Origin of the sequence: Candidatus Thiodubiliella endoseptemdiera (genome assembly GCF_964212635.1) — a bacterium.
GTDB classification, from domain to species: domain Bacteria; phylum Pseudomonadota; class Gammaproteobacteria; order PS1; family Pseudothioglobaceae; genus Thiodubiliella; species Thiodubiliella endoseptemdiera.
This window is the reverse complement of record NZ_OZ156463.1, coordinates 1,878,391-1,936,061: the sequence shown is the minus strand read 5'-3', so window position 1 is coordinate 1,936,061 and position 57,671 is coordinate 1,878,391. Positions and strand designations below refer to the sequence as shown.

General features: G+C 38.6%; 22 protein-coding genes and 1 pseudogene (2 of these 23 only partly in view). 10 read left to right on the top strand and 13 right to left on the bottom strand.

All coding sequences use genetic code 11. The annotated features are described in order from the left end of the window. Positions 1–20,316 carry the 5' portion of a C80 family cysteine peptidase gene (locus tag AB8525_RS10115; protein WP_369177754.1) on the bottom strand. It extends 3,138 nt beyond the left edge of the window, so only the first 20,316 of its 23,454 coding nucleotides appear in the window; the start codon lies at positions 20,314–20,316; the stop codon falls past the left edge of the window. 405 nt (positions 20,317–20,721) lie between these two features. Between AB8525_RS10115 and AB8525_RS10110 the strand changes: the two genes are divergently transcribed. Further along, a complete protein-coding gene (locus AB8525_RS10110; RefSeq protein ID WP_369151642.1) occupies positions 20,722–20,928 on the top strand; it encodes a hypothetical protein in 207 nt (68 codons plus the stop codon). 40 nt (positions 20,929–20,968) lie between these two features. Here AB8525_RS10110 and AB8525_RS10105 read toward each other — a convergent pair whose 3' ends face one another. The 3 genes from AB8525_RS10105 to AB8525_RS10095 are packed head-to-tail and all read right to left on the bottom strand — an operon-like array spanning position 20,969 to position 21,787. Beyond that, positions 20,969–21,436, bottom strand: coding sequence for a toxin-activating lysine-acyltransferase (locus tag AB8525_RS10105; protein ID WP_369151640.1), 468 nt, complete (start codon positions 21,434–21,436; stop codon positions 20,969–20,971). A gap of 4 nt (positions 21,437–21,440) precedes the next feature. Next, complete coding sequence (locus AB8525_RS10100) at positions 21,441–21,605, bottom strand: hypothetical protein (RefSeq protein WP_369151638.1); 165 nt, start codon at positions 21,603–21,605, stop codon at positions 21,441–21,443. 26 nt (positions 21,606–21,631) lie between these two features. Continuing rightward, positions 21,632–21,787, bottom strand: a complete 156-nt coding sequence (locus tag AB8525_RS10095) for a hypothetical protein (protein WP_369177752.1) — start codon at positions 21,785–21,787, stop codon at positions 21,632–21,634. A gap of 194 nt (positions 21,788–21,981) precedes the next feature. Between AB8525_RS10095 and AB8525_RS10090 the strand changes: the two genes are divergently transcribed. From AB8525_RS10090 to AB8525_RS10080, 3 genes are read left to right on the top strand one after another with little or no spacing between them, the layout of a single operon-like run. Further along, on the top strand, positions 21,982–22,347 hold the full coding sequence (locus tag AB8525_RS10090) for a transposase (protein ID WP_369177750.1): 366 nt from the start codon (positions 21,982–21,984) through the stop codon (positions 22,345–22,347). A 2-nt stretch (positions 22,348–22,349) separates the two neighbouring features. Then, positions 22,350–22,499: a hypothetical protein gene (locus tag AB8525_RS10085; protein WP_369150050.1), complete on the top strand. Its 150-nt coding sequence runs from the start codon at positions 22,350–22,352 to the stop codon at positions 22,497–22,499. Further along, entirely contained in the window at positions 22,481–23,155 is a 675-nt protein-coding gene (locus tag AB8525_RS10080; RefSeq protein ID WP_369177748.1) for a transposase, read from the top strand. The genes AB8525_RS10085 and AB8525_RS10080 overlap by 19 nt, the downstream gene beginning before the upstream one ends. A 132-nt stretch (positions 23,156–23,287) precedes the next feature. Here AB8525_RS10080 and AB8525_RS10075 read toward each other — a convergent pair whose 3' ends face one another. Next, positions 23,288–24,472 (bottom strand): IS3 family transposase, encoded by a 1,185-nt coding sequence (locus AB8525_RS10075; RefSeq protein ID WP_369150786.1) that lies wholly within the window; start codon positions 24,470–24,472, stop codon positions 23,288–23,290. A gap of 155 nt (positions 24,473–24,627) precedes the next feature. On the opposite strand from AB8525_RS10075, the pseudogene AB8525_RS10070 reads away from it, so the two are divergent. From AB8525_RS10070 to AB8525_RS10055, 4 genes and pseudogenes are all read left to right on the top strand, one after another. Further along, positions 24,628–24,858 (top strand): annotated as a pseudogene (locus AB8525_RS10070) (integrase core domain-containing protein); the annotation flags it as partial. A gap of 364 nt (positions 24,859–25,222) precedes the next feature. Further along, positions 25,223–25,468 (top strand): helix-turn-helix domain-containing protein, encoded by a 246-nt coding sequence (locus AB8525_RS10065; RefSeq protein ID WP_369177747.1) that lies wholly within the window; start codon positions 25,223–25,225, stop codon positions 25,466–25,468. A 51-nt stretch (positions 25,469–25,519) separates the two neighbouring features. Then, positions 25,520–25,903 (top strand): hypothetical protein, encoded by a 384-nt coding sequence (locus AB8525_RS10060; protein WP_369177745.1) that lies wholly within the window; start codon positions 25,520–25,522, stop codon positions 25,901–25,903. A gap of 2 nt (positions 25,904–25,905) precedes the next feature. Further along, positions 25,906–26,385 carry a tyrosine-type recombinase/integrase gene (locus AB8525_RS10055; protein ID WP_369177743.1) on the top strand — a complete coding sequence of 160 codons (480 nt, stop codon included), beginning with the start codon at positions 25,906–25,908 and terminating at the stop codon, positions 26,383–26,385. Positions 26,386–26,870: 485 nt separating this feature from the next. Here AB8525_RS10055 and AB8525_RS10050 read toward each other — a convergent pair whose 3' ends face one another. The 4 genes from AB8525_RS10050 to AB8525_RS10035 all read right to left on the bottom strand — a co-directional run bounded on the left by AB8525_RS10050 (position 26,871) and on the right by AB8525_RS10035 (position 29,130). After that, positions 26,871–27,008: a hypothetical protein gene (locus tag AB8525_RS10050; protein WP_369177741.1), complete on the bottom strand. Its 138-nt coding sequence runs from the start codon at positions 27,006–27,008 to the stop codon at positions 26,871–26,873. 90 nt (positions 27,009–27,098) lie between these two features. Beyond that, on the bottom strand, positions 27,099–27,350 hold the full coding sequence (locus AB8525_RS10045; protein WP_369177739.1) for a hypothetical protein: 252 nt from the start codon (positions 27,348–27,350) through the stop codon (positions 27,099–27,101). A 15-nt stretch (positions 27,351–27,365) separates the two neighbouring features. Then, positions 27,366–27,602 (bottom strand): hypothetical protein, encoded by a 237-nt coding sequence (locus AB8525_RS10040; RefSeq protein WP_369177737.1) that lies wholly within the window; start codon positions 27,600–27,602, stop codon positions 27,366–27,368. 343 nt (positions 27,603–27,945) lie between these two features. After that, entirely contained in the window at positions 27,946–29,130 is a 1,185-nt protein-coding gene (locus AB8525_RS10035) for an IS3 family transposase (protein WP_369150786.1), read from the bottom strand. 135 nt (positions 29,131–29,265) lie between these two features. On the opposite strand from AB8525_RS10035, the gene AB8525_RS10030 reads away from it, so the two are divergent. Further along, positions 29,266–29,577, top strand: coding sequence for a hypothetical protein (locus AB8525_RS10030; RefSeq protein WP_369177736.1), 312 nt, complete (start codon positions 29,266–29,268; stop codon positions 29,575–29,577). Between the two features lie 170 nt (positions 29,578–29,747). Here the strand turns inward: AB8525_RS10030 and AB8525_RS10025 are convergent, their stop codons facing one another. After that, positions 29,748–30,023 carry a hypothetical protein gene (locus tag AB8525_RS10025; protein ID WP_369177734.1) on the bottom strand — a complete coding sequence of 92 codons (276 nt, stop codon included), beginning with the start codon at positions 30,021–30,023 and terminating at the stop codon, positions 29,748–29,750. A 10-nt stretch (positions 30,024–30,033) separates the two neighbouring features. Here AB8525_RS10025 and AB8525_RS10020 point away from each other — a divergent pair, with 10 nt between their 5' ends. After that, complete coding sequence (locus AB8525_RS10020; RefSeq protein WP_369177732.1) at positions 30,034–30,429, top strand: HIT family protein; 396 nt, start codon at positions 30,034–30,036, stop codon at positions 30,427–30,429. 13 nt (positions 30,430–30,442) lie between these two features. Here the strand turns inward: AB8525_RS10020 and AB8525_RS10015 are convergent, their stop codons facing one another. From AB8525_RS10015 to AB8525_RS10005, 3 genes are all read right to left on the bottom strand, one after another. After that, positions 30,443–30,703 (bottom strand): hypothetical protein, encoded by a 261-nt coding sequence (locus AB8525_RS10015; RefSeq protein ID WP_369177730.1) that lies wholly within the window; start codon positions 30,701–30,703, stop codon positions 30,443–30,445. Between the two features lie 118 nt (positions 30,704–30,821). Next, the gene (locus AB8525_RS10010; protein ID WP_369177728.1) at positions 30,822–45,755 is read right to left on the bottom strand and encodes an FG-GAP-like repeat-containing protein; all 14,934 of its coding nucleotides are present in this window, start codon (positions 45,753–45,755) and stop codon (positions 30,822–30,824) included. 86 nt (positions 45,756–45,841) lie between these two features. Further along, positions 45,842–57,671: the 3' portion of an FG-GAP-like repeat-containing protein gene (locus tag AB8525_RS10005; RefSeq protein WP_369177726.1), read on the bottom strand. It continues 527 nt past the right edge of the window; 11,830 of the gene's 12,357 nt are visible here — the last part of the coding sequence; the start codon falls outside the window, past its right edge; its stop codon occupies positions 45,842–45,844.

Genomic DNA, 57,671 nt, shown 5'->3' with positions numbered 1-57,671 from the left:
ACAGCCCAACATACTGACAACGCCTATAGTTACTTTACTTTGGTCTAAATCTTGGTTGAGTTTGACGATGTTATCACTTAACTCATCAGGACTTCTGCCACCCAGTGTATGCACGCCATTGTCTTCTCTGCCATAACCAACGGCTACTATTTTGACTTTGCCTGCAATGTCTTTGAGTTTAGGGCCGTAAACTACTCGACGAGAGCCGTCTTTGCTTATTTGCACGATGGTAGTTTGACCGGGGTGTTTTGAGGCTAGGTCTAGTGTGCTTTGCTTGACATTTGCATCGTCTTCGCCCTGAATGAGGACTTGGTGGTCGTGGTTGGCTAGGGTGGGTTTGGTTTTTTCAGATTCGGTTTTTAGTTTTTGGCGTTGGTCGTCGCTTAGGTCGCTCCAGTCTTGGAGGGGTTTGTCTTGGTGAGGGGCGGGGTCGGCTAGGTGTTTAAAGGCGTGGTGCTCTATCACTTTGGGATCTAAAGGAGATTTTGAGAGCCAATGCTTATAATCTACACGACCAGTAGGTAAATGATATGCAACCACCCTCATCTTAAGTTGATCAGAAAGATACGCAACTAGTTCTTTATGTTTATCCAAAGAAGGCTGAATTATATCTCCATCTGTAAAGATTACTACTCTATAAGATCGCCCTGGATTAAGGTCTCGTGCATTTTTTAAGCCTGTCAAAAGGTCATCTTTTGAATAATCATTTGTGCCAAGAGTAAGCTTCAATGTAGTAGCGACATCAGGTCTTACTATTGATGAATTCAGTAACATTACACTTTCTCTATCTAAATATTTAAAACCAACGACATTTTTTGTGTAACTGTCTTTAAATAAAAAAATAGCAGCTGGATTTGTCCTAAATATCTTCACCCTTTGATTAAGTGTATTGTTATCGGCAAAAGCCATCGATCCTTTATTAGGTCCAGAATCATTGTGTACCAAAATATTAGCATCAAGCTCTGCTCTATATTTTAGTAAATTTTCTGTAAAAGCATACATATCAGGTTCATTGCTCCAATCTGCTGAACCCTTACCCATTCTTATATCTATTTGTGCCATTGGCACAATGCCGTCATTGTGTAATTGTTGTTTAAGCTTTTTTAGCGTTTCTAAAGTTTCTTCAGGCGTGCTGGCAATAACACGAACTCTTAAATTATTTTTAAATTTCAATAAATCGTTTTTGTTGTAATTGAGTGCACCTTCCTTGCCAACAGTAACAACGAGATGATACTTAGTATCTGGATAAAGCTCTGTTTTTTGGGTTATTTCGCCTTGTTCATTATATTCCCAAATGATTTTTTTATCATCAAGGTGGTAAGCGCCATCTACTGTTTTCCTTCCATTATTTTCCGTTATGACATCACCTAATCTCGTACTAACTGTAACATCAATATTTTTAGCCTTAGCCCCTGTTAAAATATGTTTTCCCATATAAAATCCTGAATTACACCCTTTTATGTCAATTTGCTTGACTTTTGTATCGCTAGGTAAGTCTTGTTTTAAACGCACAATGTGGTCAACAATATCAGTAGCACTTCTGCCTCCTGTTGTTTCTGCTACTTTATTACCATGCCCATCAAACAAAATTTTAACCTCACCTGTGATATCCTTTAATCTGGGACCGTGCAAAACCTTGTAATTGCCTTGTTCGTCCATTTGAATCAGGGTGGAGTTATTGTAATACTTGCCTGCTACAGCCACTGAAGAATCAATTATAGTGCGATCATCTTCTAGAATAACAACAACACGATGAATCTCGTCCTTAGGCGTAATGCTATATTTGTTGCTCACACTCACAGGCTGCCATTTAAGTAAACTATCGGGGGATGGTAGTGCCTTCCATTGATCTTGTGTTGCCTTTCTATCTTCAAAAGAGGTTAAATGCTTTTGTAAATAATCAACATGCTTCTTAACTTGCACTAATTCATCAACATCAAGCCCATGTTGTTCAGCAATCATGGTAGTCATTGCATTCTCTACACTGGTTTTTATTTTTTCTAAAGACGATTCTCTTAATGCAACTATTTTTGGGTGGTCGGCGTAACGAGAACTGAGTAACAGTTTGTGGAAATCAACAAGTTTCGAAACTTCAGATCCATCATTTTCTATGAGTCTTGACAATTCTCTTTCCACATAGGCACCTTCCAGCATCTGAATTTTTTGATATACTTCCAAATCTTCAGCATTCATTATCCTATCATAAATTTCACCAAACTTATCCAATAAATCGTTTGTTCGCTCCATCTTAACGCGCAAATCATCTGCTTGAGTATGTGAAAAATCACGCCACTCGCCTAACTCATTTTTAATTCTTGAATCTGGGTGATGATCTAAATACGCTTGCAACTCTAACGCATGCTTTTCCAAAGTAAGGTGAGCAAATTCGCGTGGATCTTCTTGAGCATTTAAAAAAGCATTAACGGTGTCTTGTAAGATTTTTTTACCATCCTCATCTATTGATTCATCATCAAGTAGTCTTGTTAATTTCTCAATTTCATTATCTATTTTTCTGTCAAATTCATCCAGCGGATTGGTCAAAACATCCTTATGGTTCTTAACCGTTTCCGTTCTTTGACTGACTCCCTGTGTATCTTTATCCCAACTATAAACCGTCTTGGTGCCACCTGTTTGCATAGTTTTCCTACCATCGGGGTTGACTTCTATCTGTGTTGTTCTGCCGGTTACTTCTACCTTGGTTGTGCCTTTGCCATTGTCATATAGTCTTTCTGCAACTGATTTTGTTAAGGAATTAACATCGCCATTTGATGCTATGTCTGTTTCACAGCCTACCAAATTAATGCGACCCTCGTCTTTTATATCGATTTTAAGTTGTGTTTGCAGGTTTTGAATGTGTTGGGTTAAAGTTTGTGCACCTAATGTCTTCATTTCAGAGCCGTGTCCTACGACATTGATACGGTATTTATCACCTACATCGAGATTGACTTCGTTGCCTTTTAGGTTGTAAACTTTGATGTTGCCATCAGCGTCCATCTTGGCGATGTAGCTGTTTTCTGGGTGTTTATTGGCGAGGGCTTGTGCGGCGTTTTTGACTGTGTCATCACCTGGTAATTCTAGTATTATGTTGGTTTTGTATTTAGATGGGTTTCTATTGTCATCAGACCCTTCTTTACCTAAATGCTGACCGTTATATCTAACCAAAATACCGTCATTATCATATGACCTACTAGTTACAACACCATTTTTACCCATTTCATAGGTTGTTTTTGCCTCGCCATCTTTATGTTTCCAGTTACTTGTTCCTGTGTCTGAGGTAACTTTTGCACCATCTGGGTTGATACCAACATATTTACTTCTGACGCTAACACTTACATCGTCTCCAATGTCTGATTGTTTAAGATGCTTAAGAAGTTCTTCACCGTAACCACTACCTTGGTCGTCTGTTGGATTGTTTGTTTTTAAGTTACAACCTACTGCACTAATGCGCCCTATCGTTGTTTTGTTTAAATCTAGACCTTGTGTAAGTTTAATAATGTTTTTGCTGAGTTCATTGGCGTTTCTGCCACCGAGTGTGTGAACACCGCCCTCTTCTCTGCCATAGCCAATAGCAGAGACTTTGACGGTGCCTTTAATGTCTTGGAGTTTTGTTCCGTAAACCACTCGAAGATTACCCTCTTTATCTATTTGCACAATGGTAGTTTGACCGGGGTGTTTTGAGGCTAGGTCTAGCGCACTTTGTCCGACATTTTTATGGTCTTCGGTTTGGAGGATGATTTGGTGGTCGTGGTTGGCTAGAACGGGTTTGGTTTTTTCGGATTCGGTTGTTAACTTTTGGCGTTGGTCGTCGCTTAAGGAGTACCAGTCTTGGAGGTTTTTATCTTGGTAAGGGGTGGTTTCGGCTAGATGATGATAACCAAATTTTTCACCATTGGATAATAAAAGTTCTTCATTGTAGAAATCCTTGATAGTTAAAATACGGCCATCTGATAGTGTTATAGAGGTATCTTTAAAGATATCAACATTAAATTCTTGAGCCACTAGGGAACTTCCTGATACCCATGCACCATATTCTTTACCATTGAAATGATGTTTAATAGCCTTGTACATACTATGTGCGTTTGAAAATTCCACCATTCCAGCATTGGGATCAAAAAATACATATTTTCCATCTTGTTTAAGCATTGCCGTTGAATGGGTTTTTGTATTAAGCAGTAAAACTTTATTACCCTCATAATTTTCCAATGCTTTAACACCTTCTTTTAGAGAAATTGAAGAGCTTTCTGAGTTAAATCCTTTGGAATAGGTGGAATAGGTAATGTCCAATATTCCTTTTTTGATTATATCAGTCTCCTCAGAATTATATCTACCTATCTCATCTCTAAACCTTTGAAAGAAAATATCTTTTTTGCCATCCATATAAGAAGCAACGAATAACTGAGTAAGAGAGCAACAAACTCCTGACGATTTTTGAATAGAGTTCAATACATTAATGTGTGAAAAGTTTTCTGAACCAATTACATTTTCAGTTTTTTGCAGTTTGTTATATAGTATAGCCCCTCGATTATTAGTATATTCCGTCTTTCTGTTTCTTATTAATTTTTTGAAAACACCTAAATCTCTCATAGTGAATTCGCTTCCCTCGAATCTTTTTTGAAAAATCTTGAGTAAGTCAGCCAAATTATCATGCTTTGGATTAATTCCTACATCTTCTAATTTAGCATTAGAATACCCTTCTAAAAATTTATTCTGTTTATCGGGAAAGCCCTTTAATGTACTCTCAAGCATCTCAAGTCTTGTTGTATATCTTGTCAAATCTTGAGATAAGGTTAATGGGTTTGTCAATGTGTCCTCATAACTTTTAACCGTCTCAGTTCTTTGTTTAATACTTCCTGTATCCGCATCCCAGCTATAAACCGTTTTTGTGCCACCCGTTTGCATAGTTTTCCTACCATCGGGGTTGACTTCTATCTGTGTTGTTCTGCCGGTTACTTCTACCTTGGTTGTGCCTTTGCCATTGTCATATAGTCTTTCTGCAACTGATTTTGTTAAGGAATTAACATCGCCATTTGATGCTATGTCTGTTTCACAGCCTACCAAATTAATGCGACCCTCGTCTTTTATATCGATTTTAAGTTGTGTTTGCAGGTTTTGAATGTGTTGGGTTAAAGTTTGTGCACCTAATGTCTTCATTTCAGAGCCGTGTCCTACGACATTGATACGGTATTTATCACCTACATCGAGATTGACTTCGTTGCCTTTTAGGTTGTAAACTTTGATGTTGCCATCAGCGTCCATCTTGGCGATGTAGCTGTTTTCTGGGTGTTTATTGGCGAGGGCTTGTGCGGCGTTTTTGACTGTGTCATCACCTGGTAATTCTAGTATTATGTTGGTTTTGTATTTAGATGGGTTTCTATTGTCATCAGACCCTTCTTTACCTAAATGCTGACCGTTATATCTAACCAAAATACCGTCATTATCATATGACCTACTAGTTACAACACCATTTTTACCCATTTCATAGGTTGTTTTTGCCTCGCCATCTTTATGTTTCCAGTTACTTGTTCCTGTGTCTGAGGTAACTTTTGTGCCATCTGGGTTGATACCAACATATTTACTTCTGACGCTAACACTTACATCGTCTCCAATGTCTGATTGTTTAAGATGCTTAAGAAGTTCTTCACCGTAACCACTACTTTGGTCGTCTGTTGGATTGTTTGTTTTTAAGTTACAACCTACTGCACTAATGCGCCCTATCGTTGTTTTGCTTGAATCTAAACCTTGTTTAAGTTTAATAATGTTTTTACTGAGTTCGTTAGGGTTTCTGCCACCGAGTGTGTGAACACCGCCCTCTTCTCTGCCATAGCCAATAGCAGAGACTTTGACGGTGCCTTTGATGTCTTGGAGTTTTGTTCCGTAAACCACTCGAAGATTACCCTCTTTATCTATTTGCACAATGGTAGTTTGACCGGGGTGTTTTGAGGCTAGGTCTAGCGCACTTTGTCCGACATTTTTATGGTCTTCGGTTTGGAGGATGATTTGGTGGTCGTGGTTGGCTAGAACGGGTTTGGTTTTTTCGGATTCGGTTTTTAGTTTTTGGCGTTGGTCGTCGCTTAGGTCGCTCCAGTCGCTAATTTTTTTGTCTTGGTGAGGGGCGGGGTCGGCGAAGTGCTGTATTTTTGAAACAACCTTATTTACCATAAAGTCTAATGTCGCTAAATTGGTTTCTCTATTTATATCAAATAAAATATCTGTTTCTTTTACCAACATACAGTCAGCTAGTACAATGCTTCCATCTTTTCTTACTAAAAAATCAGGGTCTCTAATTGATAATTTTGGATTATCTATAAGTATTTGCTTTATTTTTAGAAGGTCGGTTTTTGTTTTATCACTAAAACGAGATGTGATTCCAGGTGAAGGGATTTCTCCAGGTTTTATTACCATACTATCTTTGATATTATCCATAATATAAAAATGATTGGTATAACCATCTTTTTGTATGCTGCCTTGTCCATAAATCTCTGGAACAGTAAAACCATATTCTGAAAGTTTTCTTATATTATATACTTCATTTTTAACCATTTTTTGGCTATCGCCAACCACACTTTTTTCTCTTATTATAGCAACAACATAGTCATCATTACCACCTAGGCTATAAACATCTTTATTATCCCCACTACCAATTTTCTTCCCTAAATCGTCTATACTTAATTCCATTAAATTTCCTAAAGCTGCCATATTCTCTTTCAAAAATAAAAGGTCATCATAGACTTCACTCTTGGGGTTTTTGGCCATATGTTTTTCTAATTTAAAAACTAACTGTTGGGTCTTTTTACCTATTAAAGCAATATCATTTGAATGTTTTAAACTGCCTAATTCTTGGTTAAGCTCTTCCAGCAAAGGCACGTGTTTGCTTTTTTTACGCTTTTTATCCAAAATAAGTTGGATTTGTGTTGATAATTTACTTATATCTGAATTTAGACCCAATGGGTTTTCTAATTTAGCACTAGTATGTCTAGCGGCTACATCTCTTGACGCAATATTACCTGTGCCAGGATCCCAATAATAAATTGTCTTAATGCCCCCTATTTCCATGGTTTTAGTGCCATCAGTATTGACTTCTATTTTATTGTTTCTACCGGTAACCTCTGCATGCCATTTGCCATCATTATATAAACGATCTGCAACTGACTTAGTGAGTGAGTCTATATCACGACTTGCCCCAGAGACTTTATTAGTGTCACAACCAACCAGCGCCACCCTAACAGGAACACTATCATTAACCTTAAGTTGCGTTTGTAAATCTTTAATGCGTTGTGTAATCGTATCAGCACCCATTTCTTCCATCTTAGCGCCATAACCTACCACATTAATACGATATTTACCCTCTATTTCAACATTGGCCTCCTTGCCGTCTAAACCATAAACCATGATGTTGCCGTCTGCATCTAATTTAGCAACATAACTATTAATACCTGCATCATCTTTATGTTTTTCAGATAAATATTTAACTGCATCATTAACAGTTTTATCATCACCTAATTGAAGAGTAATGCTGTTCTTGTATTGAGATTCTATAGGTTTTCTAGTAGGGGCTTGTGTATCAAAAGTTCCAAAAGTACTACTAGCTGCATTTCTACGCCGATCAACATAAACACCATTGCTGCGTAATGTTTTATTTCTTGAATGTACTGATATAGGAACATCGCTATCCAACCCAATGTCTTGTTTTTTAATTAAGTACGCTATACTATAAAAATTGTTATTTCTTCCAGTCATTCCTCCCAATACAAAAACTCTAGCAAATTTAATATCAGCACCACTTATAACCTTTGTAAGCGCATTATTTTTTTCTTTAATATTATTAGCATTGAAACTGTCCGCATCACCGGCAAAGTTTACCCTTAAGTTGTTTATATCTAAATCATCCAAATTTCCAGACAGTAAAAAATAACTTTTATTAGACTCATCATATTTAAGAACAATGCTGCCATCACTATACTGTCTTATTTTTTCCAGTTCACTGCTAACTAAATGAGAATCAACAATAAAGACATCAGAATATCTTTGCGATGCAATTTCCTCAGTATCTTCGCTAAAGGATGATGGGTCAGAAATTGTAACTTTAGAACTATGGGGTACTAATAATGCCTTAAATTCACCACTTTGTTCGCCGTAAACAGTAATATCCCTACTATTTTCCAATATTTCAACAACATCTATTGGGCGTACGGATTCAGAGTTTAGACTACGGCGACTTGCCTCGCCTACTCTAGGTAAAACTAATGCGGAAAAAAACGGCTTGCCATGTTTAAAAACTTGTCTACCTTTAGGGTTGATAATCATCTTGGAATCCAAGACAACTATCTTATGAGCGTCGCTATTTCCACCATTTAAATTAGCTTTCATACTGTCAACAAACGCATTAATTTGCTCTGCTGTTAGTTTGTCGGTATCTATAATATAAGTAATAAATTCATTACCTTGTAGATCCTCAAAGTCTTCCCCTGAATTCCATGAACCTTTAGGATTTAGGCTATAACCTTTCATGAGATTGGTCTTTGCCCCATGCTCTACTATAAAATCATTTACTCCCTTTACGCACAAAGAAAACTGATCTAGATTAATGCTAGTTTTAGTGCTAACTCTAAGCCTTTCAACTGGATTGCTTTCTAACTCTTTATATTTAAGACTTAGGTTTTGTACTAAATATCCAGTAAAAGGAGAATAAGGCCTAGTAGTCAAAAAATTATTATTAATTGGGAACGGATATATAGGCATAAGAACTGCGACACCTTTACTTGCAGACATTTGATCTTTACGAAAATCCCTAATATATTTAGTTAAAATATTTTTCTCACTTGGATTATCTGCGACTAACCCAGTATCAGAATACACGCCACCTTGAGTATGTAATATTGAAATTCTAGCGATATCAGAAGCGCCTGCAAAATTACCACTTTTTTGTCTCAACTCATACTCATAAGCCTTTTTCATTCCTCCTAGTTCTGGCGTTGAATCAAAAGTATCTCGTATAGAAGACAGTTTAATTTCTGGATTATTTTTTGAAAAATCTCCCCAAAATCCTTTAATAGCTGCATACCTAGTATCTATCTTACCAGGATCTAAACCCAACTCTGAAACCATGAATTTTTTACAGGTCTCATCACTAAAACCATATTTGTCGTAAAAATCAGATAATTTTCGCTCTAATTTACTAACTTTAAGTGAATAAATATCGCTTAACAACAAGTTATCTTTTACATGTTGTTTAATTGCTTTCTTGGATTCACCTCCCAAAAGAAAGTCTGGGTCATAATGAAGTGTAACTTCAAGATCTGGATTCTGTTTTTTGGCATTCTTGATATTATCTAAATCCTTTGGTGGCAACTCATTGCCAAGCCAAACAAAATGAAGTTTATCGGGCACATGATCGATATCTCGAACAGTAACAGGAAACTCTTTGCTTGCTTTAACCATATATTGGCTTAACTCAACCCCTTCAGATGTAAAATACTTTAATTCATCAATGGTATTTTGCTCTAAATACTTGCCAATGCTTTCAGGTTTTAATTTTTTATCAAGTCTTTTTCTCAAAGCAACCCATTTTTTATGCCTCTCCTTTGGATTCTTTTCTGCCTTTATAGAGTTAATAGCACCTAAAGTTTCCCCTAAGAATGAAATAAGTATTGAATGAGTACCAGCACTACTGCTTATTGTTTTGTGCATCTCTTCAAGGTAATAACTCATTGAATCTTTGAGCAAAGGGTTTTTAAGCTTTACTGCTGTTCTTTTAGCATCTTCAACTCTTAATTTAATACCTTCTACGCCTGTATTTTCATCTACACCCCAACTATAAACCGTCTTGGTGCCGCCTGTTTGCATAGTCTTGGTGCCATCAGGGTTGACTTCTATCTGCGTTGTTCTGCCTGTTATTTCAGTTTTTCTCAGTATATCGTTTTCATAAACAGCTTTAGCAAAATCTTTGGTAAGTGTTCGGCGAACGCCATCGGTATCACAACCCACTAAAGCAATACGATTGATGTCGGTTTTGTCATTGCCATAAGCTTGCTGGATTTTGTTCGCTTTATTGGCTAGGGCTTGGGCACCTTCTTGGCTTAAGTTACCACCATGATCAACAAAATTAACACGAGTGTCGCCTGTGGGGGTGTAGGTATCACCTTTTAGGGTAACCAGTTTGCCGTCTTTATCAAATTGGACAATAATGCTGTTGTTGGGGTGTTTGTTGAATAAGGCATTGGCGGCTTCAACTACGGTTTTGTCATTGCTATTTTGAACAATGATATTACTGTGATATCTGGATTTTTTAGGGGTGGAAGTATCAGAATTTGGGTTTGGGTTTGAATTGAGAGTGGAATCGGGGGTTTGTGCTTGCATTTCTCTTTGCCAAAATATATTTTCAAAATCCAAATTATATTTTTCAAAGCTTCTTCTGGTTAGCCAATTCTTATGCAGTCCAGCATTTGCTCTCATTGTCGCGATGGTTTGTTTTAATTGTGCGACGATACTTGCGGTATCAATCTCATCTTCTACACCACCTTCATCTACTTCATCTTTTTTACCTATTTTTACCTTCTTATCTATTGCAACATAAATGTCATTGATGGTATCCTCAACCAGGGTATCAACAGTCTTGCCGTTAGCAATGATTTTATACTCTACATAGGTTGTTTCAATATCATTGTCTTCGCCGTATAAGTATTCAATTTTATTATTTTTTGTATTGTAATAAATGACAATGTCGTTCTCTTTTTTAAGCCACAGTCCTAAGTTTAAACTTTCATATGAATCATCTGTCAGAATAAAAACTTGCGGTGTTTGAGAAAATGATAAGCCTTTGGAAAAATTTTGATTCAGTTTTTTATCTGTAAACCATCTTGATGGGTCTTTTCCTTGCTCTTTTCTGGCTTTGGTTGAAGCACCATTGGCACCATCTTGAGTTTCTTTGTCATGTGTTTTTGAGTCTGGCGTGCTGGTTTCAGTAGAATCATGATTAGAATTAGAGTCAACACTAGAGTTTCTTCCATACCCAGAAGTTGTCTGATTTAATATGTCCTTGCTCTGACCTGAGGCGTCATCAGTTGACAGTGTCGATGTTTTTGCATTCATTGAGAATGTTGGATTGTTGCCACTAAATATTTGCACATTTGATAACTTAGTGCCTACATCATGGAGTGAACTGTCTAAAAATAATTCAGTATTTGCATTTAAGACTTTTTTATCTGAGGTGTAAATCAAAGTACCTGTAGCAAGCACGCCATCGGATGCCTTGATGTGGTAATACTTTATTGTAGCGCCCTCTTTGACAATCTTCATATAATCACCAAGTGCATAAGCAACATTGCTCTCATACTTTTTCCTACCACTTTCATAAATAGCAAATCTATTGCCAATACCGCCATTTGCATATAAAGCATAATCAATACTGTTATAAGAGTTATTGGTGTTGTTGTCTGAGAGTCCAAACATCATTCTTTTTCTCTTGCCAATAGCACCAATTTTAGCAATAACATAACCATCGCCAACAAAACCTTTAGAAGAAGAAACATCCGCATTCCATCCATTGCTGGAAGTCTTTTCATAGGTGTTGCCAACTTGGGTTATTTTATTGCCACCCCCAATATTAAAATCGGTGTTAATTAATGTACTAGAAAGTTTAACAGGGTTGGTAATATGACTAAGGTCAATCACATTACCGTCTGTGTCTTTAACACCGTCTAAAATAATGTCATTTCTGTTGTTAATGTCAAAGTTTTTAGCACCAATCCTGCCATCACCCACTTTGACAGTATGACTAAACTCCAATGTTTTAGTAATATCACCATTTGCACCTATTAACAGAAAATCTTTACCTGCAACAATAATTTTATTGCTGCCAATGTTTGCCAAGGTAACTGCTTCATCCAAGGTAAGTGTTATCTTAATTTCATCATCAATTGTGAACACACCATTCATTGCATCATTCACATTAACACGCCATGCGTTGGACTTTAGTGGAGTTGGGGCGTTGCAATCTATTAATAAATGCTGATTTTTAGCCACATGAAAACTTTGGCTAGCGATATGACCAAGATTGACACTACTGGTAATACTACTCATATCAATAATATTGCCGTCTATATCTTTAATATTGGTCAAAATAATATCATTCTTGTTATGAATATTGAAATCTGCGATACTGGTTGACCCATCACCTCTTTTAATAGTATGAGTAAACTCCAATGTGCTAGTAGAGCTACCATTTGCACCTGTTAAGAGGAAATCTTTACCCGCAATAATGATTTTATTGCTGCCAATATTTGCCAAAGTAACTGCTTCATCCAAAGCGAGTGTTACTTTAATTTCATCGCCAACAGTAAACACACCATTTTTTGCATTATTGGCATCAACCTTCCAAGGGTTAGTTAACAATAGTTTTGGTGCACCTACATCTACTGAAAGTGCCAAAGGCGCACCACTAAAGATTTGCATATCTGACAATTGGGCACCTTTTTCGTAGAATGAACTGTCTAAGAACAGTTTGGTATTGATGCTTGAGGCTTGAGTTGAAGTGTAGAGTAAATTCCCTGCGGCAAGTGGACCATCAACTGCCTTGATGTGGTAATATTTTACTGTGGTGCCTTCTCTAACAACCTTCATATAGTCGCCAACTGCATAAGCAGTCCCTGTCCCTTTCTGACGAACGCCATCTTCATAAATTACAAATTTATTACCAATACCGCCGTCTGCATACAAAGCATAATCAATACTATTATAAGAACTGTTGGTATTGTCGCTTGAGAGTCCAAGCATTATTCTTTTATTAAGAGTGCCAATTTTAGCAATAACATAACCATCACCCATAAACCCTTCGGAGGAGAAAACATCAGTATCCCAAGCGGCGTTAGCGGTTTTTTCATAGGTGTCGTTAGTTTTGGACATTTTATTATCACTACTAACGCTCAAGTCGGTATTAAGTTTTGTGGCATTCAATCTAGTAGGACCAGTAATGCTACTTAAGTCAATACTATTGCCTTCTTTATCTTTAATATCAGTTAGAACAATATCGCCCTTGTTATCAATATCAAAACTTGTGGCGTCAATCTTATCATTGGCTTGAACAGTATAAGTAAAGTTCAATCTGTCAGTAACAACGCCATTTGCACCTGTTAACAAGAAATCTGTGCCTGCAATAACAATTTTATTACTGCCAACACCCGCCAAAGTAACCGCCTCATCCAAGGTAAGTGTTACTTTAATTTTATCACCAATGGCAAACACACCATTAGTAGCAGTACTGGCGTCAACATGCCAAGCGTTATATGCTAGTGGTTCTGGTGCACCAGAGTCTATTGATAAATTTGAATTTTTACCAAAAATCTTAATTTCACGGAAGTTTTGTGCACTACCACTAAAGGTCAGTTTAACCTGATCAAAAGCTGTGCCAGCTGCTGGGATAATTTCAACAACATTACCAGCAGAGCTAATAGTGCGCCTTGAAACTACCTTGCCCTCTTTGAGAAATTCAACAGTTGAGCCGTTAATTCTGTGCGCAACAGCTTTTCGATTGTAAAGTTTAAAACTGCCATTGGTGTAATTAATACCACCAAAATCAAATAACATATATTTACCATCAGCATTCTTTGGATGTGTGGCATAATCTAGCGCACCCTGTGAACTGGTATTGCCATCAGTCATTCGTTTAATATTAGCGGCAGCATCTCCTTGATGCCAAGCGTCAATATTGGTGGTGATGGTCGCTAGTCCTTTGCTATTTAAGGCAATATTTTGAATCTCAGGGCTTAAATCTACACCCTCAACGATATCATCAAAATTGATGTTATTGCCGCTTGAGTCTTTGATGTCGGTTAAGATAATATCGCGCTTATCGTTAATATAAAAAGCTGTGTTGGTTTTCTCATTAGCCTGAACGATATGAGAAAATTCTAGTGTCTTGGTAAGAGCGCCATTTGCACCTTTTAATAAAAAATCTTTACCGGCGATAACGATTTTATTGCTACCGACATTCGCCAAAGTTACTGCTTCATCCAAGGTCAGTGTTACTTTAATTTCATTGCCAATGGTAAATACACCCTGAGTGGCATCAGCAGTGTTGACATGCCAAGCATTGGCAACTGGTTTTGGTGCACCTACATCTACTGAAAGTGCCAAAGGCACACCACTAAAGATTTGCATATCTGACAATTGGGCACCTTTTTCGTAGAATGAACTGTCTAAGAACAGTTTGGTATTGATGCTTGAGGCTTGAGTTGAAGTGTAGAGTAAATTCCCTGCGGCAAGTGGACCATCAACTGCCTTGATGTGGTAATATTTTACTGTGGTGCCTTCTCTAACAACCTTCATATAGTCGCCAACTGCATAAGCAGTCCCTGTCCCTTTCTGACGAACGCCATCTTCATAAATTACAAATTTATTACCAATACCGCCGTCTGCATACAAAGCATAATCAATACTATTATAAGAACTGTTGGTATTGTCGCTTGAGAGTCCAAGCATTATTCTTTTATTAAGAGTGCCAATTTTAGCAATAACATAACCATCACCCATAAACCCTTCGGAGGAGAAAACATCAGTATCCCAAGCGGCGTTAGCGGTTTTTTCATAGGTGTCGTTAGTTTTGGACATTTTATTATCACTACTAACGCTCAAGTCGGTATTAAGTTTTGTGGCATTCAATTTAGTAGAACCAGTAATGCTACTCAAATCAACATAATTACCGTCTGTATCTTTAATATTAGCCAGAATAATATCATGTTTATTATCAATATCAAAATCTACAGCGTTAATTCTATCATTAACTTTGACGGTGTAAGTAAAGTCCAATGTCTTGGTAGTAGTGCCATTGTTGCCTGTTAACAAGAAATCTTTACCTGCAATAACCACTTTATTTCTTCCGACACCTGCTAGCGTAACCGCCTCATCCAGAGTGAGTGTTACTTTGATTTTATTGCCAATGGTAAATACGCCATTAGTTGCATCACTCGCATCAACACGCCAAGCGTTAACAACTGGTTTTGGCGCATGCACATCTATTGATAACGGGGAATTCTTACCATTAAAAATTTGCATATCTGATAATTTGGCACCTACACTTAGAAATGAACTGTCTAAGAATAATTTAGTATCTGCATTTAAAGTTTTAGCCGAAGTATGTATCAAAGTGCCTGTGGCAAGCGGCCCATCAGCTGCTTTAATATGGTAATACTGTATTTCGGCTCCTTCCCTGACAACCTTCATATAATCGCCATTTGCATAAGTAACGCCTGTGTCGTAACTGTGCTTGCCATGCTCATAAATTACAAACTTATTGCCAGTACTGCCATTTGCATACAAAGCATAATCAATACTAGAACTGTTGGTATTGTCACTTGAGAGTCCAAGCATCATATTTTTATTAAGAGCACCAATCTTAGCAATAACATAACCATCGCCAACAAAGCCCTTGGAGGAAAAAACATCCGCATCCCAGTCAGCACCAGAAGTTTTTTGATAAGTGCCGTTAGTTTGGGTTATTTTATTACCACCACCAACAATAAAATCAGTGCTAAGTGCTTCCCTAGAAAGTTTAACAATATCAGTAACGCTATCAAGGTCAACAGCATTGCCATCTGCATCTTTAATATTGCTTAGAACAATATCTTTATTATAAATATTAAAATTAGCAGCACTGATTCTGTCGTTGGCCTTTACAGTGTAAACAAACGCCAGTGTTTTAGTAAAACTATCATTCACACCTGTCAAAAGAAAATCCCTGCCAGAAATAACGATTTTATTGCTACCAACATTTGCCAAAGTTACTGCTTCATCCAAAGTAAGTGTTACTTTAATTTCATCGCCAATAGTAAATACACCATTAGTTGCATCGCTGGCATCAATATGCCAGGCGTTGGTTGCTAATGGTTTGGGTGCACCAGAATCTATTAATAAGTTTTGATTTTTACCGAAAATTTCAATTTCGCGGAAGTTTTGCAGGTTGCCACTAAAGGTAAGTTTAACTTGGTCAAAGAAGGTGTCAACTGGCGGAGAAATCTCAACAATATTGCCCGCATTTTTGATGGTATGCGTTGAAACCATTTCTCCGTTTTTAAAGAATTCAACGATTGAGCCATTAACTCTACCTGGAGCAGCACCCGTTCGATTATAAAGTTTAAAAGTGCCGTCAGTATATTCTATATTTTTAAAATCAAACAAGATATGCTTCCCATTAGCATCCATTGGGTGTGTGGCATAATCTAATGCGCCGCTTGTACTGGTATTGCCATCAGTCATTTTTCGAATATTAGCGGCAGTATTGCCGTTATGCCAACGACTAACATTAGTGCTGACGGTTGCTAAATTTTTATTATTTAAAGTAAGATTTTTACTAACAGTGTCGCCAAGCACTATACTACCTGTAATGCCACTAAGGTCAATACTGTTACCATCTGTATCTTTAATACCAGTTAAAACAATATCTTCTTTACTGTCAATATCAAAAGTGGTGTTAAGTTTATCATTGGCTTTGACGATATAAGTAAAATTCAATACATTCGTAGTGGCACCATTTACACCTGTTAATAAGAAATCTTTACCCGCAATAACGACTTTATTGCTACCAACATTTGCCAAAGTAACTGTTTTATTTAAAGTTACCCTTACTTTAATTTCATCACCAATGGTAAACACGCCATTGTCTGAATCGGTGGCATCAACTTGCCAAGCATTGGTTTTTATCGGGACTGGTCCACCTGTATGATTTTGCTTGGCATTTAAAGTGTTGGAATTTTGATTACTCCCTTCTAAATCTTGTTTTACTTTTTGATGATATTCTTGTTGATGCAATTGATTGTCTTTTAATTTTTCATTGGACTTGTCTAAGTTTTCTTGTGAGGTGGATTTACTTTTTTCAATGCCTGATTGACTGTCTTTAATGTCTTTATTGGCTTTTTCCTTTACTTTATCAACATTACCAAATTGAGTATAACTATTATGATTCTTACTTTGTCCTATTTTATTTAATTCGTCCAGTGCCTGGGAATCTCCCTGTCCTGTGTTTTGCATTAAATTAGACTGGTTATTATCACCCAAAACCCGAGTAACTTCCTGTGCATCTTTATTGGCATCTTCTTCGTTGACTTGTGTATCCGATTTTAAAGAGTTAACGGTTTGCTTGTCTTTTTGTGATTGTGTGTCTATATCTGAATCTTGATTCGCATCTGTTGGCTGATATTGTGTTTGGTCAACATTTTTATTAACAGATTGCATATTTGAAGTGTCGCCATAGTCTTGGTCCTGGTCTTTCTTAGGAGTAGAATGGCTACTGCCGCGTGTTTTAGTTGTATCTGCATCTTCGCCATTAACCATAGTTGCTATAGTTTGGCTAACTAAAAGACTTTTAGCTGTTTCTTTTAAATTTGAAAGCATACCTTGCATTAAAGATTTCATCTTCTCAACAGGGCTTTCTTTGGTACCCATTTCAATCATAGCACCATAATAATCGCCATCGCCAATTTTGACGCTAATATTGCCTTTACCTGCTGCCACAAGAACATCCATTCCGTCACCATAACGCACATTGGCATTGTAATCACCTTTCATTGCAGCGACATTAACACCATGCCCTACACGGGTATTAAGATTGTATTTGCCGACCATAACATTAATTGCAACGCCATCGCCAACATTGGTATTAACATTGAATTTACCAATAGATGCACCTAAATGAAAGCCATCCCCTACTTTAGTAGTAATATTAACCTTGCCAATAGCAATCATTGAACTATAACCAGAACCCACCTTAGTAACAATATTAGCCTTACCAATGGCAATTTGCAAACTGTCATTATCGCCAACTGAAGTGAGTATATTGGCTTTACCAATACCTGCCTGTATAGTTTGCCCCAACCCAACTTTACTAATAATATTGGCTTGACCAATGCCCACAGCTAACATTGCACCATTACCAATATGGGTGATAATGTTGGCTTGACCCACTGCAAAGGTAACCATACTGCCTTCATTATTTTTACCCAATAGTGCAACACCCGTTGTTTTAAGTGCATCAATGCCTGAAGTTAGGAATTTTTGCGGCGCTGAAAATACATCGCCCCTTGGAAATAAACGGTGTCTATCTAAAACAGGGTCTGAAACTACAGAATCTAACGGCGATACAGTAACTGAAAAATCAGCCAATGAAGATACTCTGGTTACAATATTTGCCCTACCAACAACCAAGCTCATGGTATTGCCATTACCCTCTAAATTTATATGTGTAACAATGTTTGCTTGCCCGATAGCAGCTGTTATTAAATCACCTGACCCAACTTTAGTAACAATATTGGCTTGCCCAATCGCAAATGCAGCTGAAAAACCATTGCCAATATGGGTGAAAACATTGAAGCCACCAACCATAACAGCAAGCGTTGTGCCGTCACCAATTTTAGTAAAGATATTGGCTTGTCCACCTAGCATTAAGGCGGCACTAAAGCCATCACCAACATGAGTAAAGACATTGGCTTGACCTGCGACCATTACGGCTACTGTTATACCATCACCAACTTTGGTAAAGATATTGGCTTGCCCACCTAACATTAAAGCAGCACTAGGTCCATCTCCAATATGGGTAAAAATATTACCCGTTAATGAGAGCATTAGTGCGAATGTTGGACCATCTCCAACCTTGGTGAAAATATTACCGCCTACAGAGACCATTAGTGCCGCCGTCATGCCGTTACCAACATGTGTCAATACATTGCCAACACCAAACATACCAACAATAACATCGCCATCGCCTGTTTTAGTGGCAACATTACCCACACCTAGCATTAACAGATAATTATTACCCTTACCAACATGGGTAAAAACATTTAACCCGCCAAACATTAATGCCCAAACATCGCCATTACCTACTTTAGTAATGATATTGCCACCGCCCAGCATATTTACTTTAATATTTCCACGACCTATATGCGTTAAAACATTACCGCCACCCCACATCACTATATCAATATTACCCCTGCCTTTTTTGGTAACAACATTCAGCCCTCCAAATAAAGTGCCACTAACATCGCCTACAGAGAAATCAGTGAAAATATTAGCACCTGCTAAAAGATATAGACTTGAATGCCCAGAACCAAGCCGAGTAATAACATTTGCACCACCGATTAAATAAGCATTTAAATTACCTCGCCCTTCGTAAGTTACAACATTTGCTACACCAGCACCTATTAAGTTCAAATCACCTTTAGAGACCTTAACATTGACAATGTTACCTAACGACACTAATATTAAATTTGTATTACCACGCCCAGTCCTACTTAATGTATTAATACGCACACCACCAAGCCTTGCATTAAGCCGACCATGCGTTGACCAAACAACAACATTACCACCACCCAATAAAGTTAAATCACCATCGCCCTCTTGTCCAGAACGCTCAATGTAATTGCCAATGCCAGCAGCGACAACATTAATATTGCCAATCCGAGCCGTATTCCTAATAATATTAGCAGCACCGCCACCAATAAACCTAAGGTCACCTCGGTCACCTGTTTGAGTAATAACATTTGCTATTCCAATGCCTGTAAAGAAAACATAGCCACTGCTAGCATGATCGATGATATTAGCACCGCCACCGCCAACAAAATCAATATTACCGTATTGAGCAGTATTAACAATATGATTACCTACACCAATACCCACAAAAGAAATATTACCGCGGTATCCACCTAAACGACTTACTTGATTACTAATCCCCGTACCAACAAAATTAATATTGCCATCATTCGCACTATTGATAACTTTATTTGATCCACCGCCACCCTTGAAATTAATATTACCAAAACTCCCGCCTATACGCTTTACAATATTAGATGCACCAATACCCTCAAAAGAAATATTGCCGCGATTTGCACTATTGATAACCTGATTTTTTATACCTGCACCTACGAAAGTAATATTGCCTGAATTACCACTAAGATATAGATAATTAGATGCAGCTACACCGCCATAAGTAATATTACCCGAACGCCCAGTATGTTGTATATTTGTTGCACCAGCAGCCCCATAGACAGAAATATTACCCCAGTCAGTTTTGCTAATATTCATAAAACCAGCGGCCCCATGAACACTTAAATTCCCCCAAGTGTCATAAACATCAAGTTTTAAACTAGCAGCATGAACTGTATCGTTCCCCCCGTAAGTCTTGATGCCACTACCCCAAACGGCAACACCTACAGCAGTAATGGTGTTATCGCCATTATCTCCCTCGTAATTCCCTGTAATAAAGTAGCCGGCACTATCAGCAACCTCTTCTACAAAATCAACAGCATCATTAACTATATTTGCTACAAAACCCATAAAAAAAACTTAATTTATAATTATAAAATTCGGACTATAAGAGACCGCTACATTAATTGGTTACAACTTATAGAACACATAAAATATGCACTTTTTTTCATTAAAAAACTCGTTAAATAATTGACCACTCTCATTTTTGATTAAAACACACTATTCTCTGCATTCTCTAAGGTGTACTGAGTGAACAATAAACTCTATTGGCTTAAATCTAAACCCCCGCTTTAACTCTGACAGAACTGAGTTTAAAGAAATATTATCTCTATTATATACTAGGGTATTGGAACATTAAGTTCGTTTAATCGTCAATACTGCCTTTAAGCCTAGTTCTTAACGGTAACATACAACAGTGTTTAAATTCTGTGGCGTATTAATACTCATTTTTTAGTTTGAGACCTTTGCATAAATATGAATAATCATCAAAACGCCATCTTTCATCAAATTACAAACTTTTTAAAAACACCCTTAGCCCTGCTAGGAGTGGATTTAAAAAATTTCCAATTTAATAAAATCTGTCATTTTGCTAATCATCCCTATTTATGCAAAGGTCTCAGTTTATTTGAAATAAAGGAGTTTAGATTGTTGTTTGAATTTATTGGGGCAATATACGCCTAACTGATGCAAATAATGCAAAAACTTCGGTTTGTTTAAAAAATTATGACTTATAAAGATTATTAACAAGTGCCATTGTTCGTCTATGTGCTATATACATATTATTTTCATCCTTAACAACCTTAACCCTTAAAGCGTACATTTTAGCTTTATTTGGCACTACCTCCCTAACCTCTCTATTAAATTGAAAAATATGCTTGAACGGACAAATAAACTCCAGAAAAAATATATTATCCCCATTGTTCCATTCGTTAGCAGTTATTTTATGATCGCTGTGTAATAATTTATCCAAAGTTTCGTTATTAACTTTTGCCCATACGGCAAATGCCAAAGGCATATCATTACTATTACGAATTAACTTATATTGACCCAGTAAAACACCCTCTGAAACACGACTAAAAAAACCACAGATGCTATAATGCTCACAATGTAACTTTGATTGCCTCGCTAACCAAAAAGCATTACCAAGGGTTTCCATATAGGTTTTTTCATTTATTTTTTCAAACGCCATCAATTTATAATTTTTTGTAGGTATTGAGACCTTTGCATAAATAGGGATGATTAGCAAAATGACAGATTTTATTAAATTGGAAATTTTTTAAATCCACTCCTAGCAGGGCTAAGGGTGTTTTTAAAAAGTTTGTAATTTGATGAAAGATGGCGTTTTGATGATTATTCATATTTATGCAAAGGTCTCGTATTATAATTAATATTTTAAGAGACCTTTGCATAAATAGGGATAATTAGCAAAATGACAGATTTTATTAAATTGGAAATTTTTTAAATCCACTCCTAGCAGGGCTAAGGGTGTTTTTAAAAAGTTTGTAATTTGATGAAAGATGGCGTTTTGATGATTATTCATATTTATGCAAAGGTCTCTTTAAGCGACTCTATTCTAAATTTATCAAAAAAATTGCTTTGTGTTAATTTCAGCAGATAAAAAAGATCTACAATGTAATTACAGGTCTTTTTTAGAGAGACCTTTGCATAAATCAACTAAAAACACATCAAACTGGTAAAATAAACACCCTCTAAATCAACCATAAAAATACTAAAATGTCCTGGAAAAACACTCAACAAAACTCATTCGCAGATTCTCTTGTCGTTGAGCATAAATCCCTATCAGAACTTGATGATGTTCACAACATCATTAACTGGAATGAGATAGAGCAAACACTTTCAAATTTGTATTCATCCAAGCGAGGTGCGCCCAGTTACCCGCCATTGATGATGTTCAAGATTCTCACTCTTCAAGCTTGGTATGACCTCAGCGATGAAGCCCTAGAGAAACAAATTGCCAGAGACTTAATGTTCAGACGCTTTATTGATTTATCCCTATCTGAGAATGTAGCAGACCATTCAAGCATATGGCGTTTTAGACAACTGCTTAATACGGAGCAACTATTAGAGACCTTTGCATAAATATGAATAATCATCAAAACGCCATCTTTCATCAAATTACAAACTTTTTAAAAACACCCTTAGCCCTGCTAGGAGTGGATTTAAAAAATTTCCAATTTAATAAAATCTGTCATTTTGCTAATCATCCCTATTTATGCAAAGGTCTCTATTAGAGCCATTACTAGAACAAATCAACAATCACTTAGAGCAAAACTCAATTATTGTAACGCTAGGTTCAATTAACATCATTGATGCCACCGTCATAGAAGCCAAACAATCGCGTAAGCGCAAGGGCAAAGATAGCAACAATACCCAAGACTCAGAAGCTGGCTATAATGTGAAGACCGCAGCCGATGGCAAACGCAAAACCACCTATGGCTTTAAAATGCACGCCAATACTGATGAAGATGGCTTTGTTAAAAGAATGACCTACACCCCTGGCAATGTCCATGACAGTCAAGAAATGGATAAGTTACTCAACAAGGCTCATGGTCAAGTTTTTGCTGATAGTGCTTATGCCAATAAAAAGAACGATGAAAGACTCGGTAAACACAATAACAAAATACTGCACAGAGCCTACAGAAACAAGCCTTTAACCAAACAACAAAAACAAGACAACAAACAACGCTCATCCATTCGCTATATTGTTGAACGAACCTTTGGACTGTTAAAACTTCACCACGGATTAGGCAAGGCAAGATACCTTGGGTTAGAACGCAATAAAGCCAAAGCACAGCTTATTGCCATGAGCCATAATCTTAAAACTGGGATGAATATTTTTAAAGAAATGCAACGGTTAAAAACGCTTAGGGATTATTGTGTCCAATGAGTGGCAAAAAGTTAAAATAGAAGAAAAAGCCAAGAAAACAGGGTGTTTTTAGATTTTTATTGGAAAATTATAAGAAATTTACATTACCCCAAAACCTCAAACAACTTTCTAAATTTTCTTATATAGCAAACCCTAAGAAGCCCTCTTCTTTTTCTGATTCAATTTTATACTTTCTTGATACACATCCATTGGTTTTTTATATTTCAATGTTTCATGGAATCTTTGGTGATTATAAAACTCAATATAATCATCTACATCCGTGGTTAACTCACTGATAGTTTGGTATTCGTTTAAATAAATCCTTTCACATTTAGCACTTCTCCAGAAGCGTTCAATGCAGATATTATCTGTGGCTCTGCCTTTGCCGTCCATTGAGATAGTAATACCCAGTTTTTTGAGTCGCTTGGTGTGCACCTCACTGGTGTATTGACTGCCTTGATCGGTATTAAATATCTCTGGGTGCGGGTATTTTTCTAAAGCATCGTTGAGTACGCTCATCACTAACTGTGAATCCATTGTGTTGGATATTCTGTGTGATAAAACAGCCTTGGAATGCCAATCAATAATAGCAGCCATATACACCATACCTCCCGCAATCTTAATGTAGGTGATGTCTGTACTCCAAACTTGATTAGCGTGGTTAATACCAAGACCTCGAAGCTTATAACTGTATTTTTTATGTGCTTTGATTGGTATGGCTGTATTAACCTGTTTAACCGCTAACACCGCTTTTAACCCCAACGCTTGGCGATAACGAGCCACTGTGTTTAAACTTACCTTGTAACCGTCTTCAAGTAGTTGTTGATGCACTTTTTTCTCACCGTAAATAGGTATTTGTTCAAACACCTTGGTGATATGAGATTTAATTTTATCTTTACGCACATTGGTACGCGGTGTGTAATATAAGCCACTCCTGTTAATGCTCAACAGTTGGCATTGTTGATTAATTGATAAAGGTTGTGTTGCAGATGTTGAAGACGGCTTGAAGTCAACTAATTGTTTAAGATTAGATAAGCCCAAGCTTTTTAGCTTTTTTGCTAACCATTCCTTCTCTACGGTTACCTTGCCTACCAGAGCTGTTAAGCGCTCATTTTGTTTTTGTGATTTAACAAGCTCTTCTTTGTATTCTTTAACCGCCTTGGATGGCTCCATGGCAATTTCAGCATTAGCAAGGAAGGTTTTCTTCCAGTTTTGTAGGTTTTGTGGAAGGATGTTATGCTTGCTAGCAATCTGCACCAAGGTGCTTTCATTTTGTAATAACTCAAGCACTAATTTTGTTTTAAATGCTGAGGTGTATTTGGTTCGTTTTTTACTCATTTTTTTACTCCGATTTTTTTTGTTTAGTTTAACGGGTTTGAAATAAGAAAGTTTAGATTGTTGTCTGAAATTGTTGGGGTTTTATAATTTTAGACAATATTTTTGAAAAATGATAAAAATGAAAATCAAGATAATAAATTATGAATTACGCAAAGGTCTCTCAAAGTATGAGCCGTAGAGCTAACTGTTGGGACAATGCAGTCATGGAGCGCTTTTTTAGAAGCCTCAAGACTGAACGATTAAACTATCAAAGTTTTGCAAATCATTATGAAGTCGTGCAAAATGTAGAAAGTTATATCTACTTTTACAATTGCAAAAGGATTCATTCAGCGATTGGGTATTTAACACCCGCTCAGAAGGTGGCTGAATTGGAAAAAGTGGCTTAAAATTAAAATGTGTCCAAGTTTGTTGAGCCATTACAGGTCTTATTGTGGTCGGAATCGATGCTCTTTTTGTCATAGCACCACCTTAAAGCGTAACTTTCCTTTTTTTAGCAGACAAAAAAAGACCTGCAACAGAATTACAAGTCTTTTTTAGTATTGATTTTTTGCTTATTTTCATCATAAAATTCTTAAATTAATTAAAAATTTGTATGAAAAAAGCAAAGATATAAACTAAAATTAAAAACATTTTTTAATAATAGTTTATGAATTTGGCTCCTCGAGCTGGGCTCGAACCAGCGACAAATGGATTAACAGTCCATTGCTCTTTAGCTTTATTTATGTAACCTATGGGAGATTATACGAACAAATGGATATTTTTGCAAGCAATTTTAAAAAAAAATTTAACAATATTCTATTGAACGAAGATTTGAAGCCTTCTGAAATGAATAAAGAAACAGGAGTTTCAATTGATGCGGTTTACGATTACAGGGGCGGTCGCTCTGGTCCATCCGCACAAAATCTTGCTAAAATATTAAAAAAATTTCCTCAATACACTTGCTATATTTTTGATTTAGACTCTAAAACACTACCGAAACAGGTTTTTTTTAAATAGCCAGTTCTTTTGTTTATGCTATTCCTTTTACCAATAAAAAGGAATTCAAAAATGAAATTAACGAAATTATTTGATTTATATCAAGAAGAAAAACCAACATTATCGCCAAGAACAGTTGCCAAATATCATTCAATTGTCAAAATGTTTATTGTTGACGCTGGAGTGGACAATATATTTATTACTCGCAATGAGTGCATCCAATGGCGTAATAAAATTTTAGAACGATCAAGTGCTGGCAATTGCAATAATTACCATAGACATTTAAAATCTTTATTTAATGTTGCAGTCAGTCTTGGACATCTTGAGAGTAATGTGTTTAAGTCTTTTCCAATGCTAAAAAACACAGTATCAAAAAATAAAATTATTAGTAATATCACTATTGAAAAGTTGGTTTTAATGATAAATACTATTCTCAGCACGCTTGGTTTTATTTAGCAATGATTGATGTTTTTAAATTTACTGGCATTAGACGCAGGCAACTGATTGGCATTAAGTGGTGCGATATTGATATTGACGATAAAAAATTATATTTGAACGCCAAGTTTTCAAAAAATGGTAGTGCCAACATAATACCAATCAACCAAAATCTAGTTGATCACTTTATTATTTTAAAGAAGCACTCAAGAGCAAGTATTCAGGGTCAAGTGTTTAATATTACAGAATTTATAAAAAAATATAAAGGCGACCAGATGACTGAAGAACATGTGTCAAGATTGTTTGTTAAGTGGTCTAACAAGATTGGTGTGTTGGTATCATCTCACAGATTTAGGCACACCATGACCACTCAAATAGCAAATAGTGGTTGCAATCTAAAATCTTTGCAGCGGTTATTGGGTCATTCTGATATTAAAACTACATTAGAATATGTTGAGATAAATATTGACGATTTAAGAAAAATACAATCAATCTTACGGTGATTTGAATTTTTAAGTCGTCTAGGCAAGTCACATAAAAGTTCATTCGATGAGACGCATTTTAAAAAATTTAGTGGTAGCAACTCATGGGTAATAGATTTAATGAATAATAGATCTAGAAGGTACTTGGGCTGGAATACCCCATTTAAGGTCTTTGCCGAGTTAACTGGCAAAGACTATTTTTTAGGGAATTATATACCTAAATACCCTCTAAAGTCATCAGTAATAACTGTGCTTTTTGCTTGAATATTGTTGTGTATTTTACCCTGTAAAGTCTCTTTATTTGTTCTATCTATAACCATCGCCTTAACTTTGCGGATTTAGGTATATAATTCCCATTTTTTAAATAGAAATGTTGCACTTATGGGTTGAATGCACCTTTTAGAATTAATTCGTCAAAATCCATTTTATATTATTACACTGTTAGCATTTTTGCTAATATGATACCAGTAACAAGTAATCCATAAGTGGCTCTACCCACACATTTATTACAATGATAAGAGTAGCAAAGTGCCGCCCAATGCGATTGTTTCTTTAAGTTGTTTGCCAGCCTTAAATGCAGCCACTTTAGAGGCAGCAACTTCATGGTGAATCCTGTTTGTTGTTTGTCGAATAAAGCAGAACATTTGCCAAGTATTTCTCAGCAAAACTTAATTGGCTTTTTGGCTTATGAATATTCATCTTATCTCGCACAGTAGGCGGTAATCGCCTATTTGTCAAGCATTATTTTCATTATTTGCAAAATAATAATCAACTAAAATTCTCAACCTTTCTTTGTTTGAAGATGCATCAATAGATTCAAAGCGAGCATACAAATCCATATCTTTAGGGTTGTTTTTGTTAATTTTTATTGCTTTACTTATTATATTTTGCTTTGTCCATTCCTTCGATGTTCGGCGTCTCAATTCTTTTGAATGTTGACTCATTGAATTGGTTGATTTTGGTTTGTCTCCTGTTTCTTTACCCATTCTCTCTCTCCATTATTATTTTTCCAAGTTTAAAATATTATTAAAATTAAATAACATGTTGTCTTTATAGGAGTTGTAAACCTCTCCATTTTTAACATCAACATAGTAAACTCTTATCATTTCATTTGACTTAGTCACATGAATAGAAACAGATTTATTATCGTAGTCTGCTTTTAATGTCTCTTGTAAAGATTTAATTGAATCGCAAACCCTGCTATCCCCAAAATCCTTTATTTTAAATTTATTATTCATACACTTTTCTTTGTTGATTAAGTTAATAAATATTATACGCTACTATATAATAATAAGCAAACTTTTTATTAAAATAATGCTTGATTTTATTATATAGTAGCGTATAATAGTTTTTATAGGTTGAAAGCCTTGGTTAGTTTATAAACTTTACGGAGAAATTAAAAAATGGAAGACAAAACTCAAAAAATATATAAAAAAAATGATTGATATGAAAAAACATTAATACTGGCAAAGAAATGATTTCTTTGATTAGAATTTTTATTGATTTAGATTATGATATTTACGACATATACATTACCCCAAAACCTCAAACAACTTTCTAAATTTTCTTATATAGCAAACCCTAAGAAGCCCTCTTCTTTTTCTGATTCAATTTTATACTTTCTTGATACACATCCATTGGTTTTTTATATTTCAATGTTTCATGGAATCTTTGGTGATTATAAAACTCAATATAATCATCTACATCCGTGGTTAACTCACTGATAGTTTGGTATTCGTTTAAATAAATCCTTTCACATTTAGCACTTCTCCAGAAGCGTTCAATGCAGATATTATCTGTGGCTCTGCCTTTGCCGTCCATTGAGATAGTAATACCCAGTTTTTTGAGTCGCTTGGTGTGCACCTCACTGGTGTATTGACTGCCTTGATCGGTATTAAATATCTCTGGGTGCGGGTATTTTTCTAAAGCATCGTTGAGTACACTCATCACTAACTGTGAATCCATTGTGTTGGATATTCTGTGTGATAAAACAGCCTTGGAATGCCAATCAATAATAGCAGCCATATACACCATACCTCCCGCAATCTTAATGTAGGTGATGTCTGTACTCCAAACTTGATTAGCGTGGTTAATACCAAGACCTCGAAGCTTATAACTGTATTTTTTATGTGCTTTGATTGGTATGGCTGTATTAACCTGTTTAACCGCTAACACCGCTTTTAACCCCAACGCTTGGCGATAACGAGCCACTGTGTTTAAACTTACCTTGTAACCGTCTTCAAGTAGTTGTTGATGCACTTTTTTCTCACCGTAAATAGGTATTTGTTCAAACACCTTGGTGATATGAGATTTAATTTTATCTTTACGCACATTGGTACGCGGTGTGTAATATAAGCCACTCCTGTTAATGCTCAACAGTTGGCATTGTTGATTAATTGATAAAGGTTGTGTTGCAGATGTTGAAGACGGCTTGAAGTCAACTAATTGTTTAAGATTAGATAAGCCCAAGCTTTTTAGCTTTTTTGCTAACCATTCCTTCTCTACGGTTACCTTGCCTACCAGAGCTGTTAAGCGCTCATTTTGTTTTTGTGATTTAACAAGCTCTTCTTTGTATTCTTTAACCGCCTTGGATGGCTCCATGGCAATTTCAGCATTAGCAAGGAAGGTTTTCTTCCAGTTTTGTAGGTTTTGTGGAAGGATGTTATGCTTGCTAGCAATCTGCACCAAGGTGCTTTCATTTTGTAATAACTCAAGCACTAATTTTGTTTTAAATGCTGAGGTGTATTTGGTTCGTTTTTTACTCATTTTTTTACTCCGATTTTTTTTGTTTAGTTTAACGGGTTTGAAATAAGAAAGTTTAGATTGTTGTCTGAAATTGTTGGGGTTTTATAATATTAGCCGCAATTGATTTGCTAAATAATCAGAAAGGAGTGTAAGAAAATGGAAATTAAATTTTTAAAACATTCAATCAAAGTAGATGGCAAAAATTATAAATGTAATTACAGCCCAAGCTTACATGGCACATGTAGGCATGATAGTAAAATAGGCGTTATAATTACTGGTAAAGATTATGGGCACTTACCTGAAGTTCTAAATTCAAAAAATGAAAGTGACATAATGACAGATTATTTTGAAAATGATAGGGTTTTTATTGAGAAAGGCACGCAATACTTCAAGGAAGTATTGAAGCAAGCGTTACGCATTAAACACAATCAGAGTGCTTTTAATTTAGAATTTTTGAATAACCAATAGCACGATAAGCCAACACACATAATGAGCCCTTAAATCGAAAATATAGGCTTTGTTTTAAGTTGTCTATGAGTCACTGAAAATATTTTTAAAAAAAATGTACCCCATCGAATGAATTTTTATGTGACTCTATAAAAAGTATGCTACCCGCAAGGTAAAGACGATGCTTTGCATCAACTTTGATATTTTAAAGCCAAAGCCGTTGGCACGACATCCAACAGATTATCACTAGTTGCAAAGAACGCAACTAATAATAAACTGTTTACTGTCTTTTGGCTCGGAGAAGATGTTTGTATATTCGCTTTTTTTATTTGTTCGCAAAAATACTTCAATGCTCGTTGTGAATTTTCAGCCTTTCTTGTTTTTCTAGTTGCAAGAGTTTCTTGCAATAATTCAGTGAGACCTTTGTATAAATATGAATAATCATCAAAAATCCACTTTTCACCCATTGAACAAAAATTGGATTTTGCTAATCACCCCTATTTATACAAAGGTCTCATGATTTATGAAAATAATTTAATTACCGTAGAAATTGAACCCAGTGAAATCCCGTGGGTAAAAGTTTTTGCTAAGCACAAGGTGAAAGAATTTAGTGAATGCACGCTTGAGGAAAAAACGGAATTTTTTCGGGTGATTGATATTGCTGAAAAATTAATGCTGAATTATTTTAATGCAGACAAAATCAATATTGCATCTTTTGGCAATATGTTGCCACAGGTGCATTGGCATGTGATGGCACGATTTGAGTTGGACAGTTATTTCCCTGAGCCAATGTGGGGTGAGAAGCAAAGAGACGCAAAATTAGAGTTACTCGATTTTGAAACTTTCTTCAATCAACTTAAAGAACAGTTATGATTCAGATTGAAAATCAAGCACAATTAGACAGACTCAAGCAAGAACAAAATGCGTTATTGGTATTATTTGGCGGTGAAAATTGTGGTGTGTGCCAAACCATTAAACCGCAGATTGTTGCAAAATACTCAGAGAGACCTTTGCATAAATAGGGATGATTAGCAAAATGACAGATTTTATTAAATTGGAAATTTTTTAAATCCACTCCTAGCAGGGCTAAGGGTGTTTTTAAAAAGTTTGTAATTTGATGAAAGATGGCGTTTTGATGATTATTCATATTTATGCAAAGGTCTCTCTAAGTTCAAGTTTTTAAATTTTTAAATTTTTGGTTGATATTTTTCCATAAAAAAACCCGCTTTAATAAGGCGGGTTTTTGTTTTTATAGGTGTCTTACTTTATACAAGAATAAGATTATCAGTTATAAAGTGCCCTAATGCAACTGTGTCGGGAGTAGAGGAGCCACCAATACCAGAAACCCCTTGTAGATTGATAACCAAATCAGCAACATCATCTGTAACCGTGCCATCAGCATCAATCGTTAGTTTGGCACTACCTGCAGTGCCAGTATCTGACACTGTAATATATTTATTAATATTAGCAAAAAGTGTCGCTTGGTTACCACTAGCGGTAATAAAATCTTTTAAATCTAATTTATCACCACCAGCACCAAATATGAAGCCAGTTATGGTGTCTTCGCCATTATCTGTATTTGCATAAACAAAAATATCACTGCCTGCACCGCCATTTATAGTGTCGTTGCCTGCACCGCCATTTATAGTGTCGTTGCCTGCACCACCATTTATAGTATCGTCACCTGCACTACCCGTTATAGTATCGGCGTTATCGGTGCCGATATAAAAATTATATGCAAATGCCCAAGTTTTACCTGAGGTATTATCAATACCTGCAAAGTCATTACCCGAGGTGTCAGTTATAACGCCTGATGCCATTTTGATGTAATAAACGCCCGAAGTTAAACTACTTGGGTTAAGAGTGAGTGTTGTGTCGCTAATATTAGCATTAGTAATGCTAATAGTTGCAACTTTTTCTGCACTATTCCAGATTTCAACAATGCCGCCATTTGTTTTGATGTTTTCAGAAAACTCAATTACTAGATTTGAAGGCTCGCCTAAGACATTGGTATCGCTGGTTTTTTCTGTAAAGGTTGGAACTTGTTCATCTACAGACAGAGGTTGTTGAGCTTGTCCATCTACAGAAGAAGGTTGTTGATTGTAGTAGTATTTAAGGGTGCCATCATTCTTACCCGCCACCAAATCTAGGTCGCCATCGCCATCAATATCGGCTAGGGTTGGTCTGGAAGAATATCCCACATCAATGCCATTAAAAGGATTGCTGTCTCCAGTTTTTGCTTCATAAGCAGGGTTAGAAGTAGTGCCTGTATTTTGATAGTATTTAAGGGTGCCATAAACCTCACTCACTACCAAATCTAGATCACCATCGCCATCAATATCAGCCAAGGTTGGTGTGGAATAATACCCCACATCAATGCCATTAAAAGGATTGTCATCTCCAGTTTTTGCTTCATAAGCAGGGTTAGAAGTAGTGCCTGTATTTTGATAGTATTTAAGGGTGCGATTCCCCTCACCCACCACTAAATCTAGGTCACCATCGCCGTCAATATCAGCCAAGGGTGTGGAAAAATACCCCACATCAATGCCATTAAAAGGATTGCTACCTCCAGTTTTTGCTTCATAAGCAGGGTTAGAAGTAGTGCCTGTATTTTGATAGTATTTAAGGGTGCCATAAAACTCACCTACCACCAAATCCAGGTCGCCATCGCCGTCAATATCGGCTAGGGTTGGTTTGGAAGAATATCCCACATCAATGCCATTAAAAGGATTGCTATCTCCAGTTTTTACTTCATAAGCAGGGTTAGAAGTAGTGCCTGTATTTTGATAGTATTTAAGGGTGCCATCATTCTCACCCACCACCAAATCCAGGTCGCCATCGCCGTCAATATCAGCCAAGTTTGGCGTGGAATAACTTCCCACATCAATGCCATTAAAAGGATTATTGCCCGAACCTGTTTTTTCAATATACTCAAGCTTAGTCAACACTACTCTATCAGCGGTAAATACTGGTGCATTACCTGCGACATCTGTTATATTATTTAGCGTAATATCGCTTGTTGGATTGTCAATATCAAAGTCTGTAGCGGCAATGCTATCTCCGGCTTGAACGCTATATTTAAACACCAATTTCTTATCACCTGCAGTTGTAGAGGCAGTTTTATCCAAAACAAAGTCTTTGCCTGCAATGACCACTTTAGAGTCTGTGGTGTTATTAAGTTTCAAGGTCTCACTCATTGTCAAAGTTAGGCTGATAACATCCCCTGCCTTAAAAGCAGATTGTCCTGCTGGAATATCGCTTAGAGTCCATGGATTGGTCGTGATTGGGGTTGGGGCTTGAGTATCTACAGAAGAAGGTTGTTGATTGTAGTAATATTTAAGGGTGCCATAAACCTCACCCACTACCAAATCTAGATCACCATCGCCATCAATATCGGCTAGGGTTGGTTTGGAAGAATCCCCCACATCAATGCCATTAAAAGGATTGTCATCTCCAGTTTTTGCTTCATAAGCAGGGTTAGAAGTAGTGCCTGTATTTTGATAGTATTTAAGGGTGCCATAAAACTCACCCGCCACCAAATCCAGGTCGCCATCACCGTCAATATCGACTAGGATTGGTGAGGAAGAATATCCCGCATCAATGCCATTAAAAGGATTGTCATCTCCAGTTTTTGCTTCATAAGCAGGGTTAGAAGTAGTGCCTGTATTTTGATAGTATTTAAGGGTGCCATCATTCCCACCCACTACCAAATCTAGGTCACCATCGCCGTCAATATCGACTAGGATTGGTGAGGAAGAATATCCCGCATCAATGCCATTAAAAGGATTGTCATCTCCAGTTTTTGCTTCATAAGCAGGGTTAGAAGTAGTGCCTGTATTTTGATAGTATTTAAGGGTGCCATTATTCTCACCCACCACCAAATCTAGGTCGCCATCGCCGTCAATATCGGCTAGGGTTGGTGAGGCAGAATTTCCCACATCAATGCCATTAAAAGGATTGCTATCTCCAGTTTTTACTTCATAAGCAGGGTTAGAAGTAGTGCCTGTATTTTGATAGTATTTAAGGGTGCCATAAAACTCACCCACCACCAAATCCAGGTCGCCATCGCCGTCAATATCAGCCAGGGTTGGCGCAGAAACAATCCCCACATCAATACCCTCAAAAGGATTATTGCCCGAACCTGTTTTTTCAATATACTCAAGCTTAGTCTTAGCCAACACTACTCTATCAGCGGTAAATACTAGTGCATTACCTGCGACATCTGTTATATTATTTAGCGTAATATCGCTTGTTGGATTGTCAATATCAAAGTCTGTAGCGGCAATGCTATCTCCAGCTTGAACACTATATTTAAACACCAGTTTCTTATCACCTGCAGTTGTAGAGGCAGTTTTATCCAAAACAAAGTCTTTGCCTGCAATGACCACTTTAGAGCCTGTGGTGTTATTAAGTTTCAAGGTCTCACTCATTGTCAGTGTTAGGCTGATAACATCGCCTGTCTTAAAAGCAGATTGCCCTGCTGGAATATTGCTTAGAGTCCATGGATTGGTCGTGATTGGGGTTGGGTTAATGGTGTCATAAGTTACTGCTGTGCTAGTGCTAATTGTTGAATTGGTGCCATCACTAAGCGTTACTACAGCCGTGTAGGTTTTTCCATCGGCTAATTCAGATGGCATATTGGCATGTGCCAGTGTCCAAGTTTTATCATCCGCAATGGTTGGCAAACTTGAAACTGTGGCTACTGAATTACTGCCTTCAAAAAATTCAATCTTAGTAATAGATAAGGTACCTGCTCCCGCTACTGTGCCTGAGAGTGTGGTTGCATCTTTCTCGTTATTATTAATGTAATTATCATCGGCACCTGCCCAAACAATGTCGGTAGTAAGGACGATGGTTTTAAATGCCCATTGGTTGCTGTTTTTAGCAATACCCAGTGCATCGTTGCCTACCATATCCGTTATAGCACCAGAGTTCATTTCTAAATAGTAACTGCCTACGGTAAGTTTATTATTGGTTAAACCTAATGCTGATACATCAATAGTAAGTTTATCATTGGTAATGCTAAATTTATTTGTATCACTAGCGATATTAATAGTTGCTACTGTTACATCGCTACTATTCTTGATGAGAATACTGCCCGTACCTGCTTTAATATTTTCACTAAAGTCAAGCACTAAATCTGAGGTTTCCTCTAAGATAACGCTGGCTTGTGTTGTTAGAGTTGGCGCTTGTCCATCTACAAAAAAAGATTGTTGATTGTAATAATATTTAAGGGTGCCATCCTGCTCACCTGTCACCAAATCTAGGTCGCCATCGCCGTCAATATCGGCTAGGGTTGGTACGGAATAAAACTCCACATCAATGCCATTAAAAGGATTACTATCTCCAGTTTTTACTTCATAAGCAGGGTTAGAAGTAGTGCCTGTATTTTGATAGTATTTAAGGGTGCCATAATACTCACCCACCACCAAATCTAGGTCGCCATCGCCGTCAATATCGGCTAGGATTGGTGAGGAAGAATATCCCGCATCAATGCCATTAAAAGGATTGTCATCTCCAGTTTTTGCTTCATAAGCAGGGTTAGAAGTAGTGCCTGTATTTTGATAGTATTTAAGGGTACCATCACTCTCACCCACCACCAAATCTAGGTCGTCATCGCCGTCAATATCGGCTAGGGTTGGTGCGGAAAGATTCCCCACATCAATGCCATTAAAAGGATTACTATCTCCAGTTTTTACTTCATAAGCAGGATTAGAAGTAGTACCTGTATTTTGATAGTATTTAAGGGTGCCATAAGACTCACCCATCACCAAATCTAGGTCGCCATCGCCGTCAATATCGACTAGGATTGGTGAGGAAGAATATCCCGCATCAATGCCATTAAAAGGATTGTCATCTCCAGTTTTTGCTTCATAAGCAGGGTTAGAAGTAGTGCCTGTGTTTTGATAGTATTTAAGGGTGCCATCATTCTCACCCACTACCAAATCCAGGTCGCCATCGCCGTCAATATCAGCCAAGTTTGGCGTGGAATAACTTCCCACATCAATGCCATTAAAAGGATTATTGCCCGAACCTGTTTTTTCAATATACTCAAGCTTAGTCAACACTACTCTATCAGCGGTAAATACTGGTGCATTACCTGCGACATCTGTTATATTATTTAGCGTAATATCGCTTGTTGGATTGTCAATATCAAAGTCTGTAGCGGCAATGCTATCTCCAGCTTGAACACTATATTTAAACACCAGTTTCTTATCACCTACAGTTGTAGAGGCAGTTTTATCCAAAACAAAGTCTTTGCCTGCAATGACCACTTTAGAGCCTGTGGTGTTATTAAGTTTCAAGGTCTCGCTCATTGTCAGTGTTAGGCTGATAACATCGCCTGTCTTAAAAGCAGATTGTCCTGCTGGAATATTGCTTAGAGTCCATGAGTTAGTAGCCGTTGGAGTTGGGTTAATGGTGTCATAAGTTACTGCTGTGCTAGTGCTAATTGCTGAATTGGTGCCATCACTAAGCGTTACTACAGCCGTGTAGGTTTTTCCATCAACTAGTGCAGTTGGCATATTGGCATGTGCCAGTGTCCAAGTTTTATCATCCGCAATGGTTGGCAAACTTGAAACTGTAGCCACTGAATTACTGCCTTCAAAAAATTCAATCTTAGTAATAGATAAGGTACCTGCTCCCACTACTGTGCCTGAGAGTGTGGTTGCATCTTTCTCGTTATTATTAATGTAATTATCATCGGCACCTGCCCAAACAATGTCGGTAGTAAGGACGATGATTTCAAATGCCCATTGGTTGCTGTTTTTAGCAATACCCAGTGCATCGTTGCCTACCATATCCGTTATAGCACCAGGGTTCATTTCTAAATAGTAACTGCCTACGGTAAGTTTATTATTGGTTAAACCTAATGCTGATACATCAATAGTAAGTTTATCATTGGTAATGCTAAATTTATTTGTATCACTAGCGATATTAATCGTTGCTACTGTTACATCGCTACTATTCTTGATGAGAATACTGCCCGTGCCTGCTTTAATATTTTCACTAAAGTCAAGCACTAGATCTGAGGTTTCACCTAAGGTAACACTGGCTTGTGTTGTTAGAGTTGGAACTTGTCCATCTACAGAAAAAGGTTGTTGATTGTAGTAATATTTAAGGGTGCCATCAACCTCACCCACTACCAAATCTAAATCACCATCGCCGTCAATATCGGCTAGGGTTGGTGAGGAAGAACGCCCCACATCAATGCCATTAAAAGGATTGTCATCTCCAGTTTTTGCTTCATAAGCAGGGTTAGAAGTAGTGCCTGTATTTTGATAGTATTTAAGGGCGCCATAATACTCACCCACCACCAAATCTAGGTCGCCATCGCCGTCAATATCGACTAGGATTGGTGAGGAAGAATATCCCGCATTAATGCCATTAAAAGGATTGTCATCTCCAGTTTTTGCTTCATAAGCAGGATTAGAAGTAGTGCCTGTGTTTTGATAGTATTTAAGGGTGACATCACTCTCACCCACCACCAAATCTAGGTCGCCATCGCCGTCAATATCGGCCAGGGTTGGTGTGGAAAAATCCCCCACATCAATGCTATTAAAAGGATTGCTACCTCCAGTTTTTACTTCATAAGCAGGGTTAGAAGTAGTGCCTGTATTTTGATAGTATTTAAGGGTGCCATCATTCTCACCCACCACCAAATCTAGGTCGCCATCGCCGTCAATATCGGCCAGGGTTGGTGCGGAAAAATACCCCACATCAATGCTATTAAAAGGATTGCTACCTCCAGTTTTTACTTCATAAGCAGGGTTAAAAATAGTGCCTGTATTTTGATAGTATTTAAGGGTGCCATAAAACTCACCCACCACCAAATCCAGGTCGCCATCGCCATCAATATCAGCCAAGATTGGCGTGGAATAACTTCCCACATCAATGCCATTAAAAGGATTATTGCCCAAACCTGTTTTTTCAATATACTCAAGCTTAGTCTTAGCCAACACTACTCTATCAGCGGTAAATACTGGTGCATTACCTGCGACATCTGTTATATTATTTAGCGTAATATCGCTTGTTGGATTGTCAATATCAAAGTCTGTAGCGGCAATGCTATCTCCAGCTTGAACACTATATTTAAACACCAGTTTCTTATCACCTGCAGTTGTAGAGGCAGTTTTATCCAAAACAAAGTCTTTGCTTGCAATGACCACTTTAGAGCCTGTGGTGTTATTAAGTTTCAAGGTCTCGCTCATTGTCAGGGTTAGGCTGATAACATCGCCTGTCTTAAAAGCAGATTGTCCTGCTGGAATATCGCTTAGAGTCCATGGATTGGTCGTGACTGGGGTTGGGGCTTGAGTATCTACAGAAGAAGGTTGTTGATTGTAGTAATATTTAAGTTTACCACTCTGCCCACCCACCACCAAGTCTAGGTCGCCATCACCATCAATATCAGCTAGGACTGGTGCGGAATAATCCCCCACATCAATGCCATCAAAAGGATTGCTGTCTCCAGTTTTTGCTTCATAAGCAGGGTTAGAAGTAGTGCCTGTATTTTGATAGTATTTAAGGGTGCCATAAGCCTCACCCATCACCAAATCCAGGTCGCCATCGCCGTCAATATCGGCTAGGGTTGGTGAGGAAGAATATCCCACATCAATGCCATTAAAAGGATTGTCATCTCCAGTTTTTACTTCATAAGCAGGGCTAGAAGTAGTGCCTGTATTTTGATAGTATTTAAGGGTGCCATTCCTCTCACCCACCACCAAATCTAGGTCGCCATCGCCGTCAATATCGACTAGGATTGGTGAGGAAGAATATCCCGCATTAATGCCATTAAAAGGATTGTCATCTCCAGTTTTTGCTTCATAAGCAGGATTAGAAGTAGTGCCTGTGTTTTGATAGTATTTAAGGGTGCCATCATTCTCACCCACTACCAAATCTAGATCACCATCGCTGTCAATATCGGCTAGGGTTGGTGCGGAATAAATCCCCACATCAATGCCATTAAAAGGATTATTGCCTCCAGTTTTTGCTTCATAAGCAGGGCTAGAAGTAGAGCCTGTATTTTGATAGTATTTAAGGGTGCCATCATCCTTACCCGCCACCAAATCTAGATCACCATCGCCATCAATATCAGCCAAGGTTGGTGTGGAATAATACCCCACATCAATACCCTCAAAAGGATTATTGCCCAAACCTATTTTTTCAATATACTCAAGCTTAGTCAACACTACTCTATCAGCGGTAAATACTGGTGCATTACCTGCGACATTTGTTATATTATTTAGCGTAATATCGCTTGTTGGATTGTCAATATCAAAGTCTGTAGCGGCAATGTTATCCCCAGCTTGAACGCTATATTTAAACACCAGTTTCTTATCACCTGCAGTTGTAGAGGCAGTTTTATCCAAAACAAAGTCTTTGCCTGCAATGACCACTTTAGAGCCTGTGGTGTTATTAAGTTTCAAGGTCTCACTCATTGTCAGTGTTAGGCTGATAACATCCCCTGCCTTAAAAGCAGATTGTCCTGCTGGAATATCGCTTAGAGTCCATGGATTGGTCGTGATTGGGGTTGGGGTTGGGGCTTGAGTATCCACAGAAGAAGGTTGTTGATTGTAGTAGTATTTAAGGGTGCCATCATCCTTACCCACCACCAAATCTAGGTCGCCATCGCCGTCAATATCGGCTAGGGTTGGTGAGGAATAACCTCCCACATCAATGCCATTAAAAGGATTATTGCCTCCAGTTTTTACTTCATAAGCAGGGCTAGAAGTAGTGCCTGTATTTTGATAGTATTTAAGGGTGCCATTCCTCTCACCCACCACCAAATCTAGGTCGCCATCGCCATCAATATCGGCTAGGGTTGGTTTGGAAGAATCCCCCACATCAATGCTATTAAAAGGATTGCTACCTCCAGTTTTTGCTTCATAAGCAGGGTTAGAAGTAGTGCCTGTATTTTGATAGTATTTAAGGGTGCCATCATCCTCACCCACCACCAAATCTAGGTCGCCATCGCCGTCAATATCAGCCAAGTTTGGCGCAGAAACATACCCCACATCAATGCCATTAAAAGGATTGTCATCTCCAGTTTTTGCTTCATAAGCAGGGTTAGAAGTAGTGCCTGTGTTTTGATAGTATTTAAGGGTGCCATTACCTTCACCCACCACCAAATCTAGGTCGCCATCGCCGTCAATATCGGCTAGGGCTGGTGAGGAAGAATATCCCGCATTAATGCCATTAAAAGGATTGTCATCTCCAGTTTTTGCTTCATAAGCAGGGTTAGAAGTAGTGCCTGTGTTTTGATAGTATTTAAGGGTGGCATTACCTTCACCCATCACTAAATCCAGGTCGCCATCGCCGTCAATATCAGCCAGGGTTGGCGCAGAAGCATTCCCCACATCAATACCCTCAAAAGGATTATTGCCCGAACCTGTTTTTTCAATATACTCAAGCTTAGTCAACACTACTCTATCAGCGGTAAATACTGGTGCATTACCTGCGACATCTGTTATATTATTTAGCGTAATATCGCTTGTTGGATTGTCAATATCAAAGTCTGTAGCGGCAATGTTATCCCCAGCTTGAACACTATATTTAAACACCAGTTTCTTATCACCTGCAGTTGTAGAGGCAGTTTTATCCAAAACAAAGTCTTTGCCTGCAATGACCACTTTAGAGCCTGTGGTGTTATTAAGTTTCAAGGTCTCACTCATTGTCAAAGTTAGGCTGATAACATCCCCTGCCTTAAAAGCAGATTGTCCTGCTGGAATATCGCTTAAAGTCCATGGATTGGTCGTGATTGGGGTTGGGTTAATGGTGTCATAAGTTACTGCTGTGCTAGTGCTAATTGTTGAATTGGTGCCATCACTAAGCGTTACTACAGCCGTGTAGGTTTTTCCATCGGCTAATTCAGATGGCATATTGGCATGTGCCAGTGTCCAAGTTTTATCATTCGCAATGGTTGGCAAACTTGAAACTGTGGCTACTGAATTACTGCCTTCAAAAAATTCAATCTTAGTAATAGATAAGGTACCTGCTCCCGCTACTGTGCCTGAGAGTGTGGTTGCATCTTTCTCGTTATTATTAATGTAATTATCATCGGCACCTGCCCAAACAATGTCGGTAGTAAGGACGATGGTTTTAAATGCCCATTGGTTGCTGTTTTTAGCAATACCCAGTGCATCGTTGCCTGACATATCCGTTATAGCACCAGAGTTCATTTCTAAATAGTAACTGCCTGCGGTAAGTTTATTATTGGTTAAACCTAATGCTGATACATCAATAGTAAGTTTATCATTGGTAATGCTAAATTTATTTGTATCACTAGCGATATTAATCGTTGCTACTGTTACATCGCTACTATTCTTGATGAGAATACTGCCCGTGCCTGTTTTAATATTTTCACTAAAGTCAAGCACTAAATCTGAGGTTTCCTCTAAGATAACGCTGGCTTGTGTTGTTAGAGTTGGCGCTTGTCCATCTACAGAAGAAGGTTGTTGATTGTAGTAATATTTAAGGGTGCCATCATTCTTACCCACCACCAAATCCAGGTCGCCATCGCCGTCAATATCGGCTAGGGTTGGTGCGAAAAATTCCCCCACACTAATGCCATTAAAAGGATTACTATCTCCAGTTTTTGCTTCATAAGCAGGGTTAGAAGTAGTACCTGTATTTTGATAGTATTTAAGGGTGCCATAAACCTCACCCACTGCCAAATCTAGATCACCATCGCCATCAATATCAGCCAAGGTTGGTGTGGAATAATACCCCACATCAATGCCATTAAAAGGATTGTCATCTCCAGTTTTTGCTTCATAAGCAGGGTTAGAAGTAGTGCCTGTGTTTTGATAGTATTTAAGGGTGCCATTACCTTCACCCATCACTAAATCCAGGTCGCCATCGCCGTCAATATCAGCCAAGGTTGGTGTGGAATAATACCCCACATCAATGCCATTAAAAGGATTATTGCCTCCAGTTTTTGCTTCATAAGCAGGGCTAGAAGTAGTGCCTGTATTTTGATAGTATTTAAGGGTGCCATTCCTCTCACCCACCACCAAATCTAGGTCGCCATCGCCGTCAATATCGACTAGGATTGGTGAGGAAGAATATCCCGCATCAATGCCATTAAAAGGATTGTCATCTCCAGTTTTTGCTTCATAAGCAGGGTTAGAAGTAGTGCCTGTATTTTGATAGTATTTAAGGGTGCCATTCTGCTCACCCACCACCAAATCTAAGTCGCCATCGCCGTCAATATCAGCCAAGATTGGCGTGGAATAACTTCCCACATCAATACCCTCAAAAGGATTATTGCCCGAACCTATTTTTTCAATATACTCAAGCTTAGTCTTGGTCAACACCACTCTATCAGCGGTAAATACTGGTGCATTACCTGCGACATCTGTTATATTATTTAGCGTAATATCGCTTGTTGGGTTGTCAATATCAAAGTCTGTAGCGGCAATGCTATCTCCAGCTTGAACGCTATATTTAAACACCAGTTTCTTATCACCTGCAGTTGTAGAGGCAGTTTTATCCAAAACAAAGTCTTTGCCTGCAATGACCACTTTAGAGCCCGTGGTGTTATTAAGTTTCAAGGTCTCACTCATTGTCAGTGTTAGGCTGATAACATCGCCTGTCTTAAAAGCAGATTGTCCTGCTGGAATATCGCTTAAAGTCCATGGATTGGTCGTGATTGGAGTTGGGTTAATGGTGTCATAAGTTACTGCTGTGCTAGTGCTAATTGCTGAATTGGTGCCATCACTAAGCGTTACTACAGCCGTGTAGGTTTTTCCATCGGCTAATTCAGATGGCATAGCAGAATGTGCGAGTGCCCAAGTGCCGTCAGCTGCAACAGCTGGTAATCCTGAAGTTATTGCTGTGCCTACTGTATTACTACCTTCAAAAAACTCAATCTTAGTAATAGATAAGGTACCTGCTCCCGCTACTGTGCCTGAGAGTGCGGTTGCGTCTTTTTCACCATCATTAATGTAGTTATCATCGGCACCTATCCAAGCGATTGTGGTAAAAAGTGCTTTGGTTGCAAATACCCATTGGTTAGTATCTTTAGTAATGGCAGCAGCATCGTTACCCGCTATGTCAGTTACTGTGCCTGCATCCATGGTGATATAGTAACTGCCTTGGGTTAATTTATTATCAGTTAAACCTAATGCTGACACATCAATGGTGAGTTTATCGCCAGCAATTCTGAATTTAGTTGTCTCAGTAATATTAATGGTTGCTATTACTCCATCATCACTACCTTTAATAACAATACTACCTGTACTACCTGCTTGAATGTCTTCATTAAAATCAAGTATCAGGTCTGAGGTTTCACCCAATTCGGCCGAAGCTTGTGTTGTTAGGATTGGGGCAGTGTTGTCCACTACCACATCATTAGATTCAGCTGAAATAAGTGCTGTTGCAGTGAGTGCATTTGGCGCAAGGGTATCAATAACCTGAACATCATTTGCTGCAACCATATTTCTATTACCAGCAATATCTACAAATTTATCAGCAGCAACGCTAACTTCTAGATTGCCTTGAGTATCTGTATTGGGCACAACAATTAAGGTATAGGCTTTATTGGCATTAACACCTGTGGTAACCAATACTAAATCAGCACCATTTTTAATAGCGCCATTAGTAATAACAATGTCATCTTTGGTAAACTCTGTTACTACCTCGTTAAAGGTAAAGGTAAAGATGATTTCTTCACCTGCTTTGGTTGTAGCGTCTTCATTATCGGTAATGGTCAAGGTTGGTGCAACCGTATCAACTTTAAAATCACCTATTTTCTCTATCGCTGGGTTACTAGCAGTATCTTTTATATTGACTTTATAGCTGTAAGTTTGTCCATGGGTTAATGCTTGTAAATCTGTGGCTGTAACAGTAATGGTTGCACTATTGCTGGTAACAGTACCTGTATAAGTTTTTTGGTTAATAACTAGTGAGACTTCTTGATTGTTTTCTACACCAGTTGTGGCAACTGTTACAGTGCCATTTCTGTTGTCTTCAATAGCGTTTAAAATATCTCCCCAGTTTAGTGTAATGTCCCCAATAGTTGGCACTACATCATCAACATTACGGTCTAATTCAATAGGATAAGTGCCTGTGGTGGCAACTATATTACCTGCTACATCGGTTACCCCTGTCAAGGCAATTGCACTTGCATTGGTAATCTCAAAATCTGCTTTATTGATACTATCATCGACTTTGACAGTGTAAGTAAAGAATAATTGTTTTAACTCATCTGCTGATGCCCCTGCTTTGGCGGCACCTTTGCCGGTATTTAGTGTAAATTCCTTATTACCAATGGTCACTTTGCTACTGGTAGCATTGCTTAACGAGAGTGCTTCATTAGTTGTCATGGTTAGCTCAATAACATCACCTACTTTAAAGCCTGATTGCCCATCTGTTGGTGAATTGACTGCCCAGTCTGTTATGGTTGGGGCTATGGTGTCAATTAGAACAGGGGTAGCGTTACCACCTGTACTTGTACCACCACCTGTTGAAGATAAATTTATCTCAATCGTATAGGTCTCACCACTGACTAAAGTCGGTATTTTACTATTGGCTAATGTCCATTCGGCACCATTGGCAGAGGCAAAAGTGGGTAGATTACTGGTCTCTACAACTCTGTCATTGGCTGCTGTTCCACTGGCTGCTTTAAATGTAATAGCACTGATAACAACGCCTGCTGCACCGCCAGAATTTGTTAATGTGCCTTGAATGGCAAGTGTGCTAAATTCACTGGCATTGATGCCATTGTCGCTAACAGAGTTGCCACTTGCATCTACCCATTGTGCTGTGGTGGTGAATGAAGAAACCAGAAAGCCCCAACCGCTATTGCTGTCAATACCCTCATAATTATTACCTGCAGTATCTTTAAAAGTGCCTGCATCAATTTTGACATAGTAATTCTTATTGACTATTAAATCACTACCTGGATTAATAGTGATAATTTTGTTAGTGCTATCAAGACTAACTTGGTTGGCTATATCAATCGTAATAAGAGTGCTAGGGTTGGCTTTATCATAAATGACAATACTGCCTGCTGTGTTTATTGTAACTGCCTCTAAAAAGGTCATCGTTAAGTTTGCATTAGGTGCCATATTGCCACTGAGTGTTGCTACCGGGGCTTTGGTGTCAATTGCTTGCTCGTTATTTGCCGCTGCTGCGCTGTAAGCATTGCCCGCACTGTCTGTAATTGCAGGATTAGCAGACACTGACACGGTTAACTTAGAGCCTACATCTAGGTCACTGCTAGGTACAACGGTCAAGGTATAGACTTTACCTGCATCAGCAGGTGTTGTGCTGGCAATTAAGTCAGTACCTGTCTTAATAGCACCATTGCTGATGTTGATAACACTTTTATCAAAACCTGTTACTGCTTTACTGAAGGTAAAGGTGTAGGTGATTGTATCGCCAGTTTTAAGGGTTAAAGTATCAGCCTTGTCATCGCTGATAATCAAAGTTGGGGCTTGAGTATCAAAACTTTGGTTATTGCTGGCAGCAGCTGATTTTAGTGCTGTGTTAACTTTAGAAGTAGCAGCATCAACGGCAACTGTAAGGCTTATTATGCCTTTGCTGTTTGCAGGAGGGGTTAGTGCTAAAGTGTAGACACTTTCACTACCATCAACAGGGGCAAAAGTACCTTTTGTGCCGCCTGTAACTGTAATATCATTTATATCAAAATCTGTAACTGCTTCATCAAAAGTAAAGGTATAGGTAATAACTTCACCAACTTTAGCGGTGTCGGACTTGTCATCAGTAATACTTAAACCAATCCCCAAACCTGGAGTTGACTCGCTGTTGTCAATATCACTGGATGTAATCTTCTTAAAACCGTTTGAACCTAGTAGCCCGTCAGTGCCTGATATATCAATCTTAACAAAACCATTTGCAAAATAAACCCTGTCGCCATTAGAGGCTGTGAAGGAGACTTCTTCTTGGTATTCAGTACCGTTAATATTAACAGTTCTTTTGAAGGTGTAGGTATTGCCATCTAGTGTTTGTTCGTAGTTGTTAAAAGTGCCGGTTAAATAAATTGAATCATTGCCACCTGTTGAAGTAAGCCCTGTTGCATCGACTTTGGTGCCTTGTCCTACATAGACGGCATCGTCTCCACTATTGCCAGATGCTTTTAATGCTTGTCCGTGAGATTCAAGTCCGGTGATATCGGAATACCAGTTGACGAAGAAGCCGTTGGTGTTGCTGATGAAGTATTTTGTTTGTCCTGGCATGGGGTTGTCCTTTGTGTTGTTATAACTGATTATTAATTATACATATTTACTTATTCCTTTAAGTTTAAGTTTTTTATTAGTTTACCTTATACAAGAATAAGATTATCAGTTATAAAGTGCCCTAATGCAACTGTGTCGGGAGTAGAGGAGCCACCAATACCAGAAACCCCTTGTAGATTGATAACCAAATCAGCAACATCATCTGTAACCGTGCCATCAGCATCAATCGTTAGTTTGGCACTACCTGCAGTGCCAGTATCTGACACTGTAATATATTTATCAATATTAGCAAAAAGTGTCGCTTGGTTACCACTAGCAGTAATAAAATCTTTTAAATCTAATTTATCGCCACCAGCACCAAATATGAAGCCAGTTATGGTGTCTTCGCCATTATCTGTATTTGCATAAACAAAAATATCACTGCCTGCACCGCCATTTATAGTATCGTCACCTGCACTGCCCGTTATAGTATCGGCGTTATCGGTGCCGATATAAAAATTATATGCAAATGCCCAAGTTTTACCTGAGGTATTATCAATACCTGCAAAGTCATTACCCGAGGTGTCAGTTATAACGCCTGATGCCATTTTGATGTAATAAACACCTGAAGTTAAACTATTTGGGTTAAGAGTGAGTGTTGTGTCGCTAATATTAGCATTAGTAATGCTAATAGTTGCAACTTTTTCTGCGCTATTCCAGATTTCAACAATGCCACCATTTGTTTTGATGTTTTCAGAAAACTCAATTACTAGATTTGAAGGCTCGCCTAAGACATTGGTATCGCTGGTTTTTTCTGTAAAGGTTGGAACTTGTTCATCTACAGACAGAGGTTGTTGAGCTTGTCCATCTACAGAAGAAGGTTGTTGATTGTAGTAGTATTTAAGGGTGCCATCATTCTTACCCGCCACCAAATCTAGGTCGCCATCGCCATCAATATCGGCTAGGGTTGGTCTGGAAGAATATCCCACATCAATGCCATTAAAAGGATTGCTGTCTCCAGTTTTTGCTTCATAAGCAGGGTTAGAAGTAGTGCCTGTATTTTGATAGTATTTAAGGGTGCCATAAACCTCACTCACTACCAAATCTAGATCACCATCGCCATCAATATCAGCCAAGGTTGGTGTGGAATAATACCCCACATCAATGCCATTAAAAGGATTGTCATCTCCAGTTTTTGCTTCATAAGCAGGGTTAGAAGTAGTGCCTGTATTTTGATAGTATTTAAGGGTGCGATTCCCCTCACTCACCACTAAATCTAGGTCACCATCGCCGTCAATATCAGCCAAGGGTGTGGAAAAATACCCCACATCAATGCCATTAAAAGGATTGCTACCTCCAGTTTTTGCTTCATAAGCAGGGTTAGAAGTAGTGCCTGTATTTTGATAGTATTTAAGGGTGCCATTAAACTCACCCACCACCAAATCTAGGTCGCCATCGCCGTCAATATCGGCTAGGGTTGGTTTGGAGTGATGTCCCACATCAATGCCATTAAAAGGATTGTCATCTCCAGTTTTTGCTTCATAAGCAGGGTTAGAAGTAGTGCCTGTATTTTGATAGTATTTAAGGGTGCCATTATTCTCACCCACCACCAAATCCAGGTCGCCATCGCCGTCAATATCAGCCAAGGTTGGTGTGGAGTAAAGCCCCACATCAATGCCATTAAAAGGATTATTGCCCGAACCTGTTTTTTCAATATACTCAAGCTTAGTCTTAGCCAACACTACTCTATCAGCGGTAAATACTGGTGCATTACCTGCGACATCTGTTATATTATTTAGCGTAATATCGCTTGTTGGATTGTCAATATCAAAGTCTGTAGCGGCAATGCTATCTCCAGCTTGAACGCTATATTTAAACACCAGTTTCTTATCACCTGCAGTTGTAGAGGCAGTTTTATCCAAAACAAAGTCTTTGCCTGCAATGACCACTTTAGAGCCTGTGGTGTTATTAAGTTTCAAGGTCTCACTCATTGTCAGTGTTAGGCTGATAACATCGCCTGTCTTAAAAGCAGATTGTCCTGCTGGAATATTGCTTAGAGTCCATGGATTGGTCGTGATTGGGGTTGGGGCTTGAGTATCTACAGAAGAAGGTTGTTGATTGTAGTAATATTTAAGGGTGCCATCATTCTTACCCGCTACCAAATCTAGGTCGCCATCGCCGTCAATATCGGCTAGGGTTGGTGAGGCAGCATTTCCCACATCGATGCCATTAAAAGGATTGTCATCTCCAGTTTTTGCTTCATAAGCAGGGTTAGAAGTAGTACCTGTATTTTGATAGTATTTAAGGGTGCCATACTCCTCACCCACCACCAAATCTAGGTCGCCATCGCCGTCAATATCAGCCAAGGTTGGTGCGGAATAAAGCCCCACATCAATGCCATTAAAAGGATTACTATCTCCAGTTTTTGCTTCATAAGCAGGGTTAGAAGTAGTGCCTGTATTTTGATAGTATTTAAGGGTGCCATAAGCCTCACCCACCACCAAATCTAGGTCGCCATCGCCATCAATATCGGCTAGGGTTGGTGCGGAAAGATTCCCCACATCAATGCCATTAAAAGGATTGTCATCTCCAGTTTTTGCTTCATCAGCAGGGTTAGAAGTAGTGCCTGTATTTTGATAGTATTTAAGGGTGCCATCATTCCCACCCACCACCAAATCTAGGACGCCATCGCCGTCAATATCGGCTAGGGTTGGTTTGGCAGAATATCCCGCATCAATGCCATTAAAAGGATTGTCATCTCCAGTTTTTGCTTCATAAGCAGGGTTAGAAGTAGTGCCTGTATTTTGATAGTATTTAAGGGTGCCATTACTCTCACCCACTACCAAATCTAGGTCGCCATCGCCGTCAATATCAGCCAAGGTTGGTGTGGAGTAAAGCCCCACATCAATACCCTCAAAAGGATTATTGCCCGAACCTGTTTTTTTAATATACTCAAGCTTAGTCTTAGCCAGCACTACTCTATCAGCGGTAAATACTGGTGCATTACCTGCGACATCTGTTATATTATTTAGCGTAATATCGCTTGTTGGGTTGTCAATATCAAAGTCTGTAGCGGCAATGCTATCTCCAGCTTGAACGCTATATTTAAACACCAGTTTCTTATCACCTGCAGTTGTAGAGGCGGTTTTATCCAAAACAAAGTCTTTGCCTGCAATGACCACTTTAGAGCCTGTGGTGTTATTAAGTTTCAAGGTCTCGCTCATTGTCAGTGTTAGGCTGATAACATCGCCTGTCTTAAAAGCAGATTGTCCCGCTGGAGTATCGCTTAAAGTCCATGGATTGGTCGTGATTGGGGTTGGGTTAATGGTGTCATAAGTTACTGCTGTGCTAGTGCTAATTGCTGAATTGGTGCCATCACTAAGCGTTACTACAGCCGTGTAGGTTTTTCCATCGGCTAATTCAGATGGCATAGCAGAATGTGCGAGTGTCCAGGTGCCGTCAGCTGCAACAGCTGGTAATCCTGAAGTTATTGCTGTGCCTACTGTATTACTACCTTCAAAAAACTCAATTTTGGTAATCGTTAAAGTACCTATTCCAGTTGCTTTGCCTGAGAGTGCGGTTGCGTCTTTTTCACTATCATTAATGTAATTATCATCGGCACCTGCCCAAACAATGTCGGTAGTAAGGACGATGATTTCAAATGCCCATTGGTTGCTGTTTTTAGCAATACCCAGTGCATCGTTGCCTACCATATCCGTTATAGCACCAGAGTTCATTTCTAAATAGTAACTGCCTACGGTAAGTTTATTATTGGTTAAACCTAATGCTGATACATCAATAGTAAGTTTATCATTGGTAATGCTAAATTTATTTGTATCACTAGCGATATTAATCGTTGCTACTGTTACATCGCTACTATTCTTGATGAGAATACTGCCCGTGCCTGCTTTAATATTTTCACTAAAGTCAAGCACTAGATCTGAGGTTTCACCTAAGGTAACACTGGCTTGTGTTGTTAGAGTTGGAACTTGTCCATCTACAGAAGAAGGTTGTTGATTGTAGTAGTATTTAAGGGTGCCATCATACTTACCCACCACCAAATCTAGGTCGCCATCGTCGTCAATATCGGCTAGGGTTGGTCCAGAAGAATCTCCCACATCAATGCCATTAAAAGGATTGTCATCTCCAGTTTTTACTTCATAAGCAGGGTTAGAAGTGGTGCCTGTATTTTGATAGTATTTAAGGGTGCCATACTTCTCACCCACCACCAAATCTAGGTCGCCATCGCCGTCAATATCGGCTAGGGTTGGTTTGGAAAAATACCCCACATCAATGCCATTAAAAGGATTACTATCTCCAGTTTTTGCTTCATAAGCAGGGTTAGAAGTGGTGCCTGTATTTTGATAGTATTTAAGGGTGCCATACTTCTCACCCACCACCAAATCTAGGTCGCCATCGCCGTCAATATCGGCTAGGGTTGGTTTGGAAAAATACCCCACATCAATGCCATTAAAAGGATTACTATCTCCAGTTTTTGCTTCATAAGCAGGGTTAGAAGTAGTGCCTGTATTTTGATAGTATTTAAGGGTGCCATACTTCTCACCCACCACCAAATCTAGGTCGCCATCGCCGTCAATATCGGCTAGGGTTGGTTTGGAAGAATATCCCACATCAATGCCATTAAAAGGATTGCTATCTCCAGTTTTTACTTCATAAGCAGGGTTAGAAGTAGTGCCTGTATTTTGATAGTATTTAAGGGTGCCATTATCCTCACCCACCACCAAATCTAGGTCGCCATCGCCGTCAATATCAGCCAAGATTGGCACAGAAACATACCCCACATCAATACCCTTAAAAGGATTATTGCCCGAACCTGTTTTTTCAATATACTCAACCTTAGCCAACACTACTCTATCAGCGGTAAATACTGGTGCATTACCTGCAACATCTGTTATATTATTTAGCGTAATATCGCTTGTTGGATTGTCAATATCAAAGTCTGTAGCGGCAATGCTATCTCCAGCTTGAACACTATATTTAAACACCAGTTTCTTATCACCTGCAGTTGTAGAGGCAGTTTTATCCAAAACAAAGTCTTTGCCTGCAATGACCACTTTAGAGCCTGTGGTGTTATTAAGTTTCAAGGTCTCGCTCATTGTCAAAGTTAGGCTGATAACATCGTCTGTCTTAAAAGCAGATTGTCCTGCTGGAATATTGCTTAGAGTCCATGAGTTAGTAGCCGTTGGAGTTGGGGCTTGTCCATCTACAGAAGGTTGTTGATTGTAGTAGTATTTAAGGGTGCCATAAACCTCACCCACTACCAAATCTAGATCACCATCGCCATCAATATCGGCTAGGGTTGGTTTGGAAGAATATCCCACATCAATGCCATTATATCCCACATCAATGCCATTAAAAGGATTGTCATCTCCAGTTTTTGCTTCATAAGCAGGGTTAGAAGTAGTGCCTGTATTTTGATAGTATTTAAGGGTGCCATTTCTCTCACCCACCACCAAATCTAGGTCGCCATCGCCGTCAATATCAGCCAAGGTTGGTGTGGAATAACGCCACACATCAATGCCATTAAAAGGATTACTATCTCCAGTTTTTACTTCATAAGCAGGGTTAGAAGTAGTGCCTGTATTTTGATAGTATTTAAGGGTGCCATAATACTCACCCACCACCAAATCTAGGTCGCCATCGCCGTCAATATCGGCTAGGGTTGGTTTGGAATAATACCCCACATCAATGCCATTAAAAGGATTGCTACCTCCAGTTTTTGCTTCATAAGTAGGGTTAGAAGTAGTGCCTGTATTTTGATAGTATTTAAGGGTACCGCCACTCTCACCCACTACCAAATCTAGGTCACCATCGCCGTCAATATCGACTAGGATTGGTGAGGAAGAATATCCCACATCAATGCCATTAAAAGGATTACTATCTCCAGTTTTTGCTTCATAAGCAGGGCTAGAAGTAGTGCCTGTATTTTGATAGTATTTAAGGGTGCCATTTCTCTCACCCACCACCAAATCTAGGTCGCCATCGCCGTCAATATCAGCCAGGGTTGGCGCAGAAGCATTCCCCACATCAATACCCTCAAAAGGATTATTGCCCGAACCTGTTTTTTCAATATACTCAACCTTAGCCAACACTACTCTATCAGCGGTAAATACTGGTGCATTACCTGCGACATCTGTTATATTATTTAGCGTAATATCGCTTGTTGGATTGTCAATATCAAAGTCTGTAGCGGCAATGCTATCTCCAGCTTGAACACTATATTTAAACACCAGTTTCTTATCACCTGCAGTTGTAGAGGCGGTTTTATCCAAAACAAAGTCTTTGCCTGCAATGACCACTTTAGAGCCTGTGGTGTTATTAAGTTTCAAGGTCTCGCTCATTGTCAGTGTTAGGCTGATAACATCGCCTGCCTTAAAAGCAGATTGTCCTGCTGGAATATTGCTTAGAGTCCATGAGTTAGTAGCCGTTGGAGTTGGGGCTTGTCCATCTACAGAAGAAGGTTGTTGATTGTAATAATATTTAAGGGTGCCATTCTGCTCACCCACCACCAAATCTAGGTCGCCATCGCCGTCAATATCGGCCAGGGTTGGTGCGGAATAAATCCCCACATTAATACCATTAAAAGGATTACTATCTCCAGTTTTTACTTCATAAGCAGGATTAGAAGTAGTACCTGTATTTTGATAGTATTTAAGGGTGCCATAAGACTCACCCATCACCAAATCTAGGTCGCCATCGCCGTCAATATCGGCTAGGGTTGGTTTGGCAGAATATCCCACATCAATGCCATTAAAAGGATTACTATCTCCAGTTTTTGCTTCATAAGCAGGGTTAGAAGTAGTGCCTGTATTTTGATAGTATTTAAGGGTGCCATCATTCCCACCCACTACCAAATCTAGGTCACCATCGCCGTCAATATCGGCTAGGGTTGGTGAGGAAGCAATTCCCACATCAATGCCATTGAAAGGATTGTCATCTCCAGTTTTTGCTTCATAAGCAGGGTTAGAAGTAGTGCCTGTATTTTGATAGTATTTAAGGGGGCCATCATTCTCACCCACCACCAAATCTAGGTCGCCATCGCCGTCAATATCAGCCAAGGTTGGTGTGGAATAATACCCCACATCAATGCCATTAAAAGGATTATCACCTCCAGTTTTTGCTTCATAAGCAGGGCTAGAAGTAGAGCCTGTATTTTGATAGTATTTAAGGGTGCCATCATCCTTACCCACCACCAAATCTAGATCACCATCGCCATCAATATCAGCCAAGGTTGGTGTGGAATAATACCCCACATCAATACCCTCAAAAGGATTATTGCCCAAACCTGTTTTTTCAATATACTCAAGCTTAGTCTTAGCCAACACTACTCTATCAGTGGTAAATACTGGTGCATTACCTGCGACATCTGTTATATTATTTAGCGTAATATCGCTTGTTGGATTGTCAATATCAAAGTCTGTAGCGGCAATGCTATCTCCAGCTTGAACACTATATTTAAACACCAGTTTCTTATCACCTGCAGTTGTAGAGGCGGTTTTATCCAAAACAAAGTCTTTGCCTGCAATGACCACTTTAGAGCCTGTGGTGTTATTAAGTTTCAAGGTCTCGCTCATTGTCAGTGTTAGGCTGATAACATCGCCTGCCTTAAAAGCAGATTGTCCTGCTGGAATATTGCTTAGAGTCCATGAGTTAGTAGCCGTTGGAGTTGGGGCTTGTCCATCTACAGAAGAAGGTTGTTGATTGTAATAATATTTAAGGGTGCCATTCTGCTCACCCACCACCAAATCTAGGTCGCCATCGCCGTCAATATCGGCCAGGGTTGGTGCGGAATAAATCCCCACATTAATACCATTAAAAGGATTACTATCTCCAGTTTTTACTTCATAAGCAGGATTAGAAGTAGTACCTGTATTTTGATAGTATTTAAGGGTGCCATAAGACTCACCCATCACCAAATCTAGGTCGCCATCGCCGTCAATATCGGCTAGGGTTGGTTTGGCAGAATATCCCACATCAATGCCATTAAAAGGATTACTATCTCCAGTTTTTGCTTCATAAGCAGGGTTAGAAGTAGTGCCTGTATTTTGATAGTATTTAAGGGTGCCATCATTCCCACCCACTACCAAATCTAGGTCACCATCGCCGTCAATATCGGCTAGGGTTGGTGAGGAAGCAATTCCCACATCAATGCCATTGAAAGGATTGTCATCTCCAGTTTTTGCTTCATAAGCAGGGTTAGAAGTAGTGCCTGTATTTTGATAGTATTTAAGGGGGCCATCATTCTCACCCACCACCAAATCTAGGTCGCCATCGCCGTCAATATCAGCCAAGGTTGGTGTGGAATAATACCCCACATCAATGCCATTAAAAGGATTATCACCTCCAGTTTTTGCTTCATAAGCAGGGCTAGAAGTAGAGCCTGTATTTTGATAGTATTTAAGGGTGCCATCATCCTTACCCACCACCAAATCTAGATCACCATCGCCATCAATATCAGCCAAGGTTGGTGTGGAATAATACCCCACATCAATACCCTCAAAAGGATTATTGCCCAAACCTGTTTTTTCAATATACTCAAGCTTAGTCTTAGCCAACACTACTCTATCAGCGGTAAATACTGGTGCATTACCTGCGACATCTGTTATATTATTTAGCGTAATATCGCTTGTTGGATTGTCAATATCAAAGTCTGTAGTGGCAATGCTATCTCCAGCTTGAACACTATATTTAAACACCAGTTTCTTATCACCTGCAGTTGTAGAGGCGGTTTTATCCAAAACAAAGTCTTTGCCTGCAATGACCACTTTAGAGCCTGTGGTGTTATTAAGTTTCAAGGTCTCGCTCATTGTCAGTGTTAGGCTGATAACATCGCCTACCTTAAAAGCAGATTGTCCTGCTGGAATATCGCTTAAAGTCCATGGATTGGTCGTGATTGGGGTTGGGTTAATGGTGTCATAAGTTACTGCTGTGCTAGTGCTAATTGCTGAATTGGTGCCATCACTAAGCGTTACTACAGCCGTGTAGGTTTTTCCATCGGCTAATTCAGATGGCATAGCAGAATGTGCGAGTGCCCAAGTGCCGTCAGCTGCAACAACTGGTAATCCTGAAGTTATTGCTGTGCCTACTGTATTACTACCTTCAAAAAACTCAATTTTGGTAATCGTTAAAGTACCTATTCCAGTTGCTTTGCCTGAGAGTGTGGTTGCGTCTTTTTCACTATCATTAATGTAGTTATCATCGGCACCTATCCAAGCGATTGTGGTAAAAAGTGCTTTGGTTGCAAATACCCATTGGTTAGTATCTTTAGTAATGGCAGCAGCATCGTTACCCGCTATGTCAGTTACTGTGCCTGCATCCATGGTGATATAGTAACTGCCTTGGGTTAATTTATTATCAGTTAAACCTAATGCTGACACATCAATGGTGAGTTTATCGCCAGCAATGCTGAATTTAGTTGTCTCAGTAATATTAATGGTTGCTATTACTCTATCATCACTACCTTTAATAACAATACTACCTGTACTACCTGCTTGAATGTCTTCATTAAAATCAAGTATCAGGTCTGAGGTTTCACCCAATTCGGCCGAAGCTTGTGTTGTTAGGATTGGGGCAGTGTTGTCCACTACCACATCATTAGATTCAGCTGAAATAAGTGCTGTTGCAGTGAGTGCATTTGGCGCAAGGGTATCAATAACCTGAATATCATTTGCTGCAACCATATTTCTATTACCAGCAATATCTACAAATTTATCAGCAGCAACGCTAACTTCTAGATTGCCTTGAGTATCTGTATTAGGCACAACAACTAAGGTATAGGCTTTATTGGCATTAACACCTGTGGTAACCAATACTAAATCAGCAGCACCTTTAATAGTGCCATTGGTAATAACAATGTCCTCTTTGGTAAACTCTGTTACTACCTCGTTAAAGGTAAAGGTAAAGATGATTTCTTCACCTGCTTTGGTTGTAGCGTCTTCATTATCGGTAATGGTCAAGGTTGGTGCAACCGTATCAACTTTAAAATCACCTATTTTCTCTATCGCTGGGTTACTAGCAGTATCTTTTATATTGACTTTATAGCTGTAAGTTTGTCCATGGGTTAATGCTTGTAAATCTGTGGCTGTAACAGTAATGGTTGCACTATTGCTGGTAACAGTGCCTGTATAAGTTTTTTGGTTAATAACTAGTGAGACTTCTTGATTGTTTTCTACACCAGTTGTGGCAACTGTTACAGTGCCATTTCTGTTGTCTTCAATAGCGTTTAAAATATCTCCCCAGTTTAGTGTAATGTCTCCAATAGTTGGTACAACACCATCAACATTACGGTCTAATTCAATAGGATAAGTGCCTGTGGTGGTAACTATATTACCTACTGCATCGGTTACTCCTGTTAAGGCAATTGCACTTGCACTGGTAATCTCAAAATCTGCTTTATTGATACTATCATCGACTTTGACAGTGTAAGTAAAGAATAATTGTTTTAACTCATCTACTGATGCCCCTGCTTTGGCGGCACCTTTGCCGGTATCTAGTGTAAATTCCTTATTACCAATGGTCACTTTGCTACTGGTAGCATTGCTTAACGAGAGTGCTTCATTGGTTGTCATGGTTAACTCAATAACATCATCCACTTTAAAGCCTGATTGCCCATCTGTTGGTGAGTTGACTGCCCAGCTTGTTATGATTGGGGCAGCAGTGTCAATTAAAACAGGGGTGGTATTGCCACCTGTGCTTGTGCCGCCGCCTGTTGAAGATAAATTTATTTCAATTGTGTAGGTCTCGCCACTGACTAAAGTCGGTATTTTACTATTGGCTAATGTCCATTCGGTACCATTGGCAGAGGCAAAAGTGGGTAGGTTACTGGTCTCTACAACTTTGTCATTGGCTGTTGTTCCACTGGTTGCTTTAAATGTAATAGCACTGATAACAACGCCTGTTGCACCGCTAGAATTTGTTAATGTGCCTTGAATGGCAAGTGTGCTAAATTCACTGGCATTGATACCATTGTCGCTAACAGAATTACCACTTGCATCTACCCATTGTGCTGTGGTGGTGAATGAATAGACCAGAAAGCCCCAACCACTATTGCTGTCAATACCCTCATAATTATTACCTGCAGTATCTTTAAAAGTGCCTGCATCAATTTTGACATAGTAATTCTTATTGGCTATTAAATCACTACCTGGATTAATAGTGATAATTTTGTTAGTGCTATCAAGACTAACTTGGTTAGCTATATCAATCGTAATAAGAGTGCCAGGGTTGGCTTTATCATAAATGACAATACTGCCTGCTGTGTTTATTGTAACTGCCTCTAAAAAGGTCATCGTTAAGTTTTCATTAGGTGCCATATTGCCACTGAGTGTTGCTACTGGGGCTTTGGTGTCAATTGCTTGCTCGTTATTTGCTGCTGTTGTGCTGTAAGCATTGCCCGCACTGTCTGTAATTGCAGGATTAGCAGACACTGACACTGTTAAGTTAGAACCTACATCTAGGTCACTGCCAGGTACAACGGTCAAGGTATAGACTTTACCTGCATCAGCAGGTGTTGTGCTGGCAATTAAATCAGTACCTGTCTTAATAGCACCATTGCTGATGTTGATAACACTTTTATCAAAACCTGTTACTGCTTCACTAAAGGTAAAGGTATAGGTGATTGTATCGCCAGTTTTAAGGGTTAAAGTATCAGCCTTGTCATCGCTGATAATCAAAGTTGGGGCTTGAGTATCAAAACTTTGATTATTGCTGGCAGCAGCTGATTTTAGTGCTGTGTTAATTTTAGAAGTAGCAGCATCAACGGCTACTGTAAGGCTTATTATGCCTTTGCTGTTTGCAGGAGGGGTTAGTTCTAAAGTATAGACACTTTCACTACCATTAACAGAGGTAAAAGTACCTTTTGTACCGCCTGTAACTGTAATATCATTTATATCAAAATCTGTAACTGCTTCATCAAAA

Coding starts and splice junctions, on each gene's coding strand:
- AB8525_RS10010 (WP_369177728.1), bottom strand. CDS start 45,755: ATGCCAGGACAAACAAAATACTTCATCAGCAACACCAACGGCTTCTTC.
- AB8525_RS10080 (WP_369177748.1), top strand. CDS start 22,481: ATGCAAAGGTCTCTATTAGAGCCATTACTAGAACAAATCAACAATCAC.
- AB8525_RS10025 (WP_369177734.1), bottom strand. CDS start 30,023: ATGGGTGAAAAGTGGATTTTTGATGATTATTCATATTTATACAAAGGT.
- AB8525_RS10065 (WP_369177747.1), top strand. CDS start 25,223: ATGGATATTTTTGCAAGCAATTTTAAAAAAAAATTTAACAATATTCTA.
- AB8525_RS10095 (WP_369177752.1), bottom strand. CDS start 21,787: ATGAATAATCATCAAAACGCCATCTTTCATCAAATTACAAACTTTTTA.
- AB8525_RS10045 (WP_369177739.1), bottom strand. CDS start 27,350: ATGGGTAAAGAAACAGGAGACAAACCAAAATCAACCAATTCAATGAGT.
- AB8525_RS10060 (WP_369177745.1), top strand. CDS start 25,520: ATGAAATTAACGAAATTATTTGATTTATATCAAGAAGAAAAACCAACA.
- AB8525_RS10015 (WP_369177730.1), bottom strand. CDS start 30,703: ATGAATAATCATCAAAACGCCATCTTTCATCAAATTACAAACTTTTTA.
- AB8525_RS10105 (WP_369151640.1), bottom strand. CDS start 21,436: ATGGCGTTTGAAAAAATAAATGAAAAAACCTATATGGAAACCCTTGGT.
- AB8525_RS10050 (WP_369177741.1), bottom strand. CDS start 27,008: ATGTTCTGCTTTATTCGACAAACAACAAACAGGATTCACCATGAAGTT.
- AB8525_RS10085 (WP_369150050.1), top strand. CDS start 22,350: ATGAATAATCATCAAAACGCCATCTTTCATCAAATTACAAACTTTTTA.
- AB8525_RS10110 (WP_369151642.1), top strand. CDS start 20,722: ATGAATAATCATCAAAACGCCATCTTTCATCAAATTACAAACTTTTTA.
- AB8525_RS10090 (WP_369177750.1), top strand. CDS start 21,982: ATGTCCTGGAAAAACACTCAACAAAACTCATTCGCAGATTCTCTTGTC.
- AB8525_RS10030 (WP_369177736.1), top strand. CDS start 29,266: ATGGAAATTAAATTTTTAAAACATTCAATCAAAGTAGATGGCAAAAAT.
- AB8525_RS10035 (WP_369150786.1), bottom strand. CDS start 29,130: ATGAGTAAAAAACGAACCAAATACACCTCAGCATTTAAAACAAAATTA.
- AB8525_RS10055 (WP_369177743.1), top strand. CDS start 25,906: ATGATTGATGTTTTTAAATTTACTGGCATTAGACGCAGGCAACTGATT.
- AB8525_RS10100 (WP_369151638.1), bottom strand. CDS start 21,605: ATGAATAATCATCAAAACGCCATCTTTCATCAAATTACAAACTTTTTA.
- AB8525_RS10075 (WP_369150786.1), bottom strand. CDS start 24,472: ATGAGTAAAAAACGAACCAAATACACCTCAGCATTTAAAACAAAATTA.
- AB8525_RS10040 (WP_369177737.1), bottom strand. CDS start 27,602: ATGAATAATAAATTTAAAATAAAGGATTTTGGGGATAGCAGGGTTTGC.